We start from the raw sequence: 55,913 nt of genomic DNA, 5'->3' as shown, positions 1-55,913 counted from the left end.
TTATTTACATTATGTTTTGTTGTACCATTCTGAACACCTCTGAACCCTTTTGGATAATTAGGTGAATCCTTGATTGAATTATAAGTATGCTTAATTTCATTAGGATCTTTTGAAGCATTATTTTGAGTATTATTATTATTTTTATCTCGGTTACTATTATCATCGTCATCATCAGGCGGTAATCCTGAAGTCCCACCTGCCGCGATAGTCCCAGCACCTTCCGATACATCATTGTTATTTTGATGACCTTGTTTTTTATTAAGGTAATTATCATAATGTAAGTTATAAACTCTTAATACGTTTTCTTCAAGAAATTCATTTCCCATTGGATCCGCATAAGCGAGGCTAATAAGTTGTCTCTCATTAAATGTTAAGCTATTTAAAAAAGCTTCAGCGTCTTCAACACTTAACCCTCTTGGAACAAGAACATCTACAGGGTTAATAGTTACTTTTTCACCAATGTAAGATGGTTTAACTAAATCCCATAAATCAGGGAAATTAGTGTATTCCAGATATTTATTAATAGTGTTAAGGTCTATTTCGGATGCAGTTAATGTTACTCCAGCCAATGCGGCTAATTATATAGTCGGTGAGTTACTTTTTACACGTTGGTGAGTGAAAACATTGCTCTATACCTTGTTTTGCTGCAAATGTCGCCATATTGTTATTCTAAACGGCATTTTTACCACCGGAAGCAAGAGCGGTAGGGGCGAGGGCACTGATTTGTTGTTTTTCATCATTATTATGTAAAAAACATTGAGGAGTCTATGCTGTTTAACATTATGTGAGTTGATGAGATTTAACTGTCTTTATTGTTGTGATTCCTTGGTAATAAGCTTATGTCACTAGCCTTGATTTCTGTGCCATAGCTACACCACGTTGTGGTCTACTTTTGGGTAAATCAAGTTGATGTTTGAGGTGGTTAAAAAATTGATTGATTAAAGAAATTGTAGTCTGATACCTGCAACTAATTAATTAGAATTTAATTATATGGTTAGGACCTATTCTATTCTACGCTAAAATCAACCGTACGCAAAAAACACTCAGCCCATCACTGAACGATTTTATACTGAGGGTTATATGCCACAAAGTCCAACCCCAGACCACAACTGACCATTAAAGGCAGGTGGCTGGAGCAATTTGGTTTTTATGTGGGCAGCCCTGTTATCGTTAAGATTGAACAGGGTAAGTTAATTATTGAACTTGAAGCAAGTTTAAAAAGTAATAAAAGCTCCGCCGTTTAAATGCTCGTAGTAGCTTAGGCAATCATTCGTCGATAGTTGATATGTTAAATCTATATTTATCAGGAAGGCAGCGGGGATAACTATCCAATATTACTCCCCAAGGAGTAAATTCTAAATAAAATTTACCGCTATTCCATAAACAGAGCTTACAGAGAACAAATATTTCTTTTAAGTGATTACACATTTTATTGTCATTTTCAGAATGGGCCTCATCCAAAACGGTTTCAAGATCATCCATTAACATATTAATATCTTGGGGCTCTTTAAATACAGAAGATGAAGCATCATCAATATTCCATAGTATTTTGAATTTTCCTGACTCACCTTCTCTTTCTAAGTAACGCCCATTATTTTTGTGAAACGTTCGATATAATACTAAATCATCATCTTCATTATTTTCACGGATTTTTTAAATTAATCAGTGTTATAGTTATCCTTTTAAATTACAATTTACCCGGAAATGTGTTTATCAAATTCCCTTTCCTATCAGTGATAATAGTTATAACCGAAGTTTTCTTTCCACTTTGATCAAAGCCTATTGGTTTACCTACATCCACTTGTCGTACAAATTTATTTGTTTCAACCTTTCCTCCTATTTGAATTGGATTATAAACAGGTTTATTAACAATATCAGGGCGTTGTAAAAGTGCTTTAACTTGATCATTTTCAATATGATTAAATCAAAGACAGACAGATAAATTAATTATTTTATTAACGTTAAAAATTTAGTAACAATAAAAGGCTGCAATCTTATTTCAACCTCCGTTCTTGTATCTTCAAGTACAACCTCCGTCATTAGGTACTCGCCATCTACATCTTTTACTATCTTAAAATATTCTACCCCCTCAATTAAATTGTGTGCTATTTTTTTCTGTTTAAGCTCTATAACTGTTTGTATCCAACCTTCAGTTGCACTAAACGAAAAAGTCAGAGACATTTCATTTTGATCAGTATATTTGTATGCAAAGTGCAAATCCTTTGCATTTTGAAAAATAGGCTCTCCCTCAAAAAAAGCCAACAAATCTATTTCATCTGGAAAAGATCGAATAAACATTTATTTTTTTCCTTCTTTTGGAATTGTTGTTACAAATCTACGAGAACCATCTGGCATAATTTCAAATGACGTATGTAATATAGTACCCTTTCCAGAAGGCCCCATTAAAAAAGATTCTCTAACTTCAAAACTCTGAGAACCTTTTTTATAAGTATCAATAACATTACCTTTTGTATTTATTACTTTATTAAAGTGTTCTGTTAATACTGCTGTACCTGATTCATTGGTCTGTAGCCCAAGCCGTCTCATCATTTGGGATAATTGAGTTGAACGAGCAGTATTATGTGATCCGCTATTTACTTTGCCATAAAGATAATCAAATTTATTTGGATCTATTTCAAGCTTCGTCCCATTTCCAGCCAGACTATCATTTTTAGCTTGATTAGCAGCTAATCCGTTCTTAATTTGCTCAATTTCTTTTTGTGTTAATTTATTGGCAGAAGAAGCAAGTTTATTAGTTAGATTTATCCCACCTTTGGCAGAGGCAAGCCCAGATGCAGCATTAAATAGTAAATCACCATCAGCTTCTGATATATCTAATAATTAAGCAAGTCCCTTGCTGGTTTGGGTTGTATAACTTTTACCGTCAATAAAAAACCTCATAGGAGTAGTTATTATGGCTGACGCACATTCTAAGCTAAAATCAACCCCAGACAAAGCACTGGCACTACAACCTACTGAGCGGTTTTATACCGACGTACCACAAGGTACAAAGCCCAGACCCAACTGACTATTAAAGGTAGATGGCTGGAGCAGATAAGGTTTTATACAGGTAGCCTTGTTATCATTAAGATTGAACAGGGTAAGTTGGTGGTTGAACTTGATTTGCAAGTTTAAAAATAAATAGTTGATTTTCCCCGCTACTATGTAGGGATTTTTAATGAATAACTATGTTGTATGAGGATAATTTATAGAGCAATTCGCACTAACTAAGGACAAGTCTACCCAACCTTGCATTTTCAAATAATATAGCCCATTATCAAGGTTCTTTGATATTTCAAGTTCACCGATATATGCAGGTAAAATATCCTTTTCATCGATGTTATTTTGATATTGTAATGTAATGATGTTATTTATATTGATGGTACAAACTTCGCTACCATTATCCATATTTAAAATTTCAATAATAACTTCGTTTTTATCTAACTCAATAGAAAACATAGATAAATTAACATCAACCAACTTTAAATAATGATCTTTCATATATTATTTGTCCTTATTGATAACATGATTAGTAGAATGACTTTGATCTTCTCACCATTACCGCTAAAAAGGGCAAATTAATTGTCCAACTTGACAAGTAGATTACCTAATAAAAAGGTAGTTTATTGTGAACTCACTACCTAAGTCCATTCTAAAGAACCATCATCCAGAACCCAGACGGCTTCTGCCGGACAAGAATCATCAAAAAACCAATAATCATCCATTAATTTTTGTTTATCAAACATTCCATCTGCCGTTTTTGGAAAAGCGTCATAAAATAATTTTATTTGATCGTCTATTGAACCCGATAGAAGATGTCCATTTTTTGCTAACTTAAGACGACCTTCTTTTAGTAATCTATGAACAAAATAAAAAAATAATGCTTTTCTTTTTGGGAATGGAATCTCGTTTCCAGTAAACTCTGAAGATAAAACCAATTCTGGAGAAATACAATTCCATAACCCATTAAATGCTCTTAGTTCTGACCAATCAACAACCGTTCTAAAATCATTCTCGTTTATCATACTTTTTCCTATTTAAATTTAATTTCTGCTCCAGTTCTTAATCCTTTATGTAAATTTGTCAAGGTTGTGTTATTTTTTATATCAATAGTCCAACAGCCCGTATTTGAATTCGATACATGCTTTAATGTAATATGAGTTCCATCTTGAAGACGTGCGGTATAAATACCATCTTTAATCTTCGTCAAAGGTTGTCCAGTTAATTCCTCTGCATAATTATATATTAGTTTATCTGACAAATTTTGGCTTTCATAAATTCGAGTAGTGTAACGATTTCCACCATTTTGTATCTTTATTATAAATGTCTTTTAACTCATCAAATCCTTTTTGTTGCTTTTCATTTTGATATTTTTCGTTATTTTTTGTAAAAATTATTGAGAAGTCTATACTGTTTAATATTATATGAGTTATTGAGATTTAACAGTCTTCATTGTTGTTATTCATTGGTAATAAGGCTATGTCATTAGTCTTGATTTCTGTGCTATAGCTACCAACGCTGTGGTCTACTTTGGGATAGCTTAAATTGATGTTTGAGGTGGTTAAGAAATTGGTTGATTAAAGAAATTGTAGTCTGCTATCTACAACTAATTAATTATAGATAAGGCATATTCTAATTTCAAATCAACCCCAGACCACAACTGACGATTAAAGGCAGGTGGCTGGAGCAGATAATCTCTTATGTGGGATGCTCTGTTATCATTAAAATTGAACAGGGCAAGTTGCTGATAGAAATTGATTCGCAAGTTTAAAAATAAATAATAAAAGATCCCCCGCTTGTTAAGGCGGGAAATAAGAAATTATTTATTGGGATTTATATATAAAAATCTATTATCTAAATCCAAACCGAGTAAATCAACAATATGAAGTACTTTGTTATATTCGTCTTCACTAATTTTCACATCAAAATCTGCAATATGATCACACAATGTTTCAAAAGCCAAAACATTTTCGGAATGATTAATATAATCCAAAGCATAATCTATTAACTCAGGATCTATCCTATCTTTTAAAGAATTACCAAATTCTTTTATACAATTGTTAACTAACATAATTATTTAACCTTTATAACTTTTTACTTAATTGGTTTATAATGAGAAGGAACTGGCGCCTTGTCCGGAAACGCCGTTATTATTTTTCCATTTGCTCGTTCATAAATAACTCTAATACGTACCCCATCTCTAATTTCGTATGCAGCCCATCTTGCAGGATTTCCTGCTTTAGTATAAAGACCACCAGTTCCACTCTGTGCATACCATTGTGTATTAGGCGATGTAGCAATATCCCCTATTTCATGGACAATTTTATCTGCAGACCAATCTTTAGGAAAAGTTGATTTACCGGGATTTCCTGGGTACATGTGCCCCCCACTGGTTGGTCCATCACCATATAATATATGCTGCTTAGTTTCTGGTGATAAAATATCAACGTATTTCTGATTTTCAGGCGATATTTTTGCACTCGTCCCCTGTCCGGCAAGACTATCATTTTTAGCTTGATTAGCAGCTAATCCGTTCTTAATTTGCTCAATTTCTTTTTGTGTTAATTTATTGGCAGAAGAAGCAAGTTTATTAGTTAGATTTATCCCACCTTTGGCAGAGGTAAGCCCAGATGCAGCATTAAATAGTAAATCGCCATCAGCTTCTGGTATATCCAATAATTTAGCAAGTTCCTTGCCGGTTTGAGTTGTATGATTTTCACCGTCAATAAAAACCCTTATAGGAGTAGTTATTATGGCTAACTCACATTCTAAGTTAAAATCAAACGCATGCAAAGAACCCGCACAACCCCTTGCCGAGCGATTTTATACCATCGGTTACACACTGAATCTGGGCAGACTTAACCCCAGACCGCAACGGACCATTAAAGGCAAGTGGCTGGAGCAGATAAGGTTTTATAGAAGCAGCCTTGTTATTATTAAGGTTGAACTGGGTAAGTTAGTGGTAGAGATTGATTTGAAACTTTAAAACGATATAAAAGAACTCTATCTATTTTAATTGGCTATTTTCATAATTTATTTAATAATGATCTTAATTCTAAATTTTGGCTAATAAACTATTTAATCTCCATTAATCCATACTTGTTCGACCCAATCTGCAAGATCTTCCCAAGAATCATTGCTATAGCCATCTGGTGTCCAATAATGTACTTTACCATTTGGAAGTAAACAATAATAGCTACCATTATCCTCACATATTGGTAGCCAATCTTCAGGTAAACCTAGCTCCCTTGCTTCATTCAATACTAATGATAATTCAGAAGGATATTTTTTTTCTTTTGTTACTAATAATAATTCAATTGTTCCATAAAAGATATTATCTGCTTCTTTAAGAAGCTTTCTGTAATCTTTTGGAAAACAAAAGTTAATTTCTTTCTCATAATTATCAAGCAAATTATCATCAGGAAGAGGGGCATTAATTACCTCTCCATTTGATAATTTTTTTAAAAGTTCAATAACGTTATTTAGATCACTCATTGATACTCCCATTATTTAAAATCATTTGCTCTATTTTTCCAATAATTAGAGCGCCATTTGTTAAACTGGTTACGATTTATTCCCGAAGGAATAGTATTTGGATTAATATGAATTTTATCACTATATTGTTGATGGAATGATTGTGTAACTTCCGCTATAGCACCATCTTGCCATATGAGTCATATGATGTAAATTAATTGGTTTTTTATCATAACCTATTGGTGCTCTCCCTTGTTCCATAAGCTGTAAGTTTGTTTTTCCTGATTTAGGATCAACATAGTTAGGATCAAACAAATCATTACGTTGATAAAATTTATAACCATTAAATTCTATAGGCTCTTTGCTCCAATATTTCCGCTCTTGCCCAAAATATTTTGCTGCATCAGCCTGTGTTACACCATTCGTCCCCCTGTCTAGCCAGACTTTCATTTTTAGCTTGATTAGTAGCTAATCCGTTCTTAATTTGCTCAATTTCTTTTTGTGTTAATTTATTGGCAGAAGAAGCAAGTTTATTAGTTAGATTTATCCCACCTTTGGCAGAGGCAAGCCCAGATGCAGCATTAAATAGTAAATCACCATCAGCTTCTGATATATCTAATAATTAAGCAAGTCCCTTGCTGGTTTGGGTTGTATAACTTTTACCGTCAATAAAAACCCTTATAGGAGTAGTTATTATGGCTGACGCACATTCTAAGCTAAAATCAACCCCAGACAAAGCACTGGCACTACAACCTACTGAGCGGTTTTATACCGACGTACCACAAGGCACAAAGCCCAACCCCAGATCCAACTGACTATTAAAGGTAGATGGCTGGAGCAGATAAGGTTTTATACAGGTAGCCTTGTTATCATTAAGATTGAACAGGGCAAGTTGATTATTGAACTTGCGAAATAGATCGCAGATATAAAAATCCCAGTTTTTAGGCTGGGATTGTAATTTAGATAACGCTAAAAATCAGACCATTCCGAGTATTCAATATTTTCAGGTGTTAATTCGGTTAAACCATCTTGTTTTAAGATCTCATTAAAGTAATTTATTGTATCCTCTAATGTTTCTTCAATAGTATTTCCCCAACCGATAGCACCTTCCGGACTACCATCAAATTTTCGTTTTATTCGCAAATCAGTTGATCCCGTAAATTTTCCTGATTGATCCTCATAAATTTTAATTTTCATTTTCGCATAGGGTAAAATAGGCATCCAAATAACAAATTCAGCCACACTTTTCTCAATTTTTACCACATTATCTATAGCTAAATCATGCCACATGTTTCATGTTCCTTTATTGTTTACCAAATGAGATAATTTTATCACCTAATTTATCTAAATATTTTCCATTTTTATAATATCTAATCACATCAGGAGTAGGATTGTTAAGTTTTACTGTCCTAGCTCCTCTTAGATTTTTAGCAAATTCTGTTGCTTTACTAAGATATTGCTCAATATTCTCAGCACCAACTTCTTTGCCATGTTTATTAAAATGATAGTCTAATAAACCCTCGGGTGAATCAAAACTACCTTTATCCTAAGATTTATCTTTATCATCGTCAGACGATAAACTTGTTCCTCCACTGACAGTAACCGAGCCACTTTGAGTATCAGCTGACACCTGACTATCTCAAGTTACTATTTCCCATCGGATCAATTAATGCAAAAACGTTAGACTGATTAAAAAAGATTCGGATTGAGCTATATTTAATCGCTTCCCAACTAGTACATCTACTCTTGTAATTGTTACTGATTACCCCTGTGTTTCTGGTTGAAGAACTCGCCAACCAATCATAGCTGCTTGAGCCAAAAAGCAGTAAAACCCAAAACATAGCCGCTAAAGATGAACCACTCCACTACACCGTTGGCTATTGCCCTAACCTTGGTAAAGGCATTCCTGCTCCACAGCACACCATTAAAGGCAACTAGCTGAATTAACTCGGATTCACCACAAGACTACTCGTCACCATTTCCGCTAAAAAAGGTAAGATTATTGTTAAATTTTCTAAGTAGATCGCCGATATAAAAATCCCAGTTTTTTATGCTGGGATCTTAATTCTGTAAATACTAAAAATCAGACCATTCAGAGTATTCTATATCTTCAGGTGTTAACTCCTCAAAACCATCTTCTTTTATCTTTTCATTAAAGCTTTTAATTGTATTCTCTAAAGCTGCTTCAATAGTTTCACCATCACCTAAAGCATTTTCAGGGCAACCATCAAATTTTCTCTTTATAGCTAAATCTGATATTCCTGTGTAACCGCCTTCTGCATGTTCTCTGATTTTAATTTTCATCTTTGCATAAGGTAAGATAGGCATCCAAATAACAAATTCAGCAACAACTTTTTCAATTTCTACGCCATCTAATTTCAAATTACGCCACATATATGTTTTCCTATTGTTTACCAAATGAGATTATTTTTTTACCTACCATATCAATATATTTACCGTTCTTGTAATACCTAACAACATTTTCTGTTGAACCCTTTATATTTACTTTTGTTGCTCCTTTCAAATTATTAGCAAAAGCCCTAGCCTTTTCAAGATACTGTTGAGGTGTTGTTGCACCAACTTCTTTGCCATGTTTATTAAAATGATAGTCTAATGAACCTTCTGGTGAATCAAAACTACCCTTATCCCACGATTTATCTACTTTATCTTGAAATTCAGAATCATTTTTTGATGATTGAGAACTAGTCTTAGATTTATTTTTATCATCGTCATCATCAGGCGGTAATCCTGGAGCCCCACCTGCCGCAATAGTCCCAGCACCTTCCGATACATCATTGTTATTTTGATGACCTTGTTTTTTATTAAGGTAATCATCATAATATAAGTCATAAACTTTTAATACGTTTTCTTCAAGGAATTCATTTCCCATTGGATCCGCATAAGCGAGGCTAATAAGTTGTCTCTCATTTAATGTTAAGCTATTTAAAAAAGCTTCAGCGTCTTCAACACTTAACCCTCTTCCAACAAGAACATCTACAGGGCTAATAGTTACTTTTTCACCAATATAAGATGGTTTAATCAAATCCCAAAAATCAGGGAAATTGGTGTATTCCAGATATTTATTAATAGTGTTAAGGTCTATTTCAGATGCAGTTAATGTTACTCCAGCAATTGCGGCTGTTGCAATTATACCGTCGATAAGTTGCTTTTTACACGTTGCTGACTGAAAACATAGCTCTATACCTTGTTTTGTTGCAGATGTCGCCATATTGTTATTCTCAACGGCATTTTTACCACCAGCAACGGCAGTGTTGATGTCCTGAATATCACCACCACCAGCTGCCACAGCAAGAGCGGTAGCCAGTTGGGCGAGGGCGCTGATTTGTTGTTTTTCATCCTGGCTTAATTTATCTATAGATTTGCCCGGATAAAGTATACCAGCAATTATTTCAGCGCCACGTTCAGAGGCTACAGCGCCTAGTCCTCCAGCAAGAGCGGAATTCCCTTGTAGCTCAGCAACAACAGCCCCCAGTATTGCATGGCAGACTGTGTTGGATATGTAATCGGTTTTTTTCTCTCCGGTTATCGGGTCGTAATGCTCTGTTTGCGATTTAATAATTGAGGCAATTTTAGGTGCTAATGCACCTGCAGCGGCACCGGTCATATCGCCAGAGATTAAACCATTAATGATATTGACCGCCATGTCGATACCTTGGCGAGTATTGCTACCCATAGCGGACATACCATTGTCCATCGCCTTTTTATAGGCGTCTTCATAAATTTTTTGTTCTTGTTTCTCTGTTAACGGTGTTTGGGATTTTTGCTTTTCTTCCTCTACCGCTTTTTTCGCCTCTTCGGTCGCTTTAATGCGGTCGATGTTGTTAAGCATGGTTAATGTTTCACCACCAATCTCACTCACTAATCGCGTTTGGTCTATGATGCTTTGTTCTTTCTCTTTATCGAAGATGTGTTTGAGTTCATTATTGGCATGCTCGGTATCACGACTTAATCCCGCGATATCTTGCTTTTGTTCACTTTCATTGCGGATAATAATGGTGCCGTCTGATACCGCGGAGTGAGTTATTGAGCTTTCACTCTCTTTCTTATTGCGACTTGTTGGTAGTGATGGCATGCCACTGCTACTAATCCCAGCGCTGCTGCTTTTAACATCGTACTTGGCTTTGTTTTCAATATCACTAAAGCTAATGCTGCCTGTATCAAGACGGTTTTGGCTGCTGTTTGGTGCATCTGATGCTATTACACCACCTTTTAAGTCGGTGTTATTACCAACCTTGATGTCAAATCCGCCTTTGCCAGCATATATTCCCGATTGGTCGGTCACGCTTGCCCAATCACTGTTCATTTTTGTTGAGCTTGTTGAGGCATTCACACTGCTGGTACCGCCCCAAGAAAAACTGCCTCCCACCGATGTTGAACTGCTTTTTTGATGATAATGGTCAGTATCTTGTTTAGACTCGATATTTAAGTCATGACCAATATCGGCAACCACTTTGTCACCTTTTACTTGTCCTGCAATGATATTGGCATCATTACCCGTAATCAGCGTCACTTTATTTCCAGCTTCTACTATGCTTTCTGTCCAGTCTGTACCATTGCCTTTTTCACGTGATTTACTTGTACTGCCGCTAGCAGAAACAGTAAATCCATTTTTCTGTCCACCAAAGTTATAACCTACGCTCACTGAGCCATTGCTACTTTTCTCTTTGGTTTCTGTTTTAAACGTGTTTTCTTCACCAACAATGTTAATATCATGATTAGCATTAAGTATTGCGTCATGACCTGCCTGTACTTGGCTTCCTAGTATATTTATATCCCCACTGCCTTTGTCGCCATTGCCGGTTGCAATAATTGAAACATTTCGACCAGCTGAGACCGATGAACCTACCACGGTATGTTGTTCTTGATTAACAGTACGTTTTGTTTTTTCACTGCCAAGGCTGATGTTAATCCCTATCGAGGCGTCAGGTTGTCCATTTTGTAAATTTGCACCTGCTTCTAATGCCGCATTACTCGCTTGTAATCCGGCCTTAATTTCCATTAATGCTTTGGTTCGTTTGTTCGTTTGATTTCTTGAGTGCTGCAAGGTTTGGTTAGCGTTATAGATATCACTAGCTGTACCAGTAATGGCTACAGTAACACCAGATTTTTGATATTTATATTCTTCTTGATGTGTGGTTTTTGCGTCTAACGCTTCAATATTGACATTTTCGCCTTTCAATCTGATGTTTTGCTGTGCAATGACATCACTACCTTGAATATTGACATCTTTGCCTGCTTGAATATTTACGCTACCATTAGTACTGCCAACTATACTGCCAGCATAGGCTTGCTCGGTATCGGTTTGTTTTAAGTCTTGTTTCATTTTGCCGACAGTGACGCCTAGTCCACCGCTACCCATTAAACCTGATTCTTTCTTAATGGTTTGTTGGTGTTGATAATAGGATTCTTCTGCTGCAGTAATATTGACGTTATTATTTGCCAATAAATTAACATCCTGAGTACCAACCACTTGGCTACCATCGACTGTTAAATCATGACCTGCTTTTATTGTTACACTATCGCCGGAAAGTTCACTACCTTTTTGGGTTGTGTTGTCAATTTCAAGATGATGAATTGTTGATTTATTGTTTAATATTCGCTTGTTGTCTTTTTGGTGGTGGTCAGTTAATGCTTCATGCTCTTGTGAAGCTAATATGTTGATATCATTCCCAGCAATAACTTTTAGTGACTCATCAGCTGATACAATCGCTGCGTGAGTATTGATATCATTTCCTGCTAGTAGACTAATATTTCCGTTGGATTGTATTTCAGTTCCTACCACATGGGTTTCATCTATATCACGGTAATCTTTTTTGCCAAAATTAGCGTGCGAGGCATTTCCTGTATCTACTTTATTTAGGTTAATATCGTGGCCTGCTTTTATTTGTGTTTGGGAGTCATCACCACTATTAACGATTAAGGCACCATTCATGCTTACATCATTACCAGCATGAATTAAAATATCACCTTGTTTGCTTTGTACTGATGCTACTTTATCAATAACAGTATTACTATTGTGATTGCCACCGTAGGTAATGTCGGTAGTTTTTGTGGTGGTATTTAATAAGATATCTTTTACTGCTAATAATGAAATATTTTCATCAGCGACAAAAGCACCACTGCTTTTAAGGCTATCGTTAGCGTAAACAAAAATGCTGTCACCTTTCCATAGTCCTTCTTGGTCTATGTTTTGTCCGATTACATTGAGTTGGTTTTTGGCAAGGACATTTCCGTTGGAGTAAATATCATTTTGACTATTGATGTTGATATTTTTACCAGCAAGTAATGCGCCATCTGTTGATACTTCAGGTCTATTGACAACATAGACTTGAGGCACCAGTACTTGCTCTGGTTTTCCATTTACCATAACAGTTTTACTTACTAACCAAACAATATCACTGGTGAGTTTTTTCATCTGTTCAACTGATAGTGATACGCCTACTTGTAAATGATATTGTTCGGCAAACGAAACACCCGCATCCATCAGCGCTTTATACTGTTCAATATCATTTTCGTGACCGCCTAGATAACGTTGCCCAGTTAGCGCTACTATTTGCTGCTGGATGAGTTGTTGTTCATAGTAACCATCACCCAGTCTTTTTTGAAGTTCATCAGGGTCCATTTTTAATTGGTTAGCCATATAGTCAGAGCTTAACCATTTTTTTCGATTAGTAAAACGTGGGTCGGTTTCAATTAAATAATTACTTTTTGGATCTTTTTTTACTGCGTATAAGCTGTTATTTGGTAAATCAAGATTCGGTTCGATAGACGCAATTGAATTAATTTGGGTCAGTGAACGATCTCCCTGATCAACCTCTACATTTGTTGTCGTTTTGTCACGATCATCAATCGTTGTATTAGAAATGCTTTGATGTTCATCTATTTTACTTGAGCCTAAATCAATCGTGGTTTCAACGATATTATTATAGTCTGATTTTTTCTTTTTTGATGAATATTCTCGTTTAGTTCCCCCATGCCATTCTCTGTCATGGCTAATTTGTTTGCCAGAATCAATGATTCTATCGATACCTTTTTCAGAGATATTATCGAGTGATCCTACGTTTAACTGTAAGGTTCCACCAGCTACAATTTTACTGTTGTTATTGATAACACGATTTGCGTCAATTACTAAATGGTTACCCGAAACAATTTCTGCGGGGTCTGTTTGCGTAATTTGAGTTTGGTAATGCGTTTGTAAATAGTTATATTCAATATATTTATAATTTGATTGACTCGATCCATCTTCATTATAAACGGTTAATATCGGGTATTTATGTTTTCCTTTGCCCTGTTTTACTTGATAATTATTGCCACTGTACCGACGGTTACTGTTTCTGAAAGCAAATTCAGATTTATTTTGTTCACTAACTTTAACTACTTCAGTTTGAATATTATCGTTGATGTTATTAATTTCATTTGCATTAATTATCATATTATCACCCGATTCGATACGCGATGAGTGATTATTAATAGTATCAGCGTTAATTGTTAGTTTACCTAAGCTTAATAATAGTGCATGACTATAATTATTTAATGTTTCTGCATTAATTATAAAGTTATTACGCGCAGCAATAACTGGGGCTTGATTGCCATTGGCACGGTTATTAATGGTTTGGGCTTTTATCTGTAAATCATTACTATAAATTCGTCCTGTTTGAATATTATTCAGTGTGGTTGCACCGATATAGCTATTTTGACCATCTATAATCCCAAAATTTGTTACTATGTCATGCTCAAGTTGTATATCATCACTGCTGATTTCGCCATCTTCATTATTAGTTAGTTGCTTGCTGATTAGATTTACCTTTTTACCAGATAAAATCGTTTTATCATTGGTAATGTTTTGTTGGCTTTCAATCACAATGTTATTATTGGCAATGACTTCGTTTTGATTATGAAATGAATCAGTTAATTTTAAAGTTAAATTATTTTCTGCCAGTAATTGCCCGTCACCACTTAATTTATTTGATTGGATAAATAAATCATGAGCCAAAATTTTTGCGTTTTCATTGACTATTTCATCTGTGTCAAATGATGCTATTTTTTGAATCAGCATATTGGCATTTTTATTAAGTAAACGCCCGCTTTTTAAAATAAGTTGATCTACCCGCCAAACAGCATGTTGATTATCAATTAGGTTAGCAGTAATGGTTGCGGTACCTAAATTTTTTAATTTTGCATTTTGATTATTAATTTCACTGGCTGATAAGGTGATATGTCGATTACTAAATAGCTTTGCATATCGGTTAATTAATTGATTATTTGAAATTAGTGAAATATCTTGTTCGGACAGTAAAGTTGCATTGTCATTATCAATATGATTGGCTTTGATATAAAGGTTACCTTTGGTGCTAATTTGAGCCTCACGATTGAAACTATTTTGGTTTGCAATAAATGTACTATCTTTTTCTGATAAGGTATTTGCATTTTGTAGGGAGATGTCTTGACCTTGAGCGTAAATATTATCTTTAGCAACGATGGTACTATTGTCCATGTTGATAGTTTGTCCGGCAATCAGATTAATGTCTTTATTTGCAAAAATTTGACTATCGCTAACAATAAGATTGTTTTCAGTTGTCAAATTTACATCTTGGGTAGCTTTGATTACACTTTGTTTAGCACTCAATGCTTTAGTTTTTATATCGATTTGATCGGCGATTTGTTGTCCACCATCTAAATCAACCTTATCTTTACTTTCGACAGCAATTTTTTGATCGGCTAACAGTTTACCTTTAGAGGTTAATTGATGACTACTTACTGTTAATGAACCATGATTATTCAGTTTTCCTGCGCTATCAACACCAGCGGCAATCGTTCCCGATGATGCGTTATCAATTTTGTTTGCACTTAATTTGATATCTTTTTGAGCAACAATAGTGCCACTATTATTGATATTATTTGTACTTTTAATATTTATTTCATTTTTAGCGTAAAGTTGTTTATTGTTAATGACACCTTGATTGCTGTTTAATACAATATCTTTATTTGATTGCATGGCGCCATTGTTGACAATTTTTCCGTCAGCGCTAATCATGAGTGATTCACGGCTGGCGCCTAACTCACCGGCGTTATGAACGCCCACTCCTTTTTCAGTACCGACTAAGTTGATTTTGCCTGCATACATGCCACCCAACTGCGATACATCGATAGAAACCTCTGGTTTGTCATGTGTTGTGGTATCCAACGGACTAATCGTTTTTACGTCTAGACTCACGTTGTTACGACCCGTCACCACATTGGCTTCATTTGCCCAAACTGATGAGTTAATCGATACGCTACGAGCAATTAAATCTGTGTAACTTTGCCTTGAACTATCAAACCCCTTTCCGGTTACAGCAATCTGCCCTTGTTCAACTAAATATCCTTTTAATTCACCGTTTTCTATGACTGGCTTACCAGTGGTTAATGTGCCTCTGTTTGCATTAATAAAGCCACAACCATTACAGGTAATACCTGACGGGTTGGCAATGATTACTTGAGCTTTACCACCAGCAACTTCCACTACACCATTTAATTGGCTCGGGTTACGAGAATTAACTTCATTTAATATAATTTTAGCTGGACCACTGACTTTTAGATTCGGGTTACCTTGTATGTAACCACCAATTTGAGTTTGGCTAATTTTATTGCCGTTATTTAAGATCACTCCATTTTGTGACACATCAAATTGCGAGTATTTATTATGAGATAGACCTTTGCTGTTCGGTGCTTGAATATTCACTTGAGTCACACCATTAGCCGTTGAAACCACTTGTGGTTGTTGGTGATGAGAAGCCTGTTGGTCAGGCTTTATATCACTTCCATATGCCGGTGTGCTGAGGGCGACAAAACCTAATGAAATAGATATAAATAAGGTTATCGGTTTAAGTGTAACAAAAAGATTTTCTCGTAATGTATAGCTCGCTGATTTAGTCGTTTTTTCAACTACACTCGGCGTTTTTGCTATATCTGCAACTACCATTTGTATATTGCGCTTTTTATTAAAAATAACTCGATAGAAGTGCTTATTCATAATTTGTTTCATCCCTTATTTCATTATTTTTGTTATCTGATTAATGTCGTTTTATGGTCTAAAAGTTCCAATTCAAATTAAATCCCAATACTAAAGGATTTGTTTTGAATCCTTTGGGTTTTCTTATTGGCATGCCGGCAAATAAGTCATAATAAATGCCATAATTATTACCTCTTAAACCAATAACACCACCAGTCAAATGACGACCCAATAAGTATTCACTTTTGGCGCCAGATACTTCACCAGTATCGATACCTAAATATGGCTCGTGATTAAATGGTGCTTGCCAACCAAGTTCATTACGTAAATACCATCCACGATCAGCTCTAAGGGTTAATTCACCATCAAAGCCACGAACAGTCCATCGCCCTCCAATAGAGAATTGGTCTGGTGATGTTAAGTTATTCCCTCGGGTATATTGACCTTGATAATCAAGGCGATAATGGAATTGTTGCTCACCTAAATTAAAAGGCACATTGGTTGAAAAATTTAGTGAAAATATATCGGATAACGCACTGGTATTATTTTCTGGATCACTTTCTTCAGGTGCTTTTTTAGCATTAAACCATCTCACGCCTTTTTGATAAGATACTCCGGCATCGATAGTAATATCTTTAATATAGTGTCGATGCTGTAATCCAAGTTGCCAATAAGTTGTTTTGCGTTGCTGGATTTCCATCTCTTTATCATTGATGTAGTTGTGAGATTGACGTAAAGTGATGCCATAATTTAAGGTCGTTTTTTGTGATTCATTTCGGTGTAAAACGCGGCTAAGTTGAACCGTGGCGTTACGACTGCGACCACTGTACTTATAATCTAAAACTTCACCAGCAATAGTTTGATGATATTTGTTACCCGATAAAGAAGTACTTAACAGCCAATAACCAAAAGGAACTGAATAGGATAATAAAAAGTTGCGTGATCCATATTTACCTTTACCATTTAAGTCATGCCCACCAGAAGCATAAAATGAGTCGCTTAACGATAATAAGTTATCAAGATATAAGGTAATACCACCTTGGTCACGGCCGGTAGTTTTTGTACCTGAATCATCTACCGATAACCCTAAACGCCACATTTTGCTTTGTCTTCGGTCAATGACAATATCACTTTCACCCGGTTTATCGCCAGGAACTAGTTGCATTTGAGCTGTCACGGTCGGTAAGCGCTGTAAATTTTCCAGCCCTTGTTCTATATCACGTAAATTGAGCGATTGATTTATTCTAGCTGGCATTGCGGTGTATAGCTGTGCATATTTGTCACTGTCATCGGTATAAAGAATATTTCTGACTTTACCTTCTACGATCAGTAATTTTAATTCTCCACTTGTTAAATCTTGCTCCGGTGCAACAACACGGGTTGTAATATAGCCATAGCTGATTAATCTGTCTTGTATTGCCGTCATTAATAGAGTAATACCTTCACCACCTAAACACCGATGTTCAGCTTGTTTAGCAAGCTTATTTAAGGGAATGTACCAAGGCAATTTATCTCGTTCGAGCAACTTGACTTGTTTTATGTTGAAACATAAAGATTCAGTTGGAAAGTTAAGTGCATTCTCTTTAGAATCGGGGGGTAATAAACGGATGTCGGGAGAAGCAGGGGTTAAAGAATCTTGTAGTGCTTTTTCACGTTCTTGTTGGTGGATAAGCTGTTTATCACTCAATTCTTTAATGGGTGGAGGTTCAGCCAACAAAGCGGAAAAGGGGTAGGTAACTAATGCTAAACTTAAAATATACTTTTTCATTCGAAAACTTCGCAGTCTAATATTTACACAATTATTACACAAAATTTATACAATGATGTTAAAGGCGATAAATTGAAATGTCTATGTTAAATTTGTTAAATATCATAATATGATGATTTTAAATATGATATTTTGTTTTTTTATTACTTAGAAGCTTATTTATTGCCCAAATTTTTACTTTTGCGATTTCAAATCTAGATCCCAACATAATCTGGCAATAAATCGATAAAACCTTTATACTATGCCCTAAATTTTAGTATAACTTTGTAAGTTTGCTAAATTAACCCGTTCTTTAACATCATCAATTGGAAGAAAATTATGCATCCGATGCTTAATATTGCTATTCGTGCTGCTCGTAAAGCAGGTAATGTTGCCATTAAGGCCTATGAAAATCCTAGTTCAATCGAAATTGATACTAAAGGTGCTAATGATTTTGCGACTAATGCAGATCGTGCCGCTGAAGCTTTGATTATCGAAACAATCAAAAAAGCTTATCCAGATCATACTATTATTGCCGAAGAAAGTGGCCTTGCTAAAGGTAGTGATGCTGATACGCAATGGATAATTGACCCAATTGATGGTACTACAAATTTTATTAAAAATATTCCACATTTCGCTGTGTCTATTGCTGCTCGTGTCAAAGGTAAAACCGAAGTGGCGGTAGTTTATAATCCAATGAGTAATGAGTTGTTTACTGCTGCACGTGGTAAAGGTGCTCAACTTAATGGTTATCGTATTCGTGTAAGTAATGCTAAAGATTTAGAAGGTAGTGTGCTTGCAACAGCTTTCCCTTTTAAAGCGAAACAACATAGTGATAGTTATTTTGCAGTTTTGCAAAAATTATTTACTAAATGTGGTGATTTCCGCCGTACTGGCTCAGCTGCGTTAGATCTCGCTTATGTTGCATCAGGCCGTTTAGATGGCTTTTTTGAAATTGGTTTAAAACCATGGGATATTGCTGCAGGTGAACTGATTTTACGTGAAGCTGGTGGTGTGGTTACCGACTTTGCTGGCGGTAACAATTATATGGTTTCTGGTAATATTGTCGCAGGAAACCCGAAAATTGTTAAAGATTTGCTGGTGACGACTCAAAACGATTGGCCAGAAAAATTACGTAATTAATTTTAATTTCTTTCTCTAAATGCAGGGATGTATTGTCCCTGTATCTATACTTGTCATTAACCACGAACAGTAATTTATTGATCTAATGCGGTCATTGAACAATTAACTTGTAAGCCTTGATTATTTAAATAGTCACTGCCCCATAAATACATTGATTCAAGTACTGGTTTTATACTTTTGCCAAAATTAGTTAAAGAATATTCAACTTTAGGTGGTACCACTGGAAAAACCTGTCGATGAATTAAGCCATTTGATTCAAGTTCGCGTAGTTGTTGGGTTAGCATTTTAGCTGTGGCCGTTGGAATTTCTTTGTGTAACTCAGAAAATCTCATGGCGCTTTTGGACATCAATTTCCATAGTATTAGCGATTTATATTTACCACCAATCATATTAATTGTGACATCAACTGGGCAATAGGTAATTGTCTGGTCTTGTTTTTCACAATGGGGGTTGATAATCGAATTATTTTTCACTTGGTTATCTTTACAGTATCTTTTTGGGTAGTATATATCAAAAAGGTGCATTCTTGTTAAAAAGATAATTAATACTACAATATCTACCATACCTAAAATCAAGGAATGCCTCAAATGAAAACTATCGAATATAATTTTTTTGTTGAAGAGATGAGCTGCGCATCATGTGTTAGCCGTGTAGAAAAAGCATTAAGAAAGATTGATGGTGTGATTGATGTTAGTGTAAACCTTGCAACTGAAAAGGCCACCGTTAAGGCTAATGCTGATGTTAAATTAGAAACTTTAATGGCAGCAGTTGATAAAGCTGGTTACCATGCAGTGAAGATTTCCGAGCCGGAAATTCACGCTAAAGACGTGAGTAAGCAAGCATCAGTTTGGCCGATTATTATTTCGGTTATATTAGCACTTCCTTTTGTTTTGCCGATGTTACTTGAATTATTTGGAATTCATTGGATGATGCCCGCTTGGCTGCAATTAGTGATTGCTTCGATTGTACAATTTGGACTTGGCGCTAAATTTTATCGTAGTGGTTTTAATGCAGCTAAAGCATTGTCTGGGAATATGGATTTACTTGTTGCTATTGGTACCAGCGCTGCTTATGGACTTTCTCTTTATCAGCTTATTATTGGTCATGCCGATCACCTCTATTTTGAGTCATCAGTGGTTATTATTACCTTGATCTTGATTGGTAAATGGTTAGAGTCAAGGGCCAAACATCAAACGACTCAAGCGATTGAGGCACTTTCTGCGCTTCGCCCTGAAGTGGCATTAGTTCGACAAGGGGAGCAAGAGGTGAGTTTGCCAATAAGTCAGGTTAAGGTTAATGATGTGGTGGTTATTAAACCCGGTGAGCGAATACCCGTTGATGGTATTGTTCTTGAAGGCGCATCAAGTTGTGATGAGTCTATGTTGACTGGGGAAAGTTTTCCGGTTACTAAAACACTCAATAGTACCGTAACCGGTGGAACTATAAATGGTGAAGGACTATTAATTGTAAAAACAACCGCTATTCAAGCTGATTCTATGTTGTCTAAGATTATTGCTATGGTTGAGTCAGCCCAAGCGAAAAAAGCACCAATTCAGCGTATTGTGGATCGGATTAGTGCTATTTTTGTACCCGTCATTTTATTGATTGCTTTAATTACACTGCTTGCTTGGGGCTTTATTTCTCATGATTGGCAGCAAGCTTTACTTCATGCGGTTGCGGTGTTAGTGATTGCTTGCCCATGTGCGCTAGGGTTAGCAACGCCAACAGCTATAATGGTTGGTACGGGGGTTGCTGCTCGTCATGGTATTTTGATTAAAGATGCCGAAGCACTTGAGACCTTACACAATATTAATACTGTAGCATTTGATAAAACTGGCACATTAACAATCGGTAAACCAGAGTTAGTTGAGCTAGATGTGCTGGGCATGGAAACAGCCGATCAAATCCTTTCTGTTGCAGCATCTATGCAAGCAGGTAGTGAACACCCACTAGCTAAAGCAATATTAGCTAAGGCTAAATCCTACAGTTATGCACAAAATATTACATCAATCGCGGGTTCAGGAGTGATGGCAACGATTGATAGCCATGAATATTATTTAGGCAGTCTGCGTTGGATGAAAACGTTAAATGCCTATTTTGTAGATATGCAGGATAAAGTTAATGAGCTTACGCAAAAAGGTTACACAATTTCATTTTTAGCCAAACAGCAATCAGAAAATAGTATTGTGATATTAGCCATATTCGGTTTTTCTGATGTTATTAAGCCTGAAGCGAAAAGTGCTATTGATGCATTACGTCAATTAAAGGTAAATACGGTTATGTTAACCGGTGACAATCAACAAGCTGCTAATTATGTAGGACAGCAATTAAATTTAGATAAAGTTATTGCTGAAGTTTTGCCTCAAGATAAAGCGAACTATATTTATCAATTACAAAAAGATAGCCAAAGTAATAATAAAGTTGCCATGGTTGGTGATGGTATTAATGACGCACCGGCTTTAGCTGCCGCTGATATTGGTATTGCAATGGGGACGGGAACTGATGTGGCAATGCATACAGCCAGTATTACTTTAATGCGTGGCAATCTATTTTTAATTGCCGATGCTATTGATATTTCTCGAAGAACTTATAATAAAATTAAACAAAACCTATTTTGGGCGTTTTTCTACAATTTAATTGGCATCCCTCTCGCTGCTTTAGGATTTTTGAATCCAATGATAGCCGGTGCAGCAATGGCACTAAGCAGTGTGAGTGTGGTGACAAATGCGTTGTTGTTGAAACGATGGAAAGCGCGTTCTGAATAATTTGATATTTTGTAAATTGAGGAGACGGATTGTCTCCTTATTTTTTATTTATAAGGTTAAATCCAATTTGTGACCCTTTACCTTGCTCAGTAACAAATACCCCAACTGCGGTAATGAGTTGTTCATTATAATAAATTAAGGGAATACGTGTGCGCATCCAAGGTGGAATATGATGCTCTTGCCACAATTTTTTTATCGAGCGCGATCCCTGGCGTTGAACAATTTGAAATTGCCCTTGAGCCTGAAATCGGACTGATACGGTTTCATCATTTTGTGGTAAACGACAAGTTAAATTGGTTTGGTAATTGGGCTGCAATATACCTAAATTATCCGGCAACGTTAGCGAAGCGGCTAAATCCCAAGGTAAAATTTGTTGCTCAATATCTTGATACAAAGGTAACAAATAGAGCTGATTTTGATATCGGCGAATTTGCCAATTATGTAAAATAAATCGCGGGTTAGCATCTTGTTTAGCTTGAATAACCGTATGCCAAATTAGTGAAAGTTGCTTTTGGCTTGGCATTCCAATATGTTGCTCTTTGAACCACATTCGCAACATTGCATTACGTTTATATTCTGAATAATCATATAATGGTTGAAGGCTAAGTTGCTTCTTATCACCAATAATATTTTTAAATTCTGGAAATAAAATTTCATGTATTAATGCTTCTTGCTGTTGGCATAATTCTGCACTACGAGCAACCATTTGTGAAAAATGAGGCCAACGATGATTAAGTGTTGGTAGAACATTTAAACGTAAAAAGTTGCGATCATAATGGTCATCTTGATTACTTTCGTCCTCTATCCAACTTAATTGGTGTTGATTGGCATATTGCTCAATTTCTTGACGTGAAATTGTGAGTAATGGTCGAAGGTGTTGACCATTTTCAAGTGGCATACTTGATAATCCAGCTGGGCCGCTGCCACGTTTTAAGGCTAGAAAAAAAGTCTCACTCTGATCATCAAGATGCTGAGCAGTACATAAAAACTCATTATTTTTTAAATGTTGATAAATGGCTTGATAACGGGCTTCTCTAGCTTGTTCTTCAATATTGCCTGCTGTTTTATCAAGTTTGACTTTTTCAATAATCAAAGGGACTTGCCAAACTAGGCATTGTTGTTTGCAATGTTCAGCCCAATTATCGGCATTTTGACTCAAACCATGATGGATATAAATTGCTCTGAGTTGTAAATTTTGCAACTGTCGCTTTAAATTGACTAATGCTTGCATTAAAACGGTTGAATCGACCCCACCACTAAAAGCGACTAGTAGCGATTGCCGACCGTTTAGATGTTGTAAAATAGTTTGTTCAATCACATTGTCGCTCTTTGTTTGATGACCCATCTGCTATCCATTTATACTAAACTTTGTAATGCATTAACCTTGTTTTTATGTAGTTTGATTCTATCCAAACCAGCAGCCAAATCGGCAATTAAATCATCAGGATCTTCAAGACCGATATGTAATCGGATTAACGTACCCGTGAAATCAATGCCGGATATTGGTCGTATTTTTGCCAGATCTTCGGGTTGGTTGGCCAATATCAGTGATTCGAATCCACCCCATGAATATGCCATTGAAAAGTGAGTCATATTATCTAAGAAATCAGATAATTGCACTTCGCTTAAATGATCGTTAAGTACAAAGGAAAATAGACCACTAGCGCCACTAAAATCACGTTTAAAAAACTCATGTCCTTTACAACTTTCGAGTGCTGGATGATTAACGGTTGCCACTTTGGGGTGATTAGCTAACCAATTTGCCACTTTTATACTGCTTTCATGATGTTGTTTTAATCTAACGGCTAAAGTTCGCAATCCTCGTGCTGCCATATAAGCGGTATCTGCATCACACATTTGCCCCATCAAATAAGAACGTTCACGTAATTTATCCCAACAGCGTTGATTAGCAACAGCCGTTCCTAGCATGGCATCTGAGTGACCAATTAAATACTTTGTACCGGCTTGAATTGAGATATCAACATCGTGCTCTAATGCTTTAAATAAAACACCTGCTCCCCATGTATTATCCATCATAATCACAATTTCTGGATTTACGCTGCGGATTGCTTTAACAATTGCAGGCACATCATGCAGTTCCATGGTAATTGAGCTTGGTGATTCAAGAAATACCACTTTAGTATTCGGTTTTATATATTTAGTAATATATCGACCAATGAGTGGCGGGAAATAATCGGTTTCCACTCCAAAATCTTTAAGTATATGCTCGCAAAATTCTTGGGTTGGTTCGTAACTGGCTTCTGATACCAGAATATGATCTCCTGCTTTTACAAAAGCTAAAATGGCATTTGCAATTGCTGCTGCTCCACAAGGATATAGGTAACAGCCTGCTCCTCCCTCTATTTCTACCATGGCATCTTGCAAAGCAAAATGAGTTAAAGTGCCACGACGACCGTAAAATAGAGCCCCTTTAGTCCGATTTTCCATTGCTTCTTTTTTGGCTTTGATTGAATCAAAAACTAGCGATGAAGCTCGCTGAATAACGGAATTGACTGCACCTTGGGTATAGCGTTTTTTTCGACCAGCATGAACTAATTTTGTTTGTAATGACATGATGCATCCTTAGTGATCTGATAAATTTCGATAACAGTTAGCATAGCATGCTGTTAAAATAGTAAAAAATAATTTTTGTTTAAACTGGCTTACACACATGGTAATTGTCAAACTTGCCCATTTAGATTCGGTGGAATTAAATTATTCTCTGTTATCACCACAAGTTATTAATGATGCGGAATCGTTAAATGGAACACGTAAAAAACAGTTTTTAGCTTGCCGTTCAATATTAGCGAGTTTGCTTAAACAATATTGCCATATTGATACTTTGCCGAGGATGATAATTGCCGACAATAATCGCCCAGGCTTTTTAGATAGTCATCTTCCTGATTTTAATATCAGCCATAGCCAAGATTGGGTAGCCGTTGCAATTTCGCTTAATGGTAAAGTTGGGCTCGATATTGAAGTTTCTCGACAACGTCAAAATTATCTGAATGTTGCCAAAAGTTTTTTTGCTAATGATGAATATCAGTGGATGTTAGCGCAAAGTAATACTTTAAACGCCTTTTGGCAACTTTGGACATTAAAAGAATCGGCGCTTAAATTATATGCCAAAGGGGTTTGGCAAATGAAATTGGTAAAAGTAGATATTGAAAACCAATTAATTAGCGCGCCGTTTGGTCAGCATTTTTATTATCATTATCAACAACAGGCACCAGTTCATCTTGCTGTAAATCATGATAAACCTATCACAAATTTTGTCTTACAATCTTAATGCATTAGCAATTAGTTACTGACAGCTTTTTGATAAACGTAAGGTGGCTGTCCAAACATTAAGCTAATTTAAATCAGATAAATATCTTGAAGAATTTTTCTGTTTTTATCGTCCAATTGATATTCTTTTGCTAACCAATTATCGATAGTGTCATAACGTTTTTTTATTTCATCAATAGCTGCGGTTAAAAACTCTTTTTTAGCCGCAAAGATGATCTTATGTTTTTCAAGTTCTTCTGGCGATAATTTACTTTTATTTTCGCTAAGTACGGCTTCACGATAGTCGTTTAAATAGCGTTCGGTAAGCAAATAATCTTTCATAACAATTTCTTCACTCACACCTAATGCAAATAAGGTTAAAGCGACACCGATACCAGTTCTATCTTTACCTACAGCACAGTGTTGGACTAAAGGTCTTCCGTTAGCATTAAGTAATAGTGATGTTAACTTTTTATACGCAAGATTATTAAAAGGTAACAATTGATAAAGCTTAACCATAAAATCAAACGGTGAGTATTTTTTTAACACAAAAATATCCTTACCTTGTTCACTCGTTAAGCTTGCCGTAAATTCATCACTTAATGGATTGGCTGGGATATTAATATATTGGCTATTGTTCCAAAGATTATCTGGATGACGATCGATTTCATGTTGATCGCGATAATCTAAGACATAATGTAAATTAAGCTCATCAGATAAAAAATCTTTTTCATCATCACTTAGGCGTGAAAACTCACCTGAACGATACAACATTCCAGTTCGAATTTTGCGACCATCACTAGTCTTAATTCCACCTAAGTCACGAAAATTGATTCCATTTTTGATCGGTACAACTGATGTCATTATAGGTCCTTATTTATGCTTAACTTTGCTTGCTATATTAGCATGTTTCTGATTAGAATTGATTCATTGTTTTCGCATTATTATTGCTTGAGGAATTTATTATGTCGATGTTATCTATATTACTTTCGGAAAAACCTGCTCCATCAAAGTGGGGTAAAGATGCATTACTCAGTTTTTCAGAAGATGCTGTTATTATTCATTATCGACCTGAGCATCGGCATGGTGCTATTCAACGAGCTGCACGAAAACTAGATAATCAAGGTATTAGATCGGTTAAATTGAGTGGTGACAATTGGGATTTAGAGTCATGTTGGCATTTTTGGATGGGTTATCGTAATGCCAAGAATAATAATAAAATCAGTTGGCCAAAGTTAAGTAATAAAGATAAACAAGAACTAAAAAATCGCTTAGCCATTATTGATTGGTGTCGAGACATTGTTAATCAACAAGCGGAAACATTAAGCCCTTTCGAACTGGCAACGCAAAGTGCAAACTTAATTAGCCATTATTCCTCTGATGTAACTTATAACATTATTTCAGGTGAAGCATTAAAAGAGCAAGATTATATGGGGATTTACACAGTTGGCAAAGGGTCTCAACGACCGGCTGCCTTGCTTGAGCTTGATTATAATCCTACTAAAAATCCTAAAGCACCCATCATTGCTTGCTTAGTTGGCAAAGGAATTACTTTTGATTCAGGTGGATATAGCTTAAAACCAAGCAGTTTTATGGAATCAATGCGATCGGATATGGGGGGGGCTGCATTGGTGACAGGGGCTCTAGCCCTTGCGATTGCACGTGGAGTTAAACACCGTATCAAACTTTATTTATGCTGTGCAGATAATTTGGTAAGTGGTAATGCTTTCAAACTTGGCGATATCATTCGTTATCGTAATGGTAAAACAGTGGAAGTTGATAATACCGATGCCGAAGGGCGTTTGGTTTTGGCTGATGGATTAATTAGTGCTGATAATGATAACCCCAATTATATCATTGATTGTGCAACCCTTACTGGGGCAGCAAAGATTGCTGTAGGTAATGATTATCAATCATTACTTTCATTTGATGACAAATTTGCTAATCAGTTATTAGCAAGTAGTCAAGCTGAACATGAAGCCTTTTGGCGATTACCATTAGCTGATTTTCATCGAGCCCAATTCCCATCTTCGTTTGCAGATATGGCAAATTCTGGATTACCGAACACCGCTGGTGCAAGTACAGCAGCGGCATTTTTATCCTATTTTATTAAAAATTATAAAAAAAATTGGCTCCACATTGACTGTTCAGCAACCTTTCGTAAAAGCGCAACCGCATTATGGGCAACAGGTGCAACAGGTATTGGTATAAGAACACTTGCTAATTTATTAAGCAAATTGTATTAAATTGTAATAAAATTGAATCGCTAAATTATTTATAAATATATAAGGAATGAGGAATAGTATGAAAAAGTTATTAACACTGATACCCCTTTTATTTTCAGTTTCTGTCTATGCAAGTGATTGTAAAACAGAATTTGAAAAAGAAAATTTTGAAAAAGCTTTTGAGGCATGTACAAAAGAAGCACCGAATGGTGATTCTGTTGCACAGTTTTATTTAGGGGTTATGTATGATAAAGGCGAAGGTACTGAAGAAGATAAACAAAAAGCTTTTAATTGGTACTCTAAAAGTGCTGAACAAGGTGACTCTGATGCGCAATTTAATTTAGCGGTTCTGTATGATGATGGCGAGGGTGTAGAGCAAGATAAAGAAAAAGCTGTATTGTGGTATACAAAATCGGCAGAACAAGGTGATGCCGATGCTCAGCATAATTTAGCTATTATGTATGATGAAGGTGATGGTATAGCTCAAGACAAAAAAAAGGCAGCATTTTGGTATAAAAAAGCAGCAGATCAGGGCAAAGCTGAATCAATGAATAATTTAGCTGTTATGTACTATGAGGGCGAAGGTGTTGAAAAAGATAAAGCTTTAGCCAAAAAGTATCTAAAACAAGCTTGTTCATTGGGGCTACAAATTGCTTGTGATAATACTTTGTAGAAATAATTAAATAAATTAGAAAAACTATCTTCAATATGAAGATAGTTTTACACAAAAGCATTTATTTCAATTAATTGAAAAGCGTTTGATTATCTTTAATCTTGATAATTAAAGGTGAATTTAAGAATTATTTATAATATTTATCAATAATTTTATAGGTACTAAATTTCTAATTAAGCTATTGTTGATTATAGTGAAATAAGGAAAGCCATGAAAAAAATATTATGGATTATATTATTATTTTTTCCCGCCGTTCACGCTAGCCAGTGCGAACTAAATTTTCATAAAATAAATTTTGAAAAGTTTTTCGCTCAATGTCATCAAGAAGCAGAACAAAATAACCCTAATGCTCAATTCAATTTAGCACTTGTATATGATGAGGGTAAAGGCGTTGGGCAAGATAAACAAAAAGCAGCTTATTGGTATACTAAAGCGGCAGAACTAGGTCACCTTGAAGCCCAATTCAATTTAGCGCAGATGTATTATCAAGGCGATGGAATTGAGCAGGATAAACAGAAAACTCTTTTTTGGTACACTAAAGCTGCAGAACAAGGTTACTTAAATGCTCAAAACAATTTAGCAGCTATGTATTTTAATGGTGAAGGAACCGAAGCGGATAAACAAAAGGCATTTTTCTGGTTTGAAAAAGCGGCTGCACAAGGTAATACTTTTTCACAGTACAATGTCGCCATCATGTACTATAATGGTAACGGAGTGGAGCAAAATAGATCGTTAGCTAAAGAGTATTTCAAGCAGTCTTGTGATCAAGCTTTTCAAAAGGCTTGTGACGAATTAGAAAAATAATACTATTATTTGATGATTTGAGAAAAACCACCTTAAATCATTAAGATGGTTTGCATGAAATATTTATTGGTTTTAAATAAACTTATTGTTTATCTTCAACAACTGTAACTTTTTTAATATAAACTGGCTCAACAGGCACATTTTGATGTGGTCCCATACGTTTAGTTGGTACATTCACAATTTTATCAACAATATCCATTCCTTTGGTGACTTTTCCAAAAACAGCATAGCCATATTTTTCTGGTCCTTGGTAGTTGAGGAAATCGTTATTCACAACATTAATGAAGAATTGGCTAGTTGCGCTATCTACAGCATTGGTTCTTGCCATTGCGATAGTTCCACGATCATTTTTTAAGCCATTATTAGCTTCATTTTTGATGGGTTGTTTAGTTTCTTTAAATTTTAATTGATCATCAGCACCACCACCTTGAATCATAAATCCAGGAATGACACGATGGAATGTTAGATTTTCGTAATAACCACTATTAGCATAATCAAGAAAGTTTTTCGTAGTGATTGGAGCATGTTCGCTATCTAACTCAACTTCAATATCGCCCATGCTGGTTTGAATTAATACTTTAGTATCAGCCAAAGTAATGGTTGAAAAGAGGGTTAATAATATTCCTATAAATAACACTTTGATTTTTTTCATTTTATGAATCCTTATTATTATATTGCCGGCAAATTATACCTAATATTGGTTTAATTGAAATCATAAATATGCAAAATCAATTAAAATTTTGTGTGGTAAATCGCAATATTTTTCTAAACCAGTAAAAAATGACTTATATTCACTATAATCCAGAATATTATTAAATTGATATTCTTCTTTATGACTATTTTTAATCCATTAATTAGCTCAAAAACCCCGTTCCTCAACTTTTTTCTGAATGATGATGCGATGTATTTTATGTAATATGCCTTTGGTGCTATCTCACCATGGAATTTGCAGTCAATGTATAGAAAACTTACCGAAGCTTAATAAAGTTTGTCATCAATGCTGCCTTCCTCACTCATTATCAACAAATGAATGTTATCGATGCCGAGAGAAAAGACCTTATTGGGATGAAATGGTGGCTGTAACAGGCTATATCGATCCATTAAAAAAATTAATTCAACATTTAAAATTTCATAATAAAATCGAATTAACCAACGCATTAGCTAGGTTAATGTTTTTAGCCTGGTATCAACGTCGATTAAGTGATGGTCTTGCTAAACCTGACATTGTGACTTGTGTCCCTTTACACCATTTTCGTTATTGGTCTAGAGGTTTTAATCAAGCGGCATTATTGGCTAAGCCAATAGCTAGATGGTTAAATCGAGAATTTAAGCCTTACCTATTGTCGCGAAAATTTGCAGCTCGCGATCAGAAGAACCTATCGCTTAAGCAAAGAATGAGTAATGTAGAAACACTTTTTCGATGTCACTCTGATTTAACCAATCAATCGGTAATGCTTATTGATGATATTGTTACTACCGGTAATACGATAAATGTTATTAGCCAGCAATTAAAAGAGAGTGGTGCCGCTTATGTGCAGGTAGTTTGTTTGTGTCGGACCGTCTTGTAAAATCCAAAACACCCCCTATAATAACCAAGAGAGTAAGTCAACTATTATCGATGATGTTGAGGATTATCAATGTCAATCGTGTCAAAGTGAGGGATTATGTCTATTATTACCATTTCTGAATCAGCTCAACAACATTTTAAAAAATTGCTTGCTAATCAGCCTGATGGTACTCAAATTCGGGTTTTTGTTATTAATCCTGGCACGCCATCTGCTGAATGTGGGGTTTCCTATTGTCCGGCAGATACTGTTGAAGATGGTGATATCGAAGAAGAACAACAAGCAGGTTTTTCTGTTTATATCGATGAAATTAGTGCACCTTTTTTAGAAGAAACCGTGATTGATTATGTGACAGATGAATTAGGTTCACAGTTAACTTTAAAAGCGCCAAATTCAAAAATGAAAAAGGTTGCGGATGATGCTCCATTAATTGAGCGCGTTAATTATGTTATTCAATCTCAGGTTAATCCTCAATTAGCTAGTCATGGTGGCCATGTTAGCTTAGTGGAATTGACTGAAGATAATTATGCTATATTGCAATTTGGTGGTGGTTGTAATGGTTGTTCAATGGTTGATTTTACTTTAAAAGAGGGTATTGAGAAGCAATTGCTTGCGGAATTCCCTGAATTAGCAGGCGTTAAAGATATTACTGAACATCAAGCGGGAAGCCATTCTTATTGTTAAAAATTTTTCGATTTAAATCTTGCTTATTGCTGGGATTAAGTCATAATCGCATGATGTCTGCCAATTCACTTTATGATGGGGTTTTATGAATCAAGTTAGTATTATTTCAGATCTTATCGTTTGGATTGAAAAAAATTTGGAGCAGCCCTTATCTATTGATAATGTTGCCCAAAAATCAGGTTATTCAAAGTGGCATTTACAACGGATGTTTAAAGAAGTAACCGGTCAAGTGCTCGGTACTTATATTCGTCACCGCAGATTAACTTATGCGGCATTATCTTTGCGAATGACAAGCAAACCTATTTTAGATATTGCTATGCAATATCGTTTTGATTCACAACAAACTTTTACCCGATCTTTTAAAAAACAATTTAATGAAACACCAGCCAGCTATCGACGAGGTGAATTTTGGGATCCAACTGGCTTAACCCCGGCCATTGAATTAAATAAAAATCGACTCTCTTTACCTGAACCTAAATTCGTTAATATGCCAAAGCAAACATTTTGGGGAATTTCATATAAGAATAACTGTAATTTGAGCCAAATTTTAGATGAAGAAAATAAATTAAGATCGCAGTTTTTTCATAATTATCTGTCTCATTATGAGAACAAGAGTGAATGTTTACCCGACAAAATCTTTGCTTTTAGTCGTATTTTAAAAAGTAAAGATAATGCTAATGAACAAGAACTTTTATATACCATTGCTTTAGATCACAATAACAATTTGGAGCATATTGAGCCTTTTGTTAGTGAAGGTGGTTTATATCTTTGTTTTAAATATATCGGTCCACCAGAAAATTTTAGTGATTTTATTTCTCAAGTCCATTTAGCGGCGATGCCAGCCTTAAAAGTGCGATTGCGTAGTTCAAGCTGTTTAATTGAAATCCATCATAATCACCATGATGATTCTGTAAAATGTTTTGAAGATATCCTTAGCATGGAATGTGATTATTGTGTCCCTGTTGTGGCGGATGAAGAAGTCAATATTCAATCAAACCTATCGTTATAACATGCTATCGTCATGAATATTGACGATAGTTTTTAGTCATTAGAGTTCAATAAAATCTTTTCTAGCCATGCTTTAAATTCAGGTGTTGCTTCTTTTAAACTGTTTGAACCTCTGGTGACTGTTGCAATACCGATTTTCAATTGATCTTTAAGCTGGCGCTGATTAATTGATCCATCAAGTAATGAGCGTACAATTTTGACTCGTGTAATTAAAGCATCACGTTCATCAGATGTCATCAGTAGTTTTAAAATATCTAATGAATAACCGTTATTAAATGCTTGGTGTAATATTTCAACCGTTTGGTTCCATTCTTTAGTTTTCATGTAATGCACCATTAGTATTGTCTATTAAATTCTTTTTTTGTCAGTATATGTGGGGTTTGTTCCCCTAAAATGTGCTGATAAATATAATCATATACTAATACACTTTTGACATAATTTCGTGTTTCATTGAAAGGAATACTTTCAATAAATTCGACTGCATCAAGCTTTCCGTTGCTATTATTCAACCATTTTTTTACTCGGCTTGGACCTGCATTATAGGCTGCTGAAGATAAAATACGGTTATTATCATTTTGTAAATAAACGCTGTTTAGAAAATAAGTGCCTAATTGTACATTAGTCATAGGCTCAAATAATTGGTTTGGTGAATTATAGCTAATGTTGGTGACTTTTTTGGCCGTTTCTTTTGCTGTTGCTGGCATTAATTGCATTAAGCCACTTGCTCCGACAGGAGACTGTATTGCTGCATCAAAAGCACTTTCTTGACGCGTGATGGCTAAAGCATAAGATAGCGGAATAGCTTTATCTTTTAAAGCTTCATTATATAGCTTTTTGTACATGATAGGTAATCGTTCTGTCCAATTATCCCATAATTTTCCAGATATTGTTGCTTGAATACTAAGATCTCCCCAGCCCTTATGGTAAGCATATTGAGCTAAATCGAGATATTCATTTTCTTTTGCTTTAAGTATATAACGCCATTCTTGTTTTGATTCCGCTAGCATACCTAAAAACCTTAGCTCTTTGATTCGAATGGCAAATGGTTTTTGATCATATTTGGCTTTCAAAGAATTTACTTCTGTTGTTGGCAGTTTTTTAGATAAATTGTTGATTATATATGGTTGATTAAGTGCTTGAGCACTGATCATTCCATAAAAACCTCGGTTGTTGCTCAATGTTTTTAAAATATTTTTGGCTTCATTGGTTTTCTTATTTTTAAGTAATACTCTGGCTTGCCAGTATTGCCATTCTTCTTTTAATTGGTCTTCTGGCTTTAATTGTTTTATCCAATGAGCAATATCTTTGTAGTTATTTGCATCAATAGCCATGCGAATACGTTTTTCAACTAATGCAGTATCATGGCTTTTAGTTAGGTAATTATCTCGCCATTTGCTCTGTTCTGTTGTTACTGAATCACTAAAATAGCTATTTGCTAAGCTACTTTGTAATCTGTTTTGTTCCTCATCAGTTAGATTCTGTTTTTTTATCAGTTGTGGTAATAATGCTGCCGCAAGATTTTTATCGGCTTTGACCAAACGAGGGTAAGATGCTAAGACTATTTTTTTGGTAAATGTGCTGGTTTTAATGTTTTTGGAAAATTCGTCAAGTTTTCTTGGATTATCAAGCACGGCCAATAAATAATTTGTTTGATTATTGTCATCTAATAAGTTGGTTAAATGACGAGCGAGTTTTAAATTATTGCTTTCAAACGCAAGCTCAATACGAGATAAAATAAGATTTGATGTACGTTTTCCACTTTTTGACCATGCATCCAACAATGGATCACACGCTGAAGGTAATTCTTTCCCCGTTAACCATAGCGATTCGACACTATCTAAAACCGATTTGTCATTATTCTTTTGTAATTTTGCATATTGATATCGACAATTAGAGCTAATTGAATTGTCTTTAGGAAAAGAGACTATGGCATTCCAATCTTTGCGATTTGATAGTTCATTCAAATAAGCTTGCGTTAATGATGAAGTTAATGGAAAGTCATCATATTTTTTTACAAAACTACTGACGAGTTGTGGTGGTACCGTTTTGATATTTTTTTGAAAAAACTGCACAGCCGCATAAGGATAAAGTGAGTAATTATTTAATTGTTTTAGTAATGCTTGTTGCTCATCATAGTTTAATGATTGATAGGTGTTTTGCCATCTTTGATAATTTTGGCGCAACTCATGTTGTGATGCTTCTACAAATAGACTGTTTGCCAATAAAGTGCTTGATATTAAACACCAACGTATTACTAAATTCATTCCTTAACTCCAGTATCAAATCAGCCTATTAGATTAGCATATTTGGTTATATTTCGTCGATGATGAACTGATAACTTAATTCCCACTAAAATAGTCAACTAAATACTTGACTAAAATTAAAGGATATATAAAATATTTATTATTAAATATAGAGGAATGATTAATGAAATTGACATCAAAAGGGCGTTATGCGGTTACAGCTATGTTAGATGTAGCGCTGCATTCTGGTTCCGGCCCTGTATCACTTGCTGATATTTCAGAACGTCAGGAAATTTCACTATCTTATTTAGAACAACTTTTTTCTAGGTTGCGTAAAAATGGTCTAGTCTCAAGTGTAAGAGGTCCTGGCGGAGGTTATGTACTTGGCCGTAGTATGGATCAAATTGCGATTAGTTCGATTGTTAAAGCAGTAGACGAAACTGTTCATGCAACCAGATGCCATGGGCATACTGGATGTCAAAAAGGTGTAAGATGCCTTACTCATAGTTTATGGAATGATTTAAGTGAACGAATAAACGATTTTTTGACCAGCATCACGTTAAGCGAACTAGTGAATAATCAGGAAGTAAGAGCTGTCGCAAATCGACAAAGTCATCTCCATCACGCCAGAATTAATTAAAGAAATAGAATACAGAATTTGTAATTGGGAGTAATTAATGAAATTACCTATTTATATGGATTATGCAGCCACTACGCCTGTTGATCCAAGAGTAGCTGAAAAAATGATGCAGTATTTAACACCGGATGGTGTTTTTGGAAATCCCGCTTCACGTTCTCATAAATTTGGTTGGCAAGCAGAAGAAGCTGTTGACATAGCGCGTAACCAAATTGCTGATTTAATTGGTGCAGATTCACGAGAAATTGTTTTTACATCAGGAGCGACAGAAGCAGATAACTTAGCCATTAAAGGTGCAGCACATTTCAATCAAGCTAAAGGTAAACACATTATTACCTGTAAAACTGAACATAAAGCCGTACTTGATACTTGTCGTCAATTAGAACGAGAAGGTTATGAAGTTACTTATTTAGCGCCAGAATCAGATGGTATACTTAACCTTGATAAATTAGCTGCGGCAATGCGTAGTGATACAACAGTGGTATCTATTATGCACGTTAATAATGAAACTGGCGTTATTCAAGATATCGAAAAAATTGGTGAGATGTGTCGTGAAAGAGGTATTGTATTTCATGTTGATGCAACCCAAAGTGTTGGTAAGTTGCCAATTGATCTGTCTAAATTAAAAGTCGATCTTATGTCATTTTCTGGACATAAAATCTATGGACCAAAAGGGATTGGTGGACTTTATGTTAGACGTAAACCTCGTGTGCGCATTGAAGCTCAAATGCATGGTGGAGGTCATGAACGCGGTATGCGCTCTGGTACATTACCAGTTCATCAAATTGTTGGTATGGGCGAAGCTTATCGCATAGCCAAAGAAGAAATGGCTACAGAAATGCCTCGCCTTTTGGCATTAAAAAACCGTTTATGGAATGGTTTAAAAGATATCGAAGAAGTCTACCTTAATGGTTCATTAGAACATAGTGTTCCTAATATCTTAAATGTAAGCTTTGCTTATATTGAAGGTGAATCACTTATGATGGCTTTAAAAGACTTAGCAGTATCATCAGGTTCTGCATGTACATCTGCAAGTTTAGAACCATCTTATGTATTGCGAGCATTAGGACTTAACGATGAACTTGCACATAGCTCAATTCGATTCTCACTTGGGCGATTTAGTACCGAAGAAGAAGTGGATTATGTTATTAAGTTAATTAAAGATTCTATCGGTAAATTAAGGGATCTTTCTCCACTTTGGGAAATGTTTAAAGATGGTGTTGATCTAACAAAAATTAAGTGGTCAGCCCATTAAAATTAGGAGCAAATTATGGCATACAGTGATAAAGTCGTCGATCATTATGAAAATCCCCGCAATGTTGGCTCTTTCGATCAAAATGATCCTAATGTTGGTAGTGGAATGGTTGGCGCCCCAGCGTGTGGCGATGTAATGCGATTACAAATCAAAGTTAATGATGATGGTATTATTGAAGATGCTAAATTCAAAACTTATGGTTGTGGTAGCGCCATTGCTTCAAGTTCATTAGTGACTGAATGGATCAAAGGTAAATCGTTAGATGAAGCTGAAGCGATTAAAAACACAGATATCGCTAAAGAACTTGCCTTGCCACCGGTTAAAATTCACTGTTCAATTTTAGCCGAAGACGCAATTAAAGCGGCAATTGATGATTATAAATCCAAAAAAGGACAACGTTGATGGCAATCACATTAACTAATAGTGCAGCCAATCGAGTTCAAGCTTTCTTAGCTAATAGAGGTAAAGGGGTTGGACTCAGATTAGGAGTGAGGACCTCTGGTTGCTCAGGTATGGCTTATGTCCTAGAATTTGCTGATGCTATTAATGACGATGATAGTGTATTTGAAGATAAAGATATCAAAGTTATCGTTGATAAAAAGAGCTTAGTTTATATTGATGGAACAGAGCTTGATTTTGTCAAAGAAGGCCTAAACGAAGGCTTTAAATTCAATAATCCTAATTCTAAGAATGAATGCGGTTGTGGCGAAAGCTTTAATGTTTAGTTGGGACATGAATTTTGACTAATTATTTTGAATTATTTCAATTACCGATTAAATTGCCAATTGATAATGGCCAGTTAACGGTCAACTATCAACAGTTACAACGGCAATATCATCCTGATAATTTCGCTCAGGTAGCTGATAATGAAAAAGTGGCAATTATTCAGAAGTCGGCAATGATTAATGATGGCTATCAAACATTAAAAAATCCGATAAAAGCGGCTGAATATTTGTTATCTTTGCAGGGATTTGATGTTGCTACAGAACAGAATATTATTCACGATGCTGATTTTTTAATGGAACAATTCAGTTTGCGAGAAAAATTGGATGATATTGAAAGCCAAAATAATCTTGATCTTTTAGATAATTTTTATTCGGAAATTTCAGAACGAAAAAAACAAGTCTATCAGCAATTATTGGATTATATTTCGAAACAAGATTGGCAAACCGCACTTAATCAAATCTATAAAATCCGTTATCTGGCTAGGTTGATTGAACAAATCGAAAAGTTACAAGAAAAGCAATTTGCTTTATAATTTAAGATTAAGTCACACATCAATTAGAGATAGATCAAATGGTATTATTACAGATTAGTGAACCAGGGCAAACACCAGAACCTCACCAGCGTCGTGTAGCAATTGGTATCGATCTTGGAACAACTAATTCCTTAGTCGCAACAGTTCGTAGCGGGCAATCCGAAGTATTGCCTGATTTAGAAGGCGATGCCTTATTGCCTTCAGTTGTGCATTATGGTGTTGATCATGATGATAATACTATTATAACTGTCGGAAAAAATGCTAAAACTAATGCGGCAAGTGATCCATTAAATACTGTTAGTTCTATAAAACGTTTAATGGGAAGAAGCTTATCTGATATTGATATTTCGCGTTTTCCTTATACGTTTTCCCAAACTGATAATGGTGTTCCTTTATTAAATTTACCTAATCAACAAGTTAATCCCGTACAAGTTTCATCTGAAATTTTGATTGCTTTAGCTGAACGTGCTAAGCAGAGTTTAGCAAGTGAAATTGATGGGGCGGTAATAACCGTACCGGCTTATTTTGATGATGCGCAAAGACAAGCAACTAAAGATGCAGCTAAATTAGCTGGACTGCATGTTTTAAGATTATTGAATGAACCAACCGCTGCCGCGATTGCTTATGGTTTAGATTCAGGCAAAGAAGGGGTGATTGCTGTTTATGATTTAGGTGGTGGTACGTTTGATATTTCTATCTTGCGCTTACATAAAGGGGTATTTGAAGTTTTAGCAACGGGGGGCGATTCTGCGCTTGGCGGTGATGATTTTGACCGACTACTTGCAGATTATTTAAAAAGACAAGTCGGTCTAGAAAATAACACTGATCCCCATATCAACCAAAAAATTATTGATGAAGCGGTTAAAGTCAAAATTGCACTAAGCCAGAAAGATTCTGTTTTAGTCAACATAGAAGGTCAATCTTTAACTATAACGCGTGAGCAATTTAAAACGCTAATTGAACCTTTAGTCAAACGAACGTTGGCGGTTTGTCGTCGAGCATTAAAAGATGCTCAAATTAATGTTGAAGAAGTTAGTGAAGTTGTGATGGTCGGTGGTTCAACACGAGTGCCATTAGTAAGACAATTGGTTGGTCATTATTTTGAAACCGAACCTTTAACTTCAATAGATCCAGATAAAGTTGTTGCCATTGGTGCAGCAATACAGGCGGATATACTGGTTGGCAATAAGCCTGATTCGGATATGTTATTGCTTGACGTGATTCCTTTATCATTAGGCATTGAAACGATGGGCGATTTAGTGGAAAAAATCATCCCTCGTAATAGCACAATACCGTGTGCGAGAGCACAAGAATTTACCACATTTAAAGATGGCCAAACGGCTATGATGATTCATGTTTTACAAGGTGAACGAGAAAGTGTTAATGATTGTCGATCATTAGCAAAATTTACTTTAAGGGGCATTCCTCCTATGCCAGCAGGTGGAGCTCATATTCGAGTTACCTTTCAAGTTGACGCTGATGGCCTATTAAGTGTCACTGCAATGGAAAAATCGACAGGAGTTGAGGCAGCAATTCAAGTTAAACCATCTTATGGACTGACAGAAAATGAAATTGCGACCATGATTCAAGATTCAATCAATTATGCAAATCAAGATAAACAAATAAGAATGCTTGCAGAGCAGAAAGTGGAAGCAGCACGAGTTCTTGAAACATTGCAAAGTGCTTTAGATAAAGATGCCGATTTATTAGATGAAGAGGAACTTAACCTCATATTACAGGCTAAAAATCAATTACAGCAAGCGACTGGATCTGATGATTATTATTTGATTGAGCAAGAAATTAAACATGTTGATAATGCAACGCAAACTTTTGCAGCAAAACGCATGAATAGATCAATACGCCATGCCTTAACCGGGCATAGCGTTGATGATATTTAACCAATGAGATTATTATGCCAAAAATTACCTTTTTACCAAATGCTGATCTTTGTCCTGAAGGAAAAACTGTTGAGGCAGAAGAAGGCGAATCTATTTTAGAAGTTGCTTTGCGCAATGACATTGAAATTGAACATGCTTGTGAGATGTCTTGTGCTTGTTCAACTTGCCACTGTATAGTTCGAAAAGGATTTGATTCACTTGAAGAGAGTGATGAACAAGAAGATGACATGCTCGATAAAGCTTGGGGCGTTGAGCCTCATAGTCGTTTAAGTTGTCAAGCTCGAGTGACCGACGAAGATCTTGAAGTCGAAATTCCAAGATATAGCCTAAATCACGCTAAAGAAGATCATTAATTAGTCGCCTTTATGGCGACGTGATTTCCTCAAAAACCCCGCTCCTCAACTTTTTTAATTGTGATAGTTATCACATTTTATCAATCTAGTTTATTTGTTTGCTTTTAACCTTTTCATAATTCTGCTATTGTCAAAGACTAAACATGTGCTTAAAAATAGACAGGTGTTTATGAATAAAAGAGAAAAACAGATCCTCACGATTATTCGCAACGATCCTTTCATCCAACAGCATGTTATTGCTGATATGTTAGGCATTACCCGTTCTAGTGTGGCAGGTTATATTATGACGCTGACTCAAAAAGGCTATATAAAAGGAAAAGGGTATCTTTTATCGGAAAATAATCATGTTGTTGTCGTTGGTTCATGTAATATGGATGTGACCGGCTATTCAGATAAGCAATTAGTTTATGAAGATTCCAATCCCGGTAAAATTCGTTGTACACCTGGCGGTGTGGGGCGAAATATTGCTGAAAATTTAGCGCTATTAGGGCTTGATACCTACCTTGTTTCAATGATAGGTGATGATTTTTATGGTGCGCAACTTATCGAACATACTCGAAAGTCAGGCGTTAATATGGATCATTGCCATGTGATAAAAGGGGATCGTACTTCGACCTATCTTTCTTTACTTGATGAGTCAGGTGAAATGGTGATAGCTATTAATGATATGGATATTATTAATAAGTTAAACCCAAGCTTATTAAATGAATCAAAACAGTTAATTCAACATGCTAAATTACTGGTTATTGACTGTAATTTGCAACAAGAAGCGCTGACATGGCTGTTTAGTAATGCTGGCTCTATTCCTATTTTTGTTGATACTGTTTCAGCATTTAAATCCCATAAAATCAAAGATTGGTTATCATATATTCATACCTTAAAACCAAATCGTTTAGAGGCGGAAATTTTAAGTGGAATAAAAATCGAAACCAATGATGATATTCCTAAAGTAGTTGACTGGTTCCATCAGCAAGGTGTACAGCGAATTGCGATTAGTGCTGGGGCTGATGGCGTTTACTATAGTGAAATCGATGGTGATCGTGGTTGGTCCGCGCCAATTCCTACCGACATTGTCAGCGTAACCGGTGCTGGTGATGCGATGCTGGCTGGGCTTGTACAAGGTTATTTGGATGGACTGAGTTTTTATCAAAGTGTGAAATTTGGTCAAGCCTGTTCATCATTAACATTATCATCAGAATTTACTAATAATCCTAATTTATCAATTAATTGTGTTCAAAATATTTTGGAGTCCCTTTCATGAACAATATGTCTAAGTATAATCAATATCTTGATATTTCGCCTGAAGTCAAACGAGCGCTTGAAAATAATCAACCTGTCGTTGCTTTAGAATCTACTATTATTTCACATGGTATGCCTTATCCACAAAATGTGGAAACAGCATTAAAAGTGGAAGAAATAGTCAGAAAAAATAGCGCAATTCCTGCAACGATTGCGGTAATTAATGGTCGTTTAAAAGCGGGATTATCCAAAGATGAGATCACCATTCTTGGTAAAGAAGGGTTAAATGTAACAAAAGTGAGTCGTCGTGATTTACCTGTTGTTGTTGCCAATAAACAAAATGGTGCGACAACGGTTGCAGCTACAATGATTATTGCTGAATTAGCTGGTATTCGAGTTTTTGCAACCGGCGGGCTTGGTGGTGTTCATCGAGGTGCTGAGCATACCTTTGATATTTCAGCCGACCTTCAAGAACTCGCTAATACCAATGTTGCGGTAGTCTGTGCTGGGGCGAAATCAATTTTAGATTTAGGTTTAACGATGGAATATCTTGAAACATTTGGTGTGCCTGTGGTTGGTTATCAAACAGAAAAACTGCCATCGTTCTTTAGCCGAACTAGTCCGTTTGATGTTAGCGTAAAACTAGATAGCGCTAAACAGATTGCTGACATGATTAAAGTAAAATGGGATTTAGGTTTAAATGGTGGAGTTGTGGTTGCAAATCCTATCCCGACACAATATGCAATGGATGAAGCGTTAATTACGGCAGCAATTGAAAAAGCATTAAAAGAATCAGTTGAGCAAGGAATTAAAGGTAAAGAGACTACCCCATTCTTGTTAGCGAAGGTGGTTGAGTTAACTGGTGGTGATAGCTTAGAAGCAAATATCAATCTTGTTTTTAATAATGCAAAATTAGCATCTGAAATCGCGATGAGTTATTGCAATATTAAATAAAAATGATGTATTGAGGCGCATTTTGATAGTCAGACTTGAGTGACTGATAGCGGCATAAATATGTCAAAAAACCCCGTTCCTCAACTTTTTTGATAGCTATTAATGATCATATTTTCTCTATCTGTATGATAATTAATACTTGATGTTGATTAACTAACGGGGTATAATCCCGCCACTTTGTTTATTGTCTTTATGTAAGCAAATGAGTAAAAAGATATAATCTTTATGTAAAAATATTGAATTATATCAACAATATTCCCGATTTGGGAATTACGAAAAAGAACGGATTACACTCTCCTGTCAATCGAAACAGGGCAAGAGGAGTAATCTTTTGTTATAACTTTTAAATAGTGGAGCTCTGGTCTCATGTCGAACCAAAGAATCCGTATTCGGTTAAAAGCGTTTGATCATCGTTTGATTGATCAATCAACTGCTGAAATTGTAGAAACTGCGAAGCGCACAGGCGCACAAGTTCGTGGTCCTATTCCATTACCGACACGCAAAGAACGTTTCACCGTATTGATTTCTCCGCACGTAAATAAAGATGCGCGTGATCAATATGAGATTCGTACTCACAAACGTCTAGTTGATATCGTTGAGCCAACTGAAAAAACAGTTGATGCTTTAATGCGTCTAGACCTTGCTGCCGGTGTTGATGTGCAGATCAGTTTAGGTTAATCCTAAGCTGAATGATTGAGAGGTCTAAACAATGATTGGTTTAATCGGTCGTAAAGTAGGAATGACACGAATCTTCACCGAAGAGGGTGTTTCTATTCCTGTCACCGTAGTTGAAGTTCAAAGCAACCGCGTTACTCAAGTTAAAACGCTTGAGAATGATGGTTATCAAGCTATTCAGGTTACTACTGGCAGCAAAAAAGCAAGCCGCGTAAATAAACCTGAAGCAGGTCATTTCGCTAAGGCTGGCGTTGAAGCTGGTCGTGGTCTATGGGAATTCCGTTTTGAAGAAGGCGAATATACTGTAGGTCAAAGCATTAACGTTGATATTTTTACAGACGTTAAAAAAGTTGATGTTACTGGAACATCTAAAGGTAAAGGTTTTGCTGGCGTAACTAAACGTTGGAATTTCCGTACTCAAGATGCAACACATGGTAACTCTTTGGCACACCGTGGTCATGGCTCTATCGGTCAAAACCAAACTCCAGGTAAAGTGTTCAAAGGTCGTAAAATGGCAGGTCACCTAGGTAATGAACGTGTAACTGTTCAAAACTTAGATATTGTGCGTGTTGATGCAGAACGTAACCTTTTATTAATTAAAGGTGCAGTACCAGGCGCAATCAATAGTGACGTAATTGTTAAACCGGCAATCAAGGCTTAACGTCGAGGAGATAGAGATGGAATTAGTAGTAAAAGACGCGCAAGCGCTTTCTGTTTCCGAAACTACCTTCGGACGTGAGTTTAATGAAGCGTTAGTTCACCAAGTAGTTGTTGCTTATGCATCTGCTGCTCGTCAAGGCTCTCGCGCACAAAAAACTCGTGCAGAAATCGCTGGTTCAGGCAAAAAACCATGGCGTCAAAAAGGCACTGGTCGTGCTCGTTCAGGTTCTATTAAGAGCCCAATCTGGCGTAGTGGTGGTGTAACATTTGCAGCAAAACCACAAGATCATAGCCAAAAAGTTAACCGTAAAATGTATCGTGGTGCATTAAAGAGTATTTTCTCTGAATTAGTGCGTCAAGAACGTTTAATCGTGGTTGAAACATTTACTGTTGAAGCACCTAAGACTAAATTATTAACTCAGAAATTAAATGATATGAACTTAAATGATGTTCTAATCATTACCTCTGAAGTTGATGAAAATCTTTTCTTAGCAGCACGTAACTTATATAAAGTTGATGTGCGTGATGTGGCAGGTATTGATCCAGTTAGTTTGATTGCATTTGACAAAGTGGTTATCACTGTTGATGCCGTTAAACAAGTAGAGGAGATGTTAGCATGATTCGTGAAGAGCGTCTGCTTAAAGTCCTGCGAGCACCACATGTTTCTGAAAAAGCATCTATTTCAATGGAAAAAACAAATACATTAGTATTGAAAGTTGCTAAAGATGCTACTAAGAGAGAGATTAAAGCCGCAGTTGAACAACTATTTGAAGTTAAAGTAGATGACGTAAATACTCTTGTTGTTAAAGGCAAAGTAAAACGTCGTGGTCAACAAATCGGTCGCCGTAGCGACTGGAAAAAAGCTTACGTTACTTTAGCAGAAGGTCAAAACTTAGACCTTGCTGGCGTCGCTGAGTAATTCGGAGGAGTAAGAACAATGGCAGTTGTTAAGTGTAAACCTACATCTCCGGGTCGTCGCCACGTTGTTAAAGTGGTTAACCCAGAGTTGCATAAAGGTAAGCCTTATGCACCGTTGCTTGATTCAAAAAGCAAAACTGGTGGTCGCAATAATAATGGTCGTATCACTACCCGTCATATCGGTGGTGGTCATAAACAACATTATCGTATTGTCGACTTTAAGCGTAATAAAGATGGTATTCCAGCAGTTGTTGAACGTTTGGAATATGATCCGAACCGTAGTGCAAATATTGCATTGGTTCTATATAAAGACGGTGAACGTCGTTATATTTTAGCGCCTAAAGGCTTAAAAGCAGGTGATCAGATCCAATCTGGTGTTGATGCATCAATTAAAACAGGTAACTGTTTACCGATGCGCAATATTCCAGTCGGTTCTACCGTGCATAATATTGAAATGAAACCAGGTAAAGGCGGACAACTTGCTCGCTCTGCTGGTAGTTATGTTCAAATCGTTGCTCGTGATGGTGCTTATGTAACATTACGTCTACGTTCAGGTGAAATGCGTAAAGTATTATCTGATTGCCGCGCCACTATTGGTGAAGTGGGTAATTCAGAACATATGCTTCGCGTATTAGGTAAAGCGGGTGCTTCGCGTTGGCGTGGTGTTCGTCCTACTGTTCGTGGTACAGCAATGAACCCGGTAGACCATCCACATGGTGGTGGTGAAGGTCGTAACTTTGGTAAACATCCTGTGTCTCCATGGGGTCAAAAAGCCAAAGGATTGAAAACGCGTAGCAACAAACGTACTGATAAGTATATTGTTCGCCGTCGCAATAAGAAATAATTAATATAGAGGATTAGCTATGCCACGTTCTCTCAAGAAGGGTCCTTTTATTGACCTACACTTGCTGAAGAAGGTAGAGAAAGCGGTGGAAAGCGGGGACAAGAAACCAATTCGTACTTGGTCCCGTCGTTCAACGATCTTTCCTAACATGATCGGTTTGACCATCGCTGTCCATAATGGTCGTCAGCACGTTCCAGTTTATGTTTCCGACGAAATGGTTGGTCATAAATTGGGTGAATTCGCGCCGACTCGTACTTATCGCGGCCACGCTGCGGATAAGAAAGCTAAGAAGAAATAAGTAGGAGAAAGAGATGGAAACAATTGCAAAGTACCGCCACGCTCGTTCTTCTGCACAAAAAGTTCGCTTAGTTGCAGATCTTGTTCGCGGTAAAAAAGTGTCTCAGGCACTTGATATTTTAACGTACACCAATAAAAAAGCGGCTGTACTGGTTAAAAAAGTATTAGAGTCTGCTATTGCTAATGCAGAGCATAACGATGGTGCTGATATTGATGATCTGAAAGTTGCGAAAATTTTCGTAGACGAAGGCCCAACCATGAAGCGTATTATGCCTCGTGCAAAAGGTCGTGCAGATCGAATTTTGAAGCGTACGAGTCACATCACCGTGATCGTCTCTGATCGCTAGGCTGGAGAATAGCAATGGGTCAAAAAGTAAATCCAAATGGTATCCGACTAGGCATCGTCAAGCCTTGGACATCTACATGGTATTCGGGTACAAAGACATTCGCTGATAATTTAGAAAGTGATTTTAGAGTGCGTGAATTCTTAAATAAAGAATTAGCACAAGCATCTATCTCTAAAATTGTGATCGACCGTTCAGCAGAAACTAACGTTCGCATTACTATTCACACTGCTCGTCCAGGTATTGTGATTGGTAAAAAAGGTGAGGACGTTGAAAAATTACGTAATGCCGTAGCTTCTATTGTCAATAAATACAAAGACAAAAGAGAGAAACGTGATGTTGCAGTACAAATTAATATTGCTGAAGTTCGTAAACCAGAACTTGACGCTAAATTAGTTGCTGACAGTATTACCTCTCAGTTAGAACGCCGTGTTATGTTCCGTCGTGCTATGAAACGTGCGGTTCAAAACGCAATGAAAGCGGGTGCTAAAGGTATCAAAGTTGAAGTAAGTGGTCGTTTAGGCGGCGCTGAAATCGCTCGTAGTGAATGGTATCGTGAAGGTCGTGTGCCTCTACATACTCTACGTGCTGATATCGATTATGGTACATCTGAAGCATTAACTACCTATGGTATTATTGGTGTTAAAGTGTGGATCTTCAAAGGTGAGATCCTTGGTGGTATGGCTGCCGTTGAACAAGCAGAAAAACAACCTGCTGCTCAACCGAAAAAGCAGCGCAAAGGCCGAAAACAATAAGGAGCGTCGCTGATGTTACAACCAAAGCGTACAAAATTCCGTAAAGTGCACAAGGGCCGCAATCGTGGTCTTGCTGTAAGTACTGACGTTAGTTTCGGTACATTCGGTCTTAAGGCTGTGGGTCGTGGTCGTTTGACTGCGCGCCAGATCGAAGCGGCACGTCGTGCAATGACTCGTGCAGTTAAGCGTCAAGGTAAAATCTGGATTCGAGTTTTCCCTGATAAACCAATTACTGAAAAACCACTTGAAGTGCGTATGGGTAAAGGTAAGGGTAACGTTGAATACTGGGTTGCTCAGATTCAACCAGGTAAAGTCCTTTATGAAATGGACGGTGTACCGGAAGAAGTTGCTCGTGAAGCATTTGCGTTGGCAGCTGCAAAACTGCCAATTAAAACCACCTTTGTGATTAAGACGGTGATGTAAATGAAAGCAAAAGAGCTACGCGAAAAAAGCGTTGAAGAGTTAAATACTGAACTTCTTAATTTATTACGTGAGCAATTTAACTTACGTATGCAATTAGCTGGGGGTCAGTTAACACAAACTCATATGTTAAAACAAGTGCGTCGTAATATTGCACGAGTTAAAACGTTATTAACTGAGAAGGCGGGTGCGTAATATGACTACTGAAGTAAAAATTCGTACTCAGCAAGGTCGTGTTATTAGCGACAAAATGGATAAATCTATTACTGTAGCTATTGAACGTAAAGTGAAGCATCCGTTATATGGTAAGTTCATTAAACGTACGACTAAATTGCATGTACATGATGAAAACAACGAGTGTGGTATTGGTGATACTGTTGAAATTAAAGAGTGTCGTCCATTATCAAAAACCAAATCTTGGACTCTTGTTCGAATCGTTGAAAAAGCAGTTAGTTAATCTTTTTGATTAAAAACTGTACATAATATAATAAACGGCTCATCGGCCGTTTATTTTATGCTATCCATTTTATTTGAGTGGTGTTATACTATGCGCCCTCACATATGTGGGTTTTTGGTTGTCTATTCTTATCCATGGTAGTTGAGGTGGATGAAGGTAGATTAGACAATAATTAATTTATACGGAGCATTAAAATGATCCAAGAACAGACTAGGCTCGATGTTGCTGATAACTCTGGCGCACGTAGCGTAATGTGTATCAAGGTTCTCGGTGGATCGCATCGTCGTTATGCAGCTGTCGGTGATATCATCAAAGTTACCATTAAAGAAGCAATTCCACGTGGTAAAGTTAAAAAAGGTGATGTACTTAAAGCTGTCGTCGTGCGCACTAGAAAAGGTGTTCGTCGTCCTGATGGATCTGTCATTCGTTTCGATCGCAATGCTTGTGTTATTTTAAATAATAACAGTGAGCAACCGATTGGTACGCGTATTTTTGGACCGGTCACTCGTGAACTTCGTTCTGAGAAGTTTATGAAGATCATTTCATTAGCACCAGAAGTACTGTAAGGAGCGGGTAATGGCAGCTAAAATCCGTCGAGAAGATGAAGTTATCGTGTTAGCCGGTAAAGATAAAGGTAAACGCGGTAAAGTAAAAAGTGTTTTGTCTACTGGTAAAGTGATTGTTGAAGGTATTAATTTGGTGAAAAAACACCAAAAACCAGTACCTGCATTAAATCAAGAAGGTGGAATTGTTGAGAAAGAAGCACCAATTAACGTTTCTAACGTAGCAATTTTTAACCAAGATACAGGCAAAGCAGATCGCGTAGGCTTTCGTTTTGAAGATGGAAAAAAAGTCCGTTTTTATAAGTCTACTAATAAATTAATCAATTAAGTAATTTGGAGTGTACGATGGCGAAACTGCATGATTACTACAAAGCACAGGTAGTAAATAAACTGCAAGAACAGTTTGGCTACAAATCTGTCATGCAAGTCCCTCGGATCGAAAAGATCACCTTGAATATGGGTGTGGGTGAAGCAATTACTGATAAGAAATTATTAGATAATGCGGTTGCTGATTTAGCAGCAATCAGTGGTCAAAAACCACTTGTCACTAAAGCACGCAAATCAGTTGCTGGTTTTAAAATCCGTCAAGGGTATCCTATTGGTTGTAAGGTCACTTTACGTGGCGAACGTATGTGGGAATTTTTTGAACGTCTAGTTTATATTGCTCTTCCTCGTACTCGAGATTTTCGTGGCTTAAGCGCAAAATCTTTCGATGGTCGTGGTAACTATAGCATGGGTGTTCGTGAACAAATCGTTTTCCCTGAAATCGATTATGATAAAGTTGATCGTGTTCGTGGTTTAGATATTACTATCACAACTACTGCACAATCTGATGAAGAAGGCCGAGCTTTATTATCTGCCTTTAACTTCCCATTTCGTAAGTAAGGTAGGGCATAATGGCTAAACAATCAATGATTGAACGCGATAAGAAACGCGTAAAGCTAGCAGAAAAATATTTTGCAAAGCGTCAAGAATTAAAAGCGATTATCTCTGATCTTAATGCATCAGATGAAGATCGTTGGAATGCAGTGCTTAAATTGCAAACGCTTCCTCGTGATTCTAGTCCATCACGTCAACGTCGTCGTTGTCGTCAAACCGGTCGTCCTCATGGCGTCCTTCGTAAATTTGGTTTAAGCCGTATTAAGGTTCGTGAGTCAGCCATGCGTGGTGAGATTCCTGGTCTTAAAAAGGCAAGTTGGTAATCAGGGGAGTGTTATAGATGAGCATGCAAGATCCTATAGCAGATATGTTGACCCGTATTCGTAACGGTCAAGCTGCGAATAAAGTTGCAGTCACCATGCCTTCCTCTAAGCTAAAAGTGGCAATTGCCAATGTGCTAAAAGAAGAAGGTTATATCGGGGACTATAAAGTAGTTGGTGACACTAAACCAGAATTGGAAATCACTTTAAAATATTTCCAAGGTAAGGCTGTTGTAGAAAGTATTAAACGTGTTAGCCGTCCAGGTTTACGTATTTATAAACGTAAAGATGAATTACCAAAAGTAATGGCTGGATTAGGTATTGCAGTTATTTCTACTTCTAAAGGTGTTATGACTGATCGTGCAGCACGCCAAGCTGGTCTTGGTGGTGAAATTATCTGCTACGTAGCGTAAGGGAGAAAAAAATGTCTCGTGTTGCAAAAGCACCTGTCGTTGTTCCTGCTGGCGTAGAGGTAAAACTCAATGGTCAGGTAATTACGATTAAAGGTAAAAATGGCGAGTTATCTCGCACAATAAATAATGCTGTTGTAATTAATCAAGAAGAAGGTCAAATTAAATTTGCACCTCGTGACGGCTTTGCTGATGCTTGGGCTCAAGCAGGTACAGCTCGTGCATTGATTAATGCAATGGTAATTGGTGTTACTGAAGGTTTTACTAAAAAACTTCAGCTAGTTGGTGTCGGTTATCGTGCACAAGTTAAAGGTAATGCAATTGGTTTATCTCTTGGATATTCACATCCAATTGAACATCAATTACCTAAAGGTGTAACAGCTGAGTGTCCTTCTCAAACTGAAATCGTACTAAAAAGTGCTGATAAACAGTTAATCGGACAAGTGGCAGCAGATATCCGTGCTTATCGTCGTCCTGAACCTTATAAAGGTAAAGGTGTTCGTTACGCAGATGAAGTTGTGCGTACTAAAGAAGCTAAGAAAAAGTAAGGTAACACTATGGATAAGAAATCAGCTCGTATCCGTCGTGCAACTAAAGCGCGTCGTAAGATGCATGAACTACTTGCAACTCGCTTAGTAGTTCACCGTACTCCGCGTCATATTTATGCGCAGATTATCGCACCAAACGGATCAGAAGTACTGGCAGCCGCTTCTACATTAGAAAAAGCTATCAGTGAAAGTTTAAAATACACTGGAAACAAAGATGCCGCAGCAGCAGTTGGTAAAGCAATTGCAGAGCGTGCATTAGCGAAAGATATCAAAGAAGTTTCTTTTGATCGTTCAGGTTTCCAATATCATGGTCGAGTTCAGGCGCTAGCAGATGCTGCTCGCGAAGCTGGCCTACAGTTCTAAGGTAGGAGTTAAAGATGTCAAACATCGAAAAACAAGCTGGTGAACTGCAGGAAAAATTAATCGCAGTTAACCGAGTCTCTAAAACCGTAAAAGGTGGTCGTATTTTTAGTTTTTCTGCACTAACTGTTGTTGGTGACGGTAATGGCCGCGTAGGTTTTGGATATGGTAAAGCACGTGAAGTGCCAGCAGCAATCCAAAAAGCAATGGAAAAAGCACGTCGCAATATGATCAATGTTGCGTTAAACAACGATACTTTACAGCATCCAGTTAAAGGTGCTCACACAGGTTCTCGTGTTTATATGCAACCAGCATCAGAAGGTACTGGTATTATCGCCGGTGGTGCGATGCGTGCTGTATTAGAAGTTGCTGGTGTTCGTAACGTTCTAGCTAAAGCATATGGTTCTACAAACCCAATTAACGTGGTTCGTGCAACGATTGATGGCTTAGAAAATATGAAATCTCCAGAAATGGTTGCTGCTAAGCGTGGTAAAACCGTCGAAGAAATTTTGGGGTAATTAGCCATGGCAAAGACAATTAAAATTACACAAACTCGTAGTTCTATTGGTCGTCTACCGAAGCATAAAGCAACGTTAGTTGGTTTAGGATTACGTCGTATTGGTCATACTGTTGAACGTGAAGATACACCTGCAATTCGCGGTATGGTAAACCAAGTTTATTACATGGTTAAAGTTGAGGAGTAATAGTAATGCGTTTAAATACTTTATCTCCTGCTGAAGGTTCAAAGCATGCACCTAAGCGCGTAGGCCGTGGAATCGGTTCAGGGCTTGGTAAAACTGGTACTCGTGGTATCAAAGGTCAAAAATCTCGTTCAGGTGGCGGCGTTCGTCGTGGCTTTGAAGGTGGTCAAATGCCTTTATATCGTCGTTTACCAAAATTTGGTTTTACCTCACGTAAAGCTATGGTAACAGCACAAGTTCGTCTTTCAGATTTAATGAAAGTTGAAGGTGATATTGTTGACCTAAATAGCTTAAAAGTTGCTAATGTGATTAATTCACAAATCGAATATGCAAAAATCATGTTATCTGGTGAAATTTCTAAACCAGTAACAGTTCGTGGTATTCGAGTAACTAAAGGTGCTAAAGCTGCAATTGAAGCTGCTGGCGGAAAAATTGAGGAATAATTAGAAAGATGGCAAAGCAACCAGGATTAGATTTTCAAAGCACACGAGGCGGTAGTAGTGAGCTTAAAAGACGTTTATTATTTGTGCTTTTAGCGCTTATTGTTTTCCGTCTTGGTTCTTACGTTCCGGTTCCTGGTGTTGATACTAAAGCGTTATCGGACTTACTACAAGCATCATCTAATGGTATTGTTGGTATGTTCAATATGTTCTCTGGTGGTGCTTTAAGCCGTGCTTCAATCTTTGCTTTAGGGATAATGCCTTATATTTCTGCATCAATCATTGTGCAGTTATTGACATCAATTAATCCTAAATTAGCTGAATTGAAGAAAGAAGGTGAATCAGGTCGTAAGAAAATTAGCCAATATACTCGTTATGGCACACTAGCTTTAGCGATTGTACAGGCAGTCGGTATTGCGACTGGTTTACCGAATATTCCTGGTTATAGTCAGGTTGTGATTAACCCAGGATTTTCTTTCTATTTTATTGCATCGGTTAGCTTAGTTACTGGCACTATGTTTCTTATGTGGTTGGGTGAACAGATCACAGAGCGCGGTGTAGGTAATGGTATTTCTATCATTATCTTTGCGGGTATTGTGGCAAGTCTTCCTCATGCGATATATGAAACAATTGAACAAGCTCGTTCTGGTGATTTGCATCCGATTTTATTATTAGTAATCGCTGCATTAGTGGTTGGTGTGACTTACTTTGTCGTTTTTGTTGAACGTGGTCAACGACGTATTGTCGTTAATTACGCTCAAAGACAACAAGGTCGTCGTGTGTATGCCGCACAAAGTACGCATTTACCTCTTAAAATTAATATGGCAGGTGTAATTCCAGCAATATTTGCTTCAACAATTATTATGTTACCATCAATGATGGCTTCTTGGTTTCAAGGAAATGGTGAAGGATGGAGATATATCTTTGTTCTTATTGGGCAATATTTCTCTCATGATCAACCGTTATACATAATCTTTTTTGCAGCTGCGATTATTTTCTTCTGTTTCTTCTATACCGCATTGGTTTTCAATCCGAGAGAAACAGCAGATCAGTTAAAAAAATCTGGTGCATTTATTCCAGGTATCCGTCCAGGTGAACAAACATCGAAGTATATTGATAAAGTAATGACACGTTTAACGCTAATTGGCGCTATCTACATTACTTTTGTATGTTTGGTACCAATGTTTATGACAAGTGCGATGAAAGTTCCAGTTCAATTCGGTGGAACATCTTTATTAATTGTAGTTGTTGTAATCATGGATTTTATGGCACAAGTACAGACTTTAATGATGCCAAATCGTTATGAGTCAGTGTTAAAGAAAGCGAACCTTAAAGGCTACGGCCGATAAGTTAGCCAGAAGTTACGGAGAAAAACATGAAAGTTCGTGCTTCAGTCAAGAAATTATGCAGAAATTGTAAAATCATCAAACGCAATGGCATCGTTCGTGTTATTTGCATTGAAGGTAAACACAAACAACGTCAAGGTTAATATTATTTAACTGCGAAATTGAACTTTTGCATATTTTACTTGCCAAAGTATAGTAAAGCTGGCTAGAATAGCCAGCCTAAAATTTTTTTGTAGATCCGCCGTTTGAGTATCCTGAAAACGGGCTTTTCAGTATGGTGGATTTGCTGAACATTAACAATAAAGGAGTGCATAGTGGCCCGTATAGCAGGCATTAACATTCCTGATCAACAACATACTGTTATTGCGTTACAAGCAATTTATGGTATCGGTAATACCCGTGCTAAGACAATTTGTGCTGAAGCTGGTATTCCTGAACATGTTAAGATCAGAGAACTATCTGAAGATCAGATTGAAAAGTTACGTGAACAAGTCGCTAAATTCACTGTTGAAGGTGATTTACGTCGTGAAGTAACTATGAGTATCAAGCGTTTATTAGACCTTGGTTGTTATCGTGGTGTGCGTCATCGTCGTGGACTTCCTGTCCGTGGTCAACGCACTAAGACTAACGCTCGTACCCGTAAGGGACCGCGTAAGCCAATCAAGAAATAATTGAGGTGATAATAAATGGCAAAGACACCTGTTCGTACACGTAAACGTGTTAAAAAGCAAGTTTCTGATGGTATAGCTCATATTCATGCATCATTTAACAATACAATCGTAACAATTACCGATCGTCAAGGTAATGCGTTGGGTTGGGCAACCGCTGGTGGTTCTGGTTTCCGTGGCTCTCGTAAGTCAACTCCGTTCGCAGCTCAAGTAGCAGCAGAGCGTTGTGCAGAAGCCGTAAAAGACTACGGAATTAAGAATCTAGAAGTTATGGTAAAAGGACCTGGTCCTGGTCGTGAGTCAACAATTCGTGCATTAAATGCAGCGGGTTATCGCATCACTAATATTACTGATGTTACTCCGATTCCTCATAACGGTTGTCGTCCACCAAAGAAACGTCGTGTTTAATTTTTTATTAAACATTGAATGTTTATAGGATTATTGGAGAAAAAAAATGGCAAGATATTTGGGACCAAAGCTCAAATTAAGTCGTCGTGAAGGTACAGATTTATTCCTTAAGTCTGGCGTCCGAGCGGTTGACAGTAAATGTAAGTTAGAACAAGCTCCTGGACAACATGGTGCGCGTAAACCGCGTTTATCAGATTATGGTGTTCAGTTACGCGAAAAACAAAAAGTTAGACGTATTTATGGAATTCTAGAACGTCAATTCCGTAATTACTACAAAAATGCAGCACGTATTAAAGGTAATACAGGTGAAAACTTGTTAGGTCTTTTAGAACGTCGCTTAGATAACGTTGTTTATCGTATGGGATTTGGTGCTACTCGCGCTGAAGCTCGTCAATTAGTTAGTCATAAAGCTGTTCTTGTTAATGGTCACGTTGTTAACATCGCATCTTATCAAGTTTCACCTGAAGATGTGATTAGTGTTCGTGAAAAATCTAAAAAACAAGCACGTATTAAAGCCGCTTTAGAGTTAGCTGAACAACGTGAAAAACCAACATGGTTAGAAGTTGATGCTAGCAAAATGGAAGGTGTGTTCAAACGCTTACCAGAACGTTCAGATTTATCTGCTGACATCAACGAACATTTGATCGTCGAACTTTACTCTAAGTAAAGTTTAGCACTTAAGAGAGGACATAATGCAGGGTTCTGTAACAGAGTTTTTAAAACCTCACCTAGTTGACGTTGTTCAATACAGCCCAACTCATGCAAAAGTGACTTTAGAGCCACTTGAGCGTGGTTTTGGACATACTTTAGGTAATGCACTACGCCGCATTTTATTATCATCTATGCCGGGATATGCAGTGACCGAAGTTGAAATTGACGGTGTTCTGCATGAGTATAGTACTAAAGAAGGCGTTCAAGAAGATGTGCTTGATATTCTGCTTAATTTGAAAAAATTAGCAGTACGTGTACATACTAAAGATGATGTTATGCTGACTTTAAATAAATCAGGGGTAGGTGCGGTAACTGCATCAGATATCACTCACGATGGTGATGTTGAAATTGTTAATCCTGATTTAGTAATTTGTCATCTTACTGATGCCAATGCTTCAATTAGTATGCGTATTCGTGTACAACGAGGACGTGGTTATGTCCCTGCTTCTGCTCGCGTTAAGTCAGAAGATGAAGAGCGACCGATTGGTCGTCTATTAGTTGATGCATGTTATAGCCCAGTCGAGCGTATCGCTTATTCTGTCGATGCGGCTCGTGTGGAACAACGTACCGATTTAGATAAATTAGTTATTGATATGGAAACTAATGGTACGATTGATCCTGAAGAGGCTATTCGTCGTGCTTCAACTATTTTGGCTGAACAACTTGAAGCTTTCGTTGATTTACGTGATGTACGTCAACCTGAAGTTAAAGAAGATAAACCGGAATTTGATCCGATTCTTCTACGTCCAGTAGATGATCTCGAATTAACTGTTCGGTCTGCTAATTGCTTAAAAGCAGAAGCAGTTCATTATATTGGTGATTTAGTACAACGTACCGAAGTTGAGTTACTTAAAACCCCTAATCTTGGTAAGAAATCACTTACTGAAATTAAGGATGTGCTCGCATCTCGTGGTTTGTCTTTAGGCATGCGTCTTGAGAACTGGCCACCAGCAAGTATTGTTGAAGACTAAAATAAAATTTATAT

General features: G+C 36.7%; 71 protein-coding genes (1 of these 71 cut by a window edge). 50 read left to right on the top strand and 21 right to left on the bottom strand.

Annotated elements, in window-relative coordinates; translation table 11 throughout:
- Positions 1–569: the 5' portion of a hypothetical protein gene (locus J3U24_RS06275; protein WP_267337318.1), read on the bottom strand. 166 nt of this gene lie to the left of the window's left edge; the window shows 569 of its 735 coding nt (coding positions 1–569); its start codon is at positions 567–569; its stop codon lies off the left edge, out of view.
- Positions 570–1,109: 540 nt separating this feature from the next.
- Between J3U24_RS06275 and J3U24_RS11595 the strand changes: the two genes are divergently transcribed.
- On the top strand, positions 1,110–1,244 hold the full coding sequence (locus J3U24_RS11595; RefSeq protein ID WP_416380724.1) for a SymE family type I addiction module toxin: 135 nt from the start codon (positions 1,110–1,112) through the stop codon (positions 1,242–1,244).
- A gap of 703 nt (positions 1,245–1,947) precedes the next feature.
- Here the strand turns inward: J3U24_RS11595 and J3U24_RS06270 are convergent.
- Together J3U24_RS06270 and J3U24_RS06265 are read right to left on the bottom strand one after the other, a co-directional pair.
- Entirely contained in the window at positions 1,948–2,298 is a 351-nt protein-coding gene (locus J3U24_RS06270; protein ID WP_065798469.1) for a hypothetical protein, read from the bottom strand.
- A complete protein-coding gene (locus J3U24_RS06265) occupies positions 2,299–2,550 on the bottom strand; it encodes a hypothetical protein (RefSeq protein ID WP_267337319.1) in 252 nt (83 codons plus the stop codon).
- Positions 2,551–3,024: 474 nt separating this feature from the next.
- Between J3U24_RS06265 and J3U24_RS11590 the strand changes: the two genes are divergently transcribed.
- Positions 3,025–3,135, top strand: a complete 111-nt coding sequence (locus J3U24_RS11590) for a SymE family type I addiction module toxin (protein ID WP_416380723.1) — start codon at positions 3,025–3,027, stop codon at positions 3,133–3,135.
- A 51-nt stretch (positions 3,136–3,186) separates the two neighbouring features.
- Here J3U24_RS11590 and J3U24_RS06260 read toward each other — a convergent pair whose 3' ends face one another.
- A complete protein-coding gene (locus J3U24_RS06260; protein ID WP_267337320.1) occupies positions 3,187–3,501 on the bottom strand; it encodes a hypothetical protein in 315 nt (104 codons plus the stop codon).
- Positions 3,502–3,641: 140 nt separating this feature from the next.
- Complete coding sequence (locus J3U24_RS06255) at positions 3,642–4,025, bottom strand: DUF596 domain-containing protein (protein WP_267337321.1); 384 nt, start codon at positions 4,023–4,025, stop codon at positions 3,642–3,644.
- A gap of 617 nt (positions 4,026–4,642) precedes the next feature.
- Between J3U24_RS06255 and J3U24_RS11585 the strand changes: the two genes are divergently transcribed.
- Positions 4,643–4,771 carry a SymE family type I addiction module toxin gene (locus tag J3U24_RS11585; RefSeq protein ID WP_416380492.1) on the top strand — a complete coding sequence of 43 codons (129 nt, stop codon included), beginning with the start codon at positions 4,643–4,645 and terminating at the stop codon, positions 4,769–4,771.
- A 48-nt stretch (positions 4,772–4,819) separates the two neighbouring features.
- Here the strand turns inward: J3U24_RS11585 and J3U24_RS06250 are convergent, their stop codons facing one another.
- Both J3U24_RS06250 and J3U24_RS11530 read right to left on the bottom strand, forming a co-directional pair.
- Positions 4,820–5,071 (bottom strand): MafI family immunity protein, encoded by a 252-nt coding sequence (locus J3U24_RS06250; RefSeq protein WP_220218600.1) that lies wholly within the window; start codon positions 5,069–5,071, stop codon positions 4,820–4,822.
- 23 nt (positions 5,072–5,094) lie between these two features.
- Entirely contained in the window at positions 5,095–5,676 is a 582-nt protein-coding gene (locus tag J3U24_RS11530) for an EndoU domain-containing protein (RefSeq protein ID WP_324123769.1), read from the bottom strand.
- Between the two features lie 76 nt (positions 5,677–5,752).
- On the opposite strand from J3U24_RS11530, the gene J3U24_RS06240 reads away from it, so the two are divergent.
- Complete coding sequence (locus tag J3U24_RS06240; RefSeq protein ID WP_267337322.1) at positions 5,753–5,986, top strand: SymE family type I addiction module toxin; 234 nt, start codon at positions 5,753–5,755, stop codon at positions 5,984–5,986.
- A gap of 92 nt (positions 5,987–6,078) precedes the next feature.
- Here the strand turns inward: J3U24_RS06240 and J3U24_RS06235 are convergent, their stop codons facing one another.
- The 3 genes from J3U24_RS06235 to J3U24_RS06230 are packed head-to-tail and all read right to left on the bottom strand — an operon-like array spanning position 6,079 to position 6,924.
- The gene (locus J3U24_RS06235) at positions 6,079–6,495 is read right to left on the bottom strand and encodes an SMI1/KNR4 family protein (RefSeq protein ID WP_267337323.1); all 417 of its coding nucleotides are present in this window, start codon (positions 6,493–6,495) and stop codon (positions 6,079–6,081) included.
- A gap of 11 nt (positions 6,496–6,506) precedes the next feature.
- Complete coding sequence (locus J3U24_RS11580) at positions 6,507–6,608, bottom strand: HNH/ENDO VII family nuclease (protein WP_416380722.1); 102 nt, start codon at positions 6,606–6,608, stop codon at positions 6,507–6,509.
- 7 nt (positions 6,609–6,615) lie between these two features.
- On the bottom strand, positions 6,616–6,924 hold the full coding sequence (locus J3U24_RS06230) for an HNH/ENDO VII family nuclease (RefSeq protein WP_267337324.1): 309 nt from the start codon (positions 6,922–6,924) through the stop codon (positions 6,616–6,618).
- Between the two features lie 355 nt (positions 6,925–7,279).
- Here J3U24_RS06230 and J3U24_RS11575 point away from each other — a divergent pair, with 355 nt between their 5' ends.
- A complete protein-coding gene (locus tag J3U24_RS11575) occupies positions 7,280–7,390 on the top strand; it encodes a SymE family type I addiction module toxin (protein WP_416380721.1) in 111 nt (36 codons plus the stop codon).
- A gap of 53 nt (positions 7,391–7,443) precedes the next feature.
- On the opposite strand, the gene J3U24_RS06225 is transcribed toward J3U24_RS11575, so the two are convergent.
- The 4 genes from J3U24_RS06225 to J3U24_RS06210 all read right to left on the bottom strand — a co-directional run bounded on the left by J3U24_RS06225 (position 7,444) and on the right by J3U24_RS06210 (position 18,254).
- On the bottom strand, positions 7,444–7,764 hold the full coding sequence (locus J3U24_RS06225; RefSeq protein ID WP_267337325.1) for a hypothetical protein: 321 nt from the start codon (positions 7,762–7,764) through the stop codon (positions 7,444–7,446).
- Between the two features lie 786 nt (positions 7,765–8,550).
- Positions 8,551–8,868, bottom strand: a complete 318-nt coding sequence (locus J3U24_RS06220) for a hypothetical protein (RefSeq protein ID WP_267337326.1) — start codon at positions 8,866–8,868, stop codon at positions 8,551–8,553.
- 10 nt (positions 8,869–8,878) lie between these two features.
- On the bottom strand, positions 8,879–16,507 hold the full coding sequence (locus J3U24_RS06215; protein ID WP_267346978.1) for a hemagglutinin repeat-containing protein: 7,629 nt from the start codon (positions 16,505–16,507) through the stop codon (positions 8,879–8,881).
- Positions 16,508–16,565: 58 nt separating this feature from the next.
- On the bottom strand, positions 16,566–18,254 hold the full coding sequence (locus tag J3U24_RS06210; RefSeq protein WP_267337328.1) for a ShlB/FhaC/HecB family hemolysin secretion/activation protein: 1,689 nt from the start codon (positions 18,252–18,254) through the stop codon (positions 16,566–16,568).
- A gap of 318 nt (positions 18,255–18,572) precedes the next feature.
- Between J3U24_RS06210 and suhB the strand changes: the two genes are divergently transcribed.
- Positions 18,573–19,376: an inositol-1-monophosphatase gene (gene suhB / locus J3U24_RS06205; protein WP_065734990.1), complete on the top strand. Its 804-nt coding sequence runs from the start codon at positions 18,573–18,575 to the stop codon at positions 19,374–19,376.
- A gap of 74 nt (positions 19,377–19,450) precedes the next feature.
- On the opposite strand, the gene J3U24_RS06200 is transcribed toward suhB, so the two are convergent.
- On the bottom strand, positions 19,451–19,765 hold the full coding sequence (locus J3U24_RS06200) for a winged helix-turn-helix transcriptional regulator (protein WP_416379940.1): 315 nt from the start codon (positions 19,763–19,765) through the stop codon (positions 19,451–19,453).
- Positions 19,766–19,963: 198 nt separating this feature from the next.
- On the opposite strand from J3U24_RS06200, the gene J3U24_RS06195 reads away from it, so the two are divergent.
- The gene (locus J3U24_RS06195) at positions 19,964–22,141 is read left to right on the top strand and encodes a heavy metal translocating P-type ATPase (RefSeq protein ID WP_267337329.1); all 2,178 of its coding nucleotides are present in this window, start codon (positions 19,964–19,966) and stop codon (positions 22,139–22,141) included.
- Positions 22,142–22,178: 37 nt separating this feature from the next.
- On the opposite strand, the gene tilS is transcribed toward J3U24_RS06195, so the two are convergent.
- Together tilS and metC are read right to left on the bottom strand one after the other, a co-directional pair.
- Positions 22,179–23,486, bottom strand: coding sequence for a tRNA lysidine(34) synthetase TilS (tilS, locus tag J3U24_RS06190; RefSeq protein ID WP_267337330.1), 1,308 nt, complete (start codon positions 23,484–23,486; stop codon positions 22,179–22,181).
- An 11-nt stretch (positions 23,487–23,497) separates the two neighbouring features.
- Positions 23,498–24,715, bottom strand: coding sequence for a cystathionine beta-lyase (gene metC / locus J3U24_RS06185; RefSeq protein ID WP_065734987.1), 1,218 nt, complete (start codon positions 24,713–24,715; stop codon positions 23,498–23,500).
- 97 nt (positions 24,716–24,812) lie between these two features.
- Between metC and J3U24_RS06180 the strand changes: the two genes are divergently transcribed.
- Positions 24,813–25,430, top strand: coding sequence for a 4'-phosphopantetheinyl transferase family protein (locus tag J3U24_RS06180; RefSeq protein WP_065562962.1), 618 nt, complete (start codon positions 24,813–24,815; stop codon positions 25,428–25,430).
- Between the two features lie 68 nt (positions 25,431–25,498).
- Here the strand turns inward: J3U24_RS06180 and J3U24_RS06175 are convergent, their stop codons facing one another.
- Positions 25,499–26,272 (bottom strand): tyrosine-protein phosphatase, encoded by a 774-nt coding sequence (locus tag J3U24_RS06175; RefSeq protein WP_065562961.1) that lies wholly within the window; start codon positions 26,270–26,272, stop codon positions 25,499–25,501.
- A 101-nt stretch (positions 26,273–26,373) separates the two neighbouring features.
- On the opposite strand from J3U24_RS06175, the gene pepB reads away from it, so the two are divergent.
- The 3 genes from pepB (at position 26,374) to J3U24_RS06160 (ending at position 29,110) form a co-directional block, all read left to right on the top strand.
- Positions 26,374–27,654, top strand: coding sequence for an aminopeptidase PepB (gene pepB, locus J3U24_RS06170; protein WP_267337331.1), 1,281 nt, complete (start codon positions 26,374–26,376; stop codon positions 27,652–27,654).
- 58 nt (positions 27,655–27,712) lie between these two features.
- Entirely contained in the window at positions 27,713–28,306 is a 594-nt protein-coding gene (locus tag J3U24_RS06165) for a tetratricopeptide repeat protein (RefSeq protein ID WP_065734983.1), read from the top strand.
- 210 nt (positions 28,307–28,516) lie between these two features.
- Entirely contained in the window at positions 28,517–29,110 is a 594-nt protein-coding gene (locus tag J3U24_RS06160) for a tetratricopeptide repeat protein (protein WP_267337332.1), read from the top strand.
- Positions 29,111–29,192: 82 nt separating this feature from the next.
- Here the strand turns inward: J3U24_RS06160 and J3U24_RS06155 are convergent, their stop codons facing one another.
- Positions 29,193–29,762, bottom strand: a complete 570-nt coding sequence (locus J3U24_RS06155; protein ID WP_220225316.1) for a peptidylprolyl isomerase — start codon at positions 29,760–29,762, stop codon at positions 29,193–29,195.
- A 244-nt stretch (positions 29,763–30,006) separates the two neighbouring features.
- On the opposite strand from J3U24_RS06155, the gene J3U24_RS06150 reads away from it, so the two are divergent.
- The 3 genes from J3U24_RS06150 to robA all read left to right on the top strand — a co-directional run bounded on the left by J3U24_RS06150 (position 30,007) and on the right by robA (position 32,368).
- A complete protein-coding gene (locus J3U24_RS06150; RefSeq protein WP_176713969.1) occupies positions 30,007–30,678 on the top strand; it encodes a phosphoribosyltransferase family protein in 672 nt (223 codons plus the stop codon).
- Between the two features lie 102 nt (positions 30,679–30,780).
- A complete protein-coding gene (gene nfuA / locus J3U24_RS06145; RefSeq protein WP_220226217.1) occupies positions 30,781–31,359 on the top strand; it encodes a Fe-S biogenesis protein NfuA in 579 nt (192 codons plus the stop codon).
- Positions 31,360–31,444: 85 nt separating this feature from the next.
- Entirely contained in the window at positions 31,445–32,368 is a 924-nt protein-coding gene (robA, locus tag J3U24_RS06140) for an MDR efflux pump AcrAB transcriptional activator RobA (RefSeq protein ID WP_065562955.1), read from the top strand.
- 32 nt (positions 32,369–32,400) lie between these two features.
- Here robA and trpR read toward each other — a convergent pair whose 3' ends face one another.
- Both trpR and sltY read right to left on the bottom strand, forming a co-directional pair.
- Positions 32,401–32,691: a trp operon repressor gene (gene trpR, locus J3U24_RS06135; protein WP_218058433.1), complete on the bottom strand. Its 291-nt coding sequence runs from the start codon at positions 32,689–32,691 to the stop codon at positions 32,401–32,403.
- Between the two features lie 11 nt (positions 32,692–32,702).
- On the bottom strand, positions 32,703–34,631 hold the full coding sequence (gene sltY, locus J3U24_RS06130; protein ID WP_220225315.1) for a murein transglycosylase: 1,929 nt from the start codon (positions 34,629–34,631) through the stop codon (positions 32,703–32,705).
- 163 nt (positions 34,632–34,794) lie between these two features.
- Here sltY and iscR point away from each other — a divergent pair, with 163 nt between their 5' ends.
- From iscR to J3U24_RS05950, 36 genes are all read left to right on the top strand, one after another.
- Positions 34,795–35,250 carry a Fe-S cluster assembly transcriptional regulator IscR gene (gene iscR, locus J3U24_RS06125; protein WP_267330548.1) on the top strand — a complete coding sequence of 152 codons (456 nt, stop codon included), beginning with the start codon at positions 34,795–34,797 and terminating at the stop codon, positions 35,248–35,250.
- 37 nt (positions 35,251–35,287) lie between these two features.
- A complete protein-coding gene (locus J3U24_RS06120; RefSeq protein WP_065734977.1) occupies positions 35,288–36,502 on the top strand; it encodes an IscS subfamily cysteine desulfurase in 1,215 nt (404 codons plus the stop codon).
- Between the two features lie 15 nt (positions 36,503–36,517).
- Complete coding sequence (gene iscU, locus J3U24_RS06115; protein WP_065562950.1) at positions 36,518–36,904, top strand: Fe-S cluster assembly scaffold IscU; 387 nt, start codon at positions 36,518–36,520, stop codon at positions 36,902–36,904.
- Complete coding sequence (iscA, locus tag J3U24_RS06110) at positions 36,904–37,227, top strand: iron-sulfur cluster assembly protein IscA (protein WP_065562949.1); 324 nt, start codon at positions 36,904–36,906, stop codon at positions 37,225–37,227. The genes iscU and iscA overlap by 1 nt, the downstream gene beginning before the upstream one ends.
- A gap of 14 nt (positions 37,228–37,241) precedes the next feature.
- Complete coding sequence (gene hscB, locus J3U24_RS06105; protein WP_065562948.1) at positions 37,242–37,760, top strand: Fe-S protein assembly co-chaperone HscB; 519 nt, start codon at positions 37,242–37,244, stop codon at positions 37,758–37,760.
- Between the two features lie 38 nt (positions 37,761–37,798).
- Positions 37,799–39,658 (top strand): Fe-S protein assembly chaperone HscA, encoded by a 1,860-nt coding sequence (hscA, locus tag J3U24_RS06100; RefSeq protein ID WP_267337334.1) that lies wholly within the window; start codon positions 37,799–37,801, stop codon positions 39,656–39,658.
- 14 nt (positions 39,659–39,672) lie between these two features.
- Complete coding sequence (gene fdx, locus J3U24_RS06095) at positions 39,673–40,011, top strand: ISC system 2Fe-2S type ferredoxin (RefSeq protein WP_065562946.1); 339 nt, start codon at positions 39,673–39,675, stop codon at positions 40,009–40,011.
- A 169-nt stretch (positions 40,012–40,180) separates the two neighbouring features.
- A complete protein-coding gene (locus tag J3U24_RS06090; RefSeq protein ID WP_176713968.1) occupies positions 40,181–41,272 on the top strand; it encodes a PfkB family carbohydrate kinase in 1,092 nt (363 codons plus the stop codon).
- A complete protein-coding gene (locus J3U24_RS06085) occupies positions 41,269–42,204 on the top strand; it encodes a pseudouridine-5'-phosphate glycosidase (protein WP_267346977.1) in 936 nt (311 codons plus the stop codon). Before J3U24_RS06090 ends, J3U24_RS06085 begins: the two co-directional genes overlap by 4 nt.
- 366 nt (positions 42,205–42,570) lie before the next feature.
- A complete protein-coding gene (gene rpsJ / locus J3U24_RS06080; protein ID WP_006120582.1) occupies positions 42,571–42,882 on the top strand; it encodes a 30S ribosomal protein S10 in 312 nt (103 codons plus the stop codon).
- Positions 42,883–42,913: 31 nt separating this feature from the next.
- Positions 42,914–43,540 carry a 50S ribosomal protein L3 gene (rplC, locus tag J3U24_RS06075; protein ID WP_034902384.1) on the top strand — a complete coding sequence of 209 codons (627 nt, stop codon included), beginning with the start codon at positions 42,914–42,916 and terminating at the stop codon, positions 43,538–43,540.
- Between the two features lie 16 nt (positions 43,541–43,556).
- Positions 43,557–44,159, top strand: a complete 603-nt coding sequence (rplD, locus tag J3U24_RS06070; protein WP_065562944.1) for a 50S ribosomal protein L4 — start codon at positions 43,557–43,559, stop codon at positions 44,157–44,159.
- Positions 44,156–44,458, top strand: coding sequence for a 50S ribosomal protein L23 (gene rplW, locus J3U24_RS06065; RefSeq protein WP_034885052.1), 303 nt, complete (start codon positions 44,156–44,158; stop codon positions 44,456–44,458). The genes rplD and rplW overlap by 4 nt, the downstream gene beginning before the upstream one ends.
- Before the next feature lie 18 nt (positions 44,459–44,476).
- Positions 44,477–45,301 carry a 50S ribosomal protein L2 gene (gene rplB / locus J3U24_RS06060; RefSeq protein ID WP_065562943.1) on the top strand — a complete coding sequence of 275 codons (825 nt, stop codon included), beginning with the start codon at positions 44,477–44,479 and terminating at the stop codon, positions 45,299–45,301.
- 19 nt (positions 45,302–45,320) lie between these two features.
- Positions 45,321–45,599 carry a 30S ribosomal protein S19 gene (gene rpsS, locus J3U24_RS06055; protein WP_024496505.1) on the top strand — a complete coding sequence of 93 codons (279 nt, stop codon included), beginning with the start codon at positions 45,321–45,323 and terminating at the stop codon, positions 45,597–45,599.
- Positions 45,600–45,612: 13 nt separating this feature from the next.
- Positions 45,613–45,945, top strand: a complete 333-nt coding sequence (gene rplV / locus J3U24_RS06050) for a 50S ribosomal protein L22 (RefSeq protein WP_034884235.1) — start codon at positions 45,613–45,615, stop codon at positions 45,943–45,945.
- 14 nt (positions 45,946–45,959) lie between these two features.
- Positions 45,960–46,697, top strand: coding sequence for a 30S ribosomal protein S3 (gene rpsC, locus J3U24_RS06045; protein ID WP_065562942.1), 738 nt, complete (start codon positions 45,960–45,962; stop codon positions 46,695–46,697).
- Positions 46,698–46,709: 12 nt separating this feature from the next.
- A complete protein-coding gene (rplP, locus tag J3U24_RS06040; RefSeq protein ID WP_025314389.1) occupies positions 46,710–47,120 on the top strand; it encodes a 50S ribosomal protein L16 in 411 nt (136 codons plus the stop codon).
- Positions 47,121–47,312: a 50S ribosomal protein L29 gene (gene rpmC / locus J3U24_RS06035; protein WP_034902373.1), complete on the top strand. Its 192-nt coding sequence runs from the start codon at positions 47,121–47,123 to the stop codon at positions 47,310–47,312.
- Position 47,313: 1 nt separating this feature from the next.
- Positions 47,314–47,574 (top strand): 30S ribosomal protein S17, encoded by a 261-nt coding sequence (gene rpsQ / locus J3U24_RS06030; protein ID WP_025314391.1) that lies wholly within the window; start codon positions 47,314–47,316, stop codon positions 47,572–47,574.
- 194 nt (positions 47,575–47,768) lie between these two features.
- The gene (rplN, locus tag J3U24_RS06025) at positions 47,769–48,140 is read left to right on the top strand and encodes a 50S ribosomal protein L14 (protein WP_025314392.1); all 372 of its coding nucleotides are present in this window, start codon (positions 47,769–47,771) and stop codon (positions 48,138–48,140) included.
- 10 nt (positions 48,141–48,150) lie between these two features.
- Positions 48,151–48,465, top strand: a complete 315-nt coding sequence (gene rplX / locus J3U24_RS06020) for a 50S ribosomal protein L24 (RefSeq protein ID WP_034884230.1) — start codon at positions 48,151–48,153, stop codon at positions 48,463–48,465.
- Between the two features lie 17 nt (positions 48,466–48,482).
- Positions 48,483–49,022 carry a 50S ribosomal protein L5 gene (gene rplE, locus J3U24_RS06015; protein ID WP_025314394.1) on the top strand — a complete coding sequence of 180 codons (540 nt, stop codon included), beginning with the start codon at positions 48,483–48,485 and terminating at the stop codon, positions 49,020–49,022.
- A gap of 11 nt (positions 49,023–49,033) precedes the next feature.
- Positions 49,034–49,339 carry a 30S ribosomal protein S14 gene (gene rpsN / locus J3U24_RS06010; protein WP_025314395.1) on the top strand — a complete coding sequence of 102 codons (306 nt, stop codon included), beginning with the start codon at positions 49,034–49,036 and terminating at the stop codon, positions 49,337–49,339.
- Between the two features lie 17 nt (positions 49,340–49,356).
- Positions 49,357–49,749, top strand: coding sequence for a 30S ribosomal protein S8 (gene rpsH, locus J3U24_RS06005; RefSeq protein ID WP_034884228.1), 393 nt, complete (start codon positions 49,357–49,359; stop codon positions 49,747–49,749).
- A gap of 11 nt (positions 49,750–49,760) precedes the next feature.
- A complete protein-coding gene (rplF, locus tag J3U24_RS06000; protein WP_065562941.1) occupies positions 49,761–50,294 on the top strand; it encodes a 50S ribosomal protein L6 in 534 nt (177 codons plus the stop codon).
- 9 nt (positions 50,295–50,303) lie between these two features.
- Entirely contained in the window at positions 50,304–50,657 is a 354-nt protein-coding gene (gene rplR, locus J3U24_RS05995) for a 50S ribosomal protein L18 (protein WP_025314398.1), read from the top strand.
- A gap of 14 nt (positions 50,658–50,671) precedes the next feature.
- Positions 50,672–51,172 carry a 30S ribosomal protein S5 gene (rpsE, locus tag J3U24_RS05990; protein ID WP_025314399.1) on the top strand — a complete coding sequence of 167 codons (501 nt, stop codon included), beginning with the start codon at positions 50,672–50,674 and terminating at the stop codon, positions 51,170–51,172.
- Between the two features lie 6 nt (positions 51,173–51,178).
- Positions 51,179–51,358, top strand: coding sequence for a 50S ribosomal protein L30 (gene rpmD, locus J3U24_RS05985; protein ID WP_025314400.1), 180 nt, complete (start codon positions 51,179–51,181; stop codon positions 51,356–51,358).
- Positions 51,359–51,363: 5 nt separating this feature from the next.
- Positions 51,364–51,798: a 50S ribosomal protein L15 gene (gene rplO / locus J3U24_RS05980; RefSeq protein ID WP_065562940.1), complete on the top strand. Its 435-nt coding sequence runs from the start codon at positions 51,364–51,366 to the stop codon at positions 51,796–51,798.
- An 8-nt stretch (positions 51,799–51,806) separates the two neighbouring features.
- Positions 51,807–53,144 carry a preprotein translocase subunit SecY gene (secY, locus tag J3U24_RS05975; RefSeq protein WP_065562939.1) on the top strand — a complete coding sequence of 446 codons (1,338 nt, stop codon included), beginning with the start codon at positions 51,807–51,809 and terminating at the stop codon, positions 53,142–53,144.
- A 26-nt stretch (positions 53,145–53,170) separates the two neighbouring features.
- On the top strand, positions 53,171–53,284 hold the full coding sequence (gene rpmJ / locus J3U24_RS05970; protein ID WP_034884218.1) for a 50S ribosomal protein L36: 114 nt from the start codon (positions 53,171–53,173) through the stop codon (positions 53,282–53,284).
- A gap of 171 nt (positions 53,285–53,455) precedes the next feature.
- Positions 53,456–53,812 (top strand): 30S ribosomal protein S13, encoded by a 357-nt coding sequence (gene rpsM / locus J3U24_RS05965; protein WP_034884217.1) that lies wholly within the window; start codon positions 53,456–53,458, stop codon positions 53,810–53,812.
- 15 nt (positions 53,813–53,827) lie between these two features.
- Entirely contained in the window at positions 53,828–54,217 is a 390-nt protein-coding gene (gene rpsK / locus J3U24_RS05960) for a 30S ribosomal protein S11 (RefSeq protein WP_025314405.1), read from the top strand.
- Positions 54,218–54,263: 46 nt separating this feature from the next.
- The gene (gene rpsD / locus J3U24_RS05955; RefSeq protein WP_065558591.1) at positions 54,264–54,884 is read left to right on the top strand and encodes a 30S ribosomal protein S4; all 621 of its coding nucleotides are present in this window, start codon (positions 54,264–54,266) and stop codon (positions 54,882–54,884) included.
- A gap of 25 nt (positions 54,885–54,909) precedes the next feature.
- The gene (locus J3U24_RS05950) at positions 54,910–55,899 is read left to right on the top strand and encodes a DNA-directed RNA polymerase subunit alpha (RefSeq protein ID WP_065562938.1); all 990 of its coding nucleotides are present in this window, start codon (positions 54,910–54,912) and stop codon (positions 55,897–55,899) included.
- Positions 55,900–55,913 lie beyond the last annotated feature (14 nt).

Source organism: Gilliamella sp. B2785 (genome assembly GCF_026537005.1).
GTDB lineage: Bacteria > Pseudomonadota > Gammaproteobacteria > Enterobacterales > Orbaceae > Gilliamella > Gilliamella apicola_E.
The sequence above is the reverse complement of the archived record's forward strand: the minus strand, read 5'-3'. Positions and strand labels throughout refer to the sequence as shown.

Bases quoted from the DNA above. Each gene is read 5' to 3' on its own strand.
- J3U24_RS06270 (WP_065798469.1), bottom strand. From the start codon at position 2,298: ATGTTTATTCGATCTTTTCCAGATGAAATAGATTTGTTGGCTTTTTTT.
- J3U24_RS06265 (WP_267337319.1), bottom strand. From the start codon at position 2,550: ATGATGAGACGGCTTGGGCTACAGACCAATGAATCAGGTACAGCAGTA.
- J3U24_RS06260 (WP_267337320.1), bottom strand. From the start codon at position 3,501: ATGAAAGATCATTATTTAAAGTTGGTTGATGTTAATTTATCTATGTTT.
- J3U24_RS06255 (WP_267337321.1), bottom strand. From the start codon at position 4,025: ATGATAAACGAGAATGATTTTAGAACGGTTGTTGATTGGTCAGAACTA.
- J3U24_RS06250 (WP_220218600.1), bottom strand. From the start codon at position 5,071: ATGTTAGTTAACAATTGTATAAAAGAATTTGGTAATTCTTTAAAAGAT.
- J3U24_RS06240 (WP_267337322.1), top strand. From the start codon at position 5,753: ATGGCTAACTCACATTCTAAGTTAAAATCAAACGCATGCAAAGAACCC.
- J3U24_RS06235 (WP_267337323.1), bottom strand. From the start codon at position 6,495: ATGAGTGATCTAAATAACGTTATTGAACTTTTAAAAAAATTATCAAAT.
- J3U24_RS06230 (WP_267337324.1), bottom strand. From the start codon at position 6,924: ATGAAAGTCTGGCTAGACAGGGGGACGAATGGTGTAACACAGGCTGAT.
- J3U24_RS06225 (WP_267337325.1), bottom strand. From the start codon at position 7,764: ATGTGGCATGATTTAGCTATAGATAATGTGGTAAAAATTGAGAAAAGT.
- J3U24_RS06220 (WP_267337326.1), bottom strand. From the start codon at position 8,868: ATGTGGCGTAATTTGAAATTAGATGGCGTAGAAATTGAAAAAGTTGTT.
- J3U24_RS06215 (WP_267346978.1), bottom strand. From the start codon at position 16,507: ATGAATAAGCACTTCTATCGAGTTATTTTTAATAAAAAGCGCAATATA.
- J3U24_RS06210 (WP_267337328.1), bottom strand. From the start codon at position 18,254: ATGAAAAAGTATATTTTAAGTTTAGCATTAGTTACCTACCCCTTTTCC.
- suhB (WP_065734990.1), top strand. From the start codon at position 18,573: ATGCATCCGATGCTTAATATTGCTATTCGTGCTGCTCGTAAAGCAGGT.
- J3U24_RS06200 (WP_416379940.1), bottom strand. From the start codon at position 19,765: ATGATTGGTGGTAAATATAAATCGCTAATACTATGGAAATTGATGTCC.
- J3U24_RS06195 (WP_267337329.1), top strand. From the start codon at position 19,964: ATGAAAACTATCGAATATAATTTTTTTGTTGAAGAGATGAGCTGCGCA.
- tilS (WP_267337330.1), bottom strand. From the start codon at position 23,486: ATGGGTCATCAAACAAAGAGCGACAATGTGATTGAACAAACTATTTTA.
- metC (WP_065734987.1), bottom strand. From the start codon at position 24,715: ATGTCATTACAAACAAAATTAGTTCATGCTGGTCGAAAAAAACGCTAT.
- J3U24_RS06180 (WP_065562962.1), top strand. From the start codon at position 24,813: ATGGTAATTGTCAAACTTGCCCATTTAGATTCGGTGGAATTAAATTAT.
- J3U24_RS06175 (WP_065562961.1), bottom strand. From the start codon at position 26,272: ATGACATCAGTTGTACCGATCAAAAATGGAATCAATTTTCGTGACTTA.
- pepB (WP_267337331.1), top strand. From the start codon at position 26,374: ATGTCGATGTTATCTATATTACTTTCGGAAAAACCTGCTCCATCAAAG.
- J3U24_RS06165 (WP_065734983.1), top strand. From the start codon at position 27,713: ATGAAAAAGTTATTAACACTGATACCCCTTTTATTTTCAGTTTCTGTC.
- J3U24_RS06160 (WP_267337332.1), top strand. From the start codon at position 28,517: ATGAAAAAAATATTATGGATTATATTATTATTTTTTCCCGCCGTTCAC.
- J3U24_RS06155 (WP_220225316.1), bottom strand. From the start codon at position 29,762: ATGAAAAAAATCAAAGTGTTATTTATAGGAATATTATTAACCCTCTTT.
- J3U24_RS06150 (WP_176713969.1), top strand. From the start codon at position 30,007: ATGCGATGTATTTTATGTAATATGCCTTTGGTGCTATCTCACCATGGA.
- robA (WP_065562955.1), top strand. From the start codon at position 31,445: ATGAATCAAGTTAGTATTATTTCAGATCTTATCGTTTGGATTGAAAAA.
- trpR (WP_218058433.1), bottom strand. From the start codon at position 32,691: ATGAAAACTAAAGAATGGAACCAAACGGTTGAAATATTACACCAAGCA.
- sltY (WP_220225315.1), bottom strand. From the start codon at position 34,631: ATGAATTTAGTAATACGTTGGTGTTTAATATCAAGCACTTTATTGGCA.
- iscR (WP_267330548.1), top strand. From the start codon at position 34,795: ATGAAATTGACATCAAAAGGGCGTTATGCGGTTACAGCTATGTTAGAT.
- J3U24_RS06120 (WP_065734977.1), top strand. From the start codon at position 35,288: ATGAAATTACCTATTTATATGGATTATGCAGCCACTACGCCTGTTGAT.
- iscU (WP_065562950.1), top strand. From the start codon at position 36,518: ATGGCATACAGTGATAAAGTCGTCGATCATTATGAAAATCCCCGCAAT.
- iscA (WP_065562949.1), top strand. From the start codon at position 36,904: ATGGCAATCACATTAACTAATAGTGCAGCCAATCGAGTTCAAGCTTTC.
- hscA (WP_267337334.1), top strand. From the start codon at position 37,799: ATGGTATTATTACAGATTAGTGAACCAGGGCAAACACCAGAACCTCAC.
- fdx (WP_065562946.1), top strand. From the start codon at position 39,673: ATGCCAAAAATTACCTTTTTACCAAATGCTGATCTTTGTCCTGAAGGA.
- J3U24_RS06090 (WP_176713968.1), top strand. From the start codon at position 40,181: ATGAATAAAAGAGAAAAACAGATCCTCACGATTATTCGCAACGATCCT.
- J3U24_RS06085 (WP_267346977.1), top strand. From the start codon at position 41,269: ATGAACAATATGTCTAAGTATAATCAATATCTTGATATTTCGCCTGAA.
- rpsJ (WP_006120582.1), top strand. From the start codon at position 42,571: ATGTCGAACCAAAGAATCCGTATTCGGTTAAAAGCGTTTGATCATCGT.
- rplC (WP_034902384.1), top strand. From the start codon at position 42,914: ATGATTGGTTTAATCGGTCGTAAAGTAGGAATGACACGAATCTTCACC.
- rplD (WP_065562944.1), top strand. From the start codon at position 43,557: ATGGAATTAGTAGTAAAAGACGCGCAAGCGCTTTCTGTTTCCGAAACT.
- rplW (WP_034885052.1), top strand. From the start codon at position 44,156: ATGATTCGTGAAGAGCGTCTGCTTAAAGTCCTGCGAGCACCACATGTT.
- rplB (WP_065562943.1), top strand. From the start codon at position 44,477: ATGGCAGTTGTTAAGTGTAAACCTACATCTCCGGGTCGTCGCCACGTT.
- rpsS (WP_024496505.1), top strand. From the start codon at position 45,321: ATGCCACGTTCTCTCAAGAAGGGTCCTTTTATTGACCTACACTTGCTG.
- rplV (WP_034884235.1), top strand. From the start codon at position 45,613: ATGGAAACAATTGCAAAGTACCGCCACGCTCGTTCTTCTGCACAAAAA.
- rpsC (WP_065562942.1), top strand. From the start codon at position 45,960: ATGGGTCAAAAAGTAAATCCAAATGGTATCCGACTAGGCATCGTCAAG.
- rplP (WP_025314389.1), top strand. From the start codon at position 46,710: ATGTTACAACCAAAGCGTACAAAATTCCGTAAAGTGCACAAGGGCCGC.
- rpmC (WP_034902373.1), top strand. From the start codon at position 47,121: ATGAAAGCAAAAGAGCTACGCGAAAAAAGCGTTGAAGAGTTAAATACT.
- rpsQ (WP_025314391.1), top strand. From the start codon at position 47,314: ATGACTACTGAAGTAAAAATTCGTACTCAGCAAGGTCGTGTTATTAGC.
- rplN (WP_025314392.1), top strand. From the start codon at position 47,769: ATGATCCAAGAACAGACTAGGCTCGATGTTGCTGATAACTCTGGCGCA.
- rplX (WP_034884230.1), top strand. From the start codon at position 48,151: ATGGCAGCTAAAATCCGTCGAGAAGATGAAGTTATCGTGTTAGCCGGT.
- rplE (WP_025314394.1), top strand. From the start codon at position 48,483: ATGGCGAAACTGCATGATTACTACAAAGCACAGGTAGTAAATAAACTG.
- rpsN (WP_025314395.1), top strand. From the start codon at position 49,034: ATGGCTAAACAATCAATGATTGAACGCGATAAGAAACGCGTAAAGCTA.
- rpsH (WP_034884228.1), top strand. From the start codon at position 49,357: ATGAGCATGCAAGATCCTATAGCAGATATGTTGACCCGTATTCGTAAC.
- rplF (WP_065562941.1), top strand. From the start codon at position 49,761: ATGTCTCGTGTTGCAAAAGCACCTGTCGTTGTTCCTGCTGGCGTAGAG.
- rplR (WP_025314398.1), top strand. From the start codon at position 50,304: ATGGATAAGAAATCAGCTCGTATCCGTCGTGCAACTAAAGCGCGTCGT.
- rpsE (WP_025314399.1), top strand. From the start codon at position 50,672: ATGTCAAACATCGAAAAACAAGCTGGTGAACTGCAGGAAAAATTAATC.
- rpmD (WP_025314400.1), top strand. From the start codon at position 51,179: ATGGCAAAGACAATTAAAATTACACAAACTCGTAGTTCTATTGGTCGT.
- rplO (WP_065562940.1), top strand. From the start codon at position 51,364: ATGCGTTTAAATACTTTATCTCCTGCTGAAGGTTCAAAGCATGCACCT.
- secY (WP_065562939.1), top strand. From the start codon at position 51,807: ATGGCAAAGCAACCAGGATTAGATTTTCAAAGCACACGAGGCGGTAGT.
- rpmJ (WP_034884218.1), top strand. From the start codon at position 53,171: ATGAAAGTTCGTGCTTCAGTCAAGAAATTATGCAGAAATTGTAAAATC.
- rpsK (WP_025314405.1), top strand. From the start codon at position 53,828: ATGGCAAAGACACCTGTTCGTACACGTAAACGTGTTAAAAAGCAAGTT.
- rpsD (WP_065558591.1), top strand. From the start codon at position 54,264: ATGGCAAGATATTTGGGACCAAAGCTCAAATTAAGTCGTCGTGAAGGT.
- J3U24_RS05950 (WP_065562938.1), top strand. From the start codon at position 54,910: ATGCAGGGTTCTGTAACAGAGTTTTTAAAACCTCACCTAGTTGACGTT.